Below are 56,617 nucleotides of genomic sequence, written 5' to 3' on the forward strand. Positions count from 1 at the left end.
CCCCGACTCGGATCGCGAAGTTTGATATCGATCGCGGGTTTGACAGCACAGGGTAGTGGTGCAGCCCAACAAGCCCAAGGCGGTTTGGCGGGCGAAAAGTAGGTCACGTCATTCACTTGCCTTTGCAGCAGGTCTGGACGGTGAGGGAGCGGCGGCCACAATAAGACTGTCTGAATGCTCTGATTGGACAGCCCCATCGCGATCGATCCCGCCAACCCAAACAAGATCGGCCACTTTTTCAAATGGTTCAGGTTCGTGAAACCCAGATCGTCCCCTCGCAAAGTGTTGGCACGAGCCATAACCTGAAATTTTGTTTGGCAGAAAGTCGCGATCGCCAAAACGGGTAGCAGTACCACGTAACCCATGCCCATTCTCATAATGGGTGCTTGAGTAAGGATGAAGCCCGATCCCACAAGCGCTAAAGTCATTACCCAAAGCAATCCCTTATTTGGGTTAGCCTTAGCTGCACGAAGGACATAAAAAATCGCAAAACCCGAAAAAAGGGTAGCCACAAGAATGACCTTACCTGAGCGCTTGATACTCACCCACTGCCACACAACCCAAAGCAGTGGGTGGATGCCCGCGGGCGCTGAGCCTAACCAGGTTCCCCATACTCGTGTTATTCCGGCCATGGTTGTAGTGTCTTGGAGAGTCTGCGACCACGGTAGATCGAGACAGAAAAAAGAAGACGGATAAGCCGGACATCCCGTTGTAAGTAATCCAAGGGCTAGGATGGGCAATAGCAAGCCTATAGCAACCCCAGTGCCTGCGAGCAATCGTTGCCAGGTGACACCCCGCCCCCCACAGTAAAAAAGTACTGATATGAATAGGAGGGGTAAGGCAGTTAGCTTGATGCTCACAGCTCCAGTCGATAAAATCAATGGCATTAAATCCGCTGTTTGGATTGTGGATGGATTTTCAGTAGACGGTTTGGCAATAATTAAAATCGACCAAGCAATTGCTTCGATTAAAAAGATAATGGGAATATCGGGACTCGGAGAAATTAGAATCCAGGACAGATCTGGAAGCAGCAGCAGGGCCGGAATGGTTAGGAGCGAAAAAATCAAGACAAGCCAATCGCTTTGTTGAGCCTTGCGTGCCGCGAGATGGAAAAGGCTAATGCAAAAGTGAAGCACAGCTATAAACAGGACAAAGCCATTGATCGCAGCACAAACCCGACCCTGAAAGACGGGGGCATTCAAGGGGGCAGCCAGGGCAAACCAAGCTGAGACGAACCCAAATTGCGGGTTGAGTAAGGCTAAACCTGGGACTGCGCCGTATTTGGATAACCATTGAATCGCACCGTAGTGGTAAGTCGCGGTATCGAACCAAGTCACCTGCCGACAAACGCTCGCTGCGATCGTAGCAGCGAGCGCCAGTAAACCGAGTCTCTCAAAAATAGCGAACTGCAAGCGCAAACGTGCTATTTCAGCGCGAGTTCGTTTTGAGCGCAGCGATAAGCCGCAGAGACTGGCAGCGACCATCGCTCCCACCCAGGGAGAGAGAGGTAACCCAAACGAAACGGTTAACAAAGCAATAGCTAGAATGACAAGCCCCAGCCAGATCGCAACAATGATGCGATCGCCCGCTCTGACAAAGCAGTTTGCCTGTAATCCCTGAAGCACTGCCGTGCCGACGATCGAGCAAGTAATGCTCAGAAAGATCCAGACCGTTATGAAGTAAAGCATCAGGACTCCCGACACAAGCAAGATGGATTCTGCGAAATCCTTCCCTATCCTCCAGCTTGAATAACTCAGTTGTCAAAATCTGAATGGGGTAGGCTTGAGCGCAATCGCCCCCATCGCTCTAGTATCAGCTTCTGCAATCTCCACATCGAACAGATAGCTACAGGCCCTCAGGGGAATATAAACTAAATAAAGCCAATTTTCCTGAAATTTGAACCCTCAAGTTCGTTCATAATAAAATCTCAGGCTTTATAGAACTAATGACTAAACACTACCCCGTTGTAATTATAGGTGCTGGGCCGGCTGGATTAACTGCGGCCTATCGCTTAAGGAAGCAAAACATTAATTTTATCGTTTTAGAAAAAGCCGATAAAGTTGGGGGCATATCTCGAACAGAAACTTATAAAGGATATCGTTTCGATATTGGTGGGCATCGATTTTTCACAAAGGTAGAAGAAGTAGAGCGGGTTTGGCAAGAAATTTTAGGAGATGAATTTATCAAAGTTCCGCGTCTATCGCGGATCTACTTTCAAGGCAAGTTTTATAACTATCCGCTTTCGCTCTTTAATACTGTAGCCAATCTCGGTCCTATCAGAAGCTTTTTGTTTTTGTCAAGCTACTTGAGAGCAAAAATCAAATCGAAAGTAAGCTTTAAAATCTTTGGGGTTTCGACAGAAAAAACATTAGAAACATTCGAAGACTGGGTCAGCGATCGCTTCGGCGTGCGCCTGTATCGCACCTTCTTTAAGACGTATACCGAGAAGGTATGGGGCATTCCCTGTAGCGAGATTCGCGCGGATTGGGCCGCTCAACGCATTCAGGGGATGTCCCTCAAAAGAGCCGTACTTCATGCCTTGTTTGGCAGCCACAAGTCCAAAAGCCTGATCAAAGAGTTTAACTACCCAATTTTAGGCCCTGGGATGATGTGGGAACGCTGTCAGGCAATTCTAGACAGCCATGACACGCCCATCCAATTGAACGCGGATGTGGTTCGAGTCCAACGAGAGGGTCAGGTCGTCAAAAGTATCGCGGTACGAGATGGCGAGCAAACAATGCAAATTGGGGGCGCGCACTTCATTTCTTCAATGCCCGTCACGCTGCTGCTGAACCGGCTCGACCCTCCGCCACCCGCCCGCGTACTAGAAGCAACTCGGGGGCTAAAGTATCGAGATTTTCTGATCGTGTCATTGATTGTCAATAAAGAAAATCTATTTCCTGACAACTGGCTCTACATCCACAGCCCAGAGTTCAAAGTGGGGAGAATTCAGAACTTTAAGAATTGGAGTGCAGCCATGGTTCCCGATACGCGCAAAACCTCTTTGGGCATGGAATACTTCTGCAGTGAAAAAGATGCGCTCTGGGAAATGTCCGATACCGCTCTCATTGCGTTAGCCACGCAAGAAGCGATCGCCCTCAGACTGGGCATCAAAACAGGCGACGTGGAAGATGGGTGCGTGATCCGCCAACGCAAGGCATACCCCATCTACGATGGGGAATATCGCCAACATTTGCAAGTCATTCAAGAGTATCTGGAAACCTTTGAAAACTTACAAACAGTAGGTCGTAACGGGATGCATCGTTACAACAACCAAGATCACTCCATGTTAACGGCCATGTTAGCCGTCCAGAATATTCAAGGAGAAAAACATAATTTGTGGCAGGTTAATGTAGAACGTTCCTATCACGAAGAATTTACGATCGCAAAGGAAAAAGACAATTGCCCAACTGGTGTAGATTGACAAACAGCTCGCAAATGAGGCAGAAGATACCTTAAATTCCTGCGGTGGCAAGAATCACAAAAATTGCATAAAGACACCCAAAAATCGATCGATGGGCGACACGAGCAAATCCAGCGGCGATCGCTTTCTCCTTACATGCGTTGCGCGATTGAGAGACCCGTTATTTCCAGCGCAGTTTCTGAAGCCGCTGCCTGAAGCGTGCGCTGGTTGTGCAGAACGTCTTTCAAGGCGATTTCAATGATTTCCCAATCAAAGTCTGCAAAGTAGCGACTGTCTTCGAGTTCTTGCAAAGAGTTGTGCAACTCCGCAACCGGATCGTCTTCTTCGGCAGCCTTTTGCAGCCAGTATCGCAACACTCTCGTCATCTGATGGTGCTCGATGCGCTCTGCGATGGTCAATTTTCTCGGCTTCTGTTTCATTGGGACCTCTAAACCCTTAGGGGTCGGTAAGAATCTCGCGGGTTACGCAAGGAGCTGCTGGCGCTTGAGAAGTAGTCGGTTGTGCCGTCTCATGGGGTTCGGTCTGGGGTTTCGTCTAGGTTATCGTTAAAACTCGAATCCGTGAGATGTCGGTCAGGCTCTCGATATCGTCATGAATACCTTATTTAAAGCCGAACCTACCGCGCCGTGATTACAGCATAGCCCTAATCCTTCGGTAGTTACCGAGTACCGTGCAATTCATGCAAAGCTGGGGTGGTTCAGACAGTTTTACGAGGATGGTTCTGCCCTCCCATCCCATTTGCCGGAATTGTTAAGATATTTTAAGCTCGATCCGAGGTAAACAGGCTGCTATTGCTGAACGATGTGAACCGAACAGTTACAACGATGAATGATGTAACTACTGACGCTACCGATAAACATTTCGCTTTCAGAAGAATACCCTCTGCGTCCGATCACAATGAGATCCGCGCCCCAATTGCGCGCAAAGTCGCAGATCGTTTTACCTGGCGAACCTTCTAGTTGCTTGAACTCAGCCATCACAGTTTCAGTCGCAGCGATTTGCATTAGAGCGGTCAGACGTTCGTCCATTTTTTGAACAAAATCTTCCCATTCTCGTCTGTAAACTCGATAAATATCTTCGTCGCGGCTGTTTAGCTTCGACGAAAATCGAACCGGGCTGTCGTCCGAATCGCGAGATAATACGTGGAGCAACATCAAAGACGCCTGATTGGCCTTTGCCAAACTCAGCGCTGCCTCAAAGACCCGATCGCCCCTCGGAGAATTATCGAACGCCGCTAATATCTTTGTATACATATCAACCTCAAGCGCGTGGTGAAGGTCTATTTACCTCAGTACGAGGGGCAAAGGCGATTTTATTTTATTCTCGACAACCGAGTCCTTGGCCTACTTACAAAAATAGGTCAGAAAGATAAAGATTTTGTGAGTCCGGGGAATTTCGGACTTGAAGGGCGATCGCCTAGGACGATCCCTTCCCCCAGGACGATCCCTTCGCCGATAAACTAAGAAATGATCTAACGCATTGGACTTTTCCTCATCTCCGAGCATTCCGGTGCGGCGTTTTATTACGATCGTTCGCTCGCTCGCTAGGGCAAAATCAATCTCGCCTCGGAGGGAAAGAGGTTTGTCTGCGGTTATATCGACACTGAAACAGTGGGGGTAAGAATGAAATTTCTCAAAAGGGCTATAGGAAAAATCCTATGCACACTGGGGATTCACAAATGGAAATACACGACCAGCAATCGAAATGAGGTTGGCTATCGAGAGTGCCGTCGCTGTCGGAAATTTGAGGCCACAGATAAAAAGAAATGAAAAGAGGTGCAATCTTTAACTCACGACTAACCCGTCTTTAACGTGAACGATGCGCTGAGTCTTGGCTGCGATATCCGGTTCGTGGGTGACGATGACAATGGTAATGCCCTGGCAATTCAGTTCTCCCAGCAGACCCATGACCTCCTCCGAGGTTTGGGTATCTAAAGCTCCGGTCGGTTCGTCTGCCAAAACTAGGGCCGGACGATTGACAAGGGCACGGGCGATCGCGACCCGTTGTTGCTGACCGCCGGAGAGCTGGTTGGGTCGGTTAAAGCGCCGCTCTACCAAACCCACCTGCGTCAAGACCTCTTCTGCTCGGGTGCGGCGCTTTAACGTTGGGATGCCCGCATACATTGCTCCGTCACGAGGCGATCGCCTTCTGTTCTACCCGTAAGCTACATCGGCTGGCGACTTTTGCGTTGCGTCGAGCGATACTGCTCCCACGCCTGACGTTGCTCTGGCGTCAGAATAGCCTGGATTTGTTGCTTCGACGAGCGAGCGATCTCTTGAAGTTTGGCCCTTTGTTCGGCAGTCAGGTTAAGAGCGGCATAAGCTTGACGGCGATTTTCGCGATTAGCCTTAGCTGCCTTAAGCGTATCTCTCTGCGCTTGCGTCAAGACGGCATCCCTTTGCGCTTTACTCGCATCCCGAATGCGCTTCATTTGAGCTTTTTGATCTGCGGTCAGATTGAGCGCTTCCCAGCCGCCTTTGTGCGATCGCGATTTTTCGGGACGGACGGAAGGGTCTGAAGATTGCGCGAAGCTAGGGGAAAGTGCGGTTGCTGAAAGCGTCAGCGAGATCAGGCCGAGCAGGAGCGGGAGGGTTTTAAAACTGGAGGCGCGATGATGTTTCGAGTTCATAGCAACTTTGGATTCTTATAGGAACGGCTGAAAGGAGAAATTGGCAAGGATTGCGGTTTCTCTCGTTTACATCCTAAAAGCTGGATGCCTTGATTGAAATGGATCGAACATCCTAACTGAGGTTAGTACCAAAGTTCTAATTGCGTGCGGCAGCATGATCAGCTCTGATTTCAGAGAATACTCACATATCTCGAGCGCAATTAAATGGCTTTATTTCGCCTTTATCGTCAATATATATATAACAGAGCCTGTAGGTAAAGAATTTAGCAGGCTACTAACCTGAATCGCCAAGGGCAGCAAATAATCTGGACGCGTACTTTTGACATCCTCCCGCCACCAAGCTAGCGCTGTGGTGGGGGATTCCTAAGACTCACGACTTAGGTTTCTGTTTCATCGCAGTTGCCTTCCGAGATTTACTCTCCTCAGGTCTTACACCCGCTCCGCAGACTGACACGGCAAGCCCTGCCGCCAAAACATTCCTCGCCGCATTCACATCTCGGTCATGCACAGTCCCACATCGAGGACAATCCCACGCTCGAATCTTCAGCGCCAACGTCTCCACAATGTGACCGCAATGCCCACATCGCTTAGAACTCGGAAACCATCGGTCAATCTTGACGAAGTCACGACCATACCAGTCGCACTTATATTCAAGCTGTCTGACCAGCTCGCCCCAGCTTGCATCGCTGATGCTCTGGGACAGTTTCCGATTCTTCACCATATTCTTCACAGCCAAATCCTCAACGGCGATGGTTTGGTTTTCACGCACCAATCGAGTCGTCAACTTGTGAAGAAAATCTTGGCGTGCATCCCCCATTTCTTGATGCACTCTGGCCACTTTGAGACTGGCCTTATAGCGGTTGTTAGACCCTTTCTGCTTGCGACTCAACGCTTTTTGAACGCGGCGCAGTCTAAGGCGCTTTGCCTGAAAGCTTTTGGGGTTTGTAACCTTCTCCCCTGTACTCAGCGCCACCAAACTCGTAATCCCCAAGTCAATCCCAATCACGGTTTTGACTTGAGGCAATGGTTCAATCAGGGTATCCACCAACAAAGAAACAGACCATCTTCCACTGGGCGAGAGCTTCACCGTAATGGTGGATGGCTCACAACCCTGGGGAAGCAATCGACTCCAGCGAATCGCCAATGGTTCGGTAGACTTTGCCAAGTAAACTTGACCGTCTCTGAACTTGAATGCCGACCTAGTAAATTCAGCACTTCCACCATTTCTCTTCTTCTTAAAATTGGGATATTTAGCCCGACCTGCAAAGAAGTTGGTGAACGCACTTTGAAGGTGCCTGAGTCCCTGCTGAAGGGGGACACAGCTCACCTCATTGAGAAATTGAAGGTCTTCTTCTTTTTTCCAAGCGGTCAGCATTGCAGACGTTTCAACGTACCCGACTCGTTCTTGACGCTCGTACCAGGCCTGAGTCCTTTCGGACAGGGCACGGTTATAGACCAACCGAGTACAGCCTATGGTGCGTCTGAGCAAAGTTTCTTGCTCGGGCGTTGGATAGAAGCGGTACTTGAAAGCTTTCTGTGTCATGCTTCACAGCCTAACATTTTGCTTGTGAAGCCACAATATTGCGCTATTGCTCCTTGGCAGTCGCGCTCCTTGTTACTGAGCCTGCCGAAGTATCCATCCCCCGCTAGGCTAGCCCCCTGTGGGGCGGCTTCGCCAACGCGCTGCGATCGGGGGTCTCTCGGAGATTGAAGATGACATCAAATATCACGATCCGCAATGCCAGATCGCGCAGATTTTGCTGATAGGGTAGATTTTTGTCTGCCGTGATGAAAGCATCAAAGGGATAGGCTGAAGCTAAAGCTAAAAGCTCTCGATCTTTAACGCAGCGCCAGCCCATATCTTCCACATTTTTGACAGTATGGCCCGCATCAACAAGCGATTTTTTCAGTTTTCTGCTCAGTAGATTTTCATCCAACAGGATGAGCATGAGCTTTCCGCTCCAGATCTAGCATCCCCTTGGCAAGCACTTCCAATACTTGTAAGACCTGCGCCTGTAAATGAGGGAAATCTTCCAGAAACTCAGCCAATCCCGCATCACCCTCTAAATAATCAAAAAAAGTTTTTAACGGCACTCGCGTCCCTATAAAAACAGGCATTCCACTCATAATCTCTGGGTCAGAATGGATAATATGGCGATCGCACAGAATTTTCTGGATGTCCATAGCCTCATCCTCTATCTCACCCGTTTGGGGACTTCCCTTATTGTATCTCTTGCTCGATCTGGAAGGTGAGCTTGAAAACTTTTTGCAAATAAGGGGCTTAGAGGATGGGTGACCGAGCGCTAACTAACCGCAGAAAAATACTACCCCAGCGTACTGCTGGCGATTTCAAAAATCTTTGCCGAACAAGGCGAGCTATTTGCCCCGGTAATTCTCTTTAATCCACAAGCGCAGTTCTATCTCAGAATCTGCATAGACCTGCTCGCCAGTTTGAGGGTCGAAGGCATACCACCAGCGATCGCTGCCGGAGGTGAATTCGCTAACTTGGAGCGTCGTGCCGCCAAAGAAGGCCTGGTTTAGCCCCTCGGCGATCGACTTCAGCCAAGCTTCTATCGATTCCAAAAACCCTCGATTGCCTGCCTCGCCAGCAAGCTGCCGTTTTTCCCTCTCCAACAGTTCGATAAGCTGAGCGTTCCTAGCCGTTCTGGCAGCTTCTAAGCGGTGAGCCAGGGAATGCATCATGCTGTGCCGATGAGCGGCAGAGACTTGAGATTCGCCGATTTGAAGTGCGTGAGCCATAAGCTTTGACCAAATTCAACGGAAGGCATTGCCGACCTTCACTTAGAATTATACAAAAATATTTTGTATCGCTTGCTACAAAATGTATCGTTTTCAATACAATCACTTATCGAGTTGAAACGCAACGTCAGTTCGATTGACGGACTCGTTTACAGGCCCTGCGATCGGGCTGGCCGCTTTATCGATCGCAGGGCTGGACGTCGCGATATAAATTCCGGTCAGCACCACGGCAAAGCTGACCCAGGTGACGGGGCCCAATTGTTCTGCAAAGATCGTCCAAGCCAAAATCGCGCTCAGAATCGGCTCCATCAGCAAAACGAGGGCAATAAAGCTACAGGAAAAATGACTCATGCTATCTGCCAAAAGCCGCTGGCCGAAGCCTTCGCAAATAATTCCCAAGGCAACGACCGCAGCCCAGACAGAAGCAGTTGCGGGAAACACTTGACCTTCGCTCAGCCAAGTCACTGGCAACAGCACCATACTCCCAACGATCGCCCGACTCAACAAAATGGTCGTGGCTGAAAATCGATTGCGGAGTTTTTCCACCATCATGAGGTAGGCCGCTAAAAAGACCGCTGACAGAAGCGCGCAGCCATCCCCTAACAGATTGTTGTCAGCGCCGTTCAAATCCTCAGCCCCCAAGACGATTGCTCCAGAGAGGGCGATCGTCATACCCACCAAGAACTTGGTATCGAACCGCTTCCCAAACAACAGCCAGCTACCCAACGTCGTAAAAATGGGCGTGAGGTTGTTGAGCAACATCGATTTCGCAACGCTGATGTACTCCAAGGACGTCGCCCACAGCCCCAAGGAAAAGACAGACATGACTCCCACGCCCAGAAGCAAAGCCCAAAATTGTCCCGTCATGGGTTCCGGCGGGCTGGACTCCGGCGGGCTGGAAGACAGCCCCAAACGGGCAGACTGGATCGACCCAAATACGAGCGCAAAAATGAACAGGCGGTTAAAAACCGTTCCGTTGGGACCTAACCCCGTCTCGCTAAAGCGAATAAAAATGGGCGCGCTGGAAATTGCAAGAATGGCACAACAAAGCTTGAGAATGGATAGCAGATCGGCTCTGGGTTTAGGCAGCAAAGGTAGCTCAGGCTGATTCATCAATACAAAAAACGCGAACAATTCTGATTAGATATAGCTTTCCGTCGTTTTATTCAGCCCGAAGAAAGATTAAGGTCAAAAAGCGCCTAATAATTTCCCGCAAAGAGCTGAGCGATCCCCATACTCACTGTAAACCTAAACCCGCTCCTTCGGGGGAGGCGTAATGCCCCGTTCGATCAACCCTTGCTCTAGCGCTTTGAGCAGCCCAAAATCTGCGTCCGGCAACAGGCCGCTATGGCCAGCACCGACTTCCAAAGGCTGTTTCTTGAGAAACGTAAAAGCATTTAAAAACTGCTGGGGTCCCACGGCAAGGGGGGCGTCAAAATGGCAAGGAATAATACGCTGAAAATTCCAGCTTGCCACTTGATAAGCCCAGTCGAGGGTTTCTTGAGGGGCGCGATTGAGAATCAGCGCTTGTAAAATCGGCGCGACAAAGGGACGTCCGTTTCCTCGGAGTGCTTCAAAGGAACGATGCCAGTCCGGTTTCCACCTGAACGGATAGAAGCCAAAGTAGGCCTTGCGGGAACGATCGCCTGCCCGTCGCGCGTCCCTCGCTGCCTGCACTAGCGCAACAATATCTAGGGCGCTGGGTCGGAAGTAAAACCCAAACAGCGAAATCCGCTGCCAGCCCTTAATCCGATTGGCAAGATTGTCTGCAGCGATATCGAAAGCATCGTCCTTGGCGTGAAACAGCAGCGGGTAGGGATCGAGCTGCACGATTTCCGGCGGCGTCTCTGGGACGGACACGATCGTATCCGCCAACAGCAAGGTCCCAGACGCGCGATGGCACAATGCCACCTCCTCAAAAGGCCCCAGCCCTAAAGCAATGGGGCCGAGAATGGCACAGTCAAACTCATCCGCAAACGGAACGCGGCTGCGGTCCGCCGCCAACAGTCGAGTTCGCCCGATGGGCAAGCCCAGCCAACTTAAGGGCAAATTCAGCGGAAAACTCCATTGGCTGGGCGCGACGAACACTTGAGCTTGCGGAAACCGCCGCGCAAAGGGGCCGACAAATACCTTGTGCTCGATTCCAGAGACCGTTGGCAAAATGATGTACCGCACCGCGCCATGCGCTGCAACCAGCTCTTGCATCAGCCGCAAACATTCCGGCGTCGGCGCGATGGGAGCGTACACTAGCAGCCCTCCTGCGACTAGCTTCACCACCGTCATGCGAATGGGCGTCACGACGTACAAGATGCCTTGGATTTGGTCGAACGTCCAGATGGTACCCTTAACCACTTCCTTCCGAAGCGTGCGCCGCCGACCGTAGGGATACAGGGGCACGACAGGCCACAATCGCCAAGTCCAATCCTTGGGATCGGAGGCTCGATGACTTGGATCCTGTGCTGTCATGGCGTGCTCGCTGCTCCTGGATACCCTGAATGATACAGCTTGACTGCGCCTCCTAGGGTTGAGAGGTTTAGTACTGCTGCTCGGCTTGCTGCATATCCGAGATCGTCTGCTGGCTGCGTTGCAAGTCAACGACAAATAGCAAAATTGTGAAGGCCAACATCACAAAACCGATTGGACCCCAGCAAAGGTATCGTACAGCCCGTGGAGGACAGCAGCGATCTCGATCCCGATGAATCGTTTTGCATCGGGTCGATCCCACAGCGCAAGCGCTCGCCCTAAAAAACTGCGCCCGCGCAAGTTAAATATAGCTGTCCGGTTGGCTTGCACCCACTAAAATCGGGTTGAGTCGGTGCCAAAACCACCGCTAGAAATTTAGGTACAATGGCGAAATGATCGAGTTTGACCCCTACAAAACACTAGAGGTTGGGCCAAAGGCAACGCCCGCCCAAATCAAGGAGGCCTATCGGCGGCTGGTCAAACAGTTCCACCCCGACAGCCAGCATGCGTTAGCGCATCATGACAATATTACTCGGGTCAATGCCGCTTACGAACTGCTCAAAGATTCCCGCCGCCGTCAAGCTTACGACGATCGCTGCTTTTACGGCAGATCGGTTGGGGTAGCGACAGCGGAGTCAGCCGTCAACCGCAATCAGCGCGCCAAAGAAACGCAAGACCGCTATCGTCAAGACCGCCAAACCCGTCGTGCGGTCGACGCGCATCTCCAAGAGTGGATCCAAAGGGTGTATACCCCAATCGACCGAGAGCTGACCAAAATAATGAAGCGGTTGAAGCCGGAAATTGTAGCGCTGTCCGCCGATCCCTACGACGACGAGCTGATGGATGGCTTCTTGCTGTACTTGGAAGACTGTCAAGCCGTCGTGAGCAAGGCCCAAGCGGTCTTTCGCTCCATGCCCAATCCCGCCAGCGTGGCGGGCGTGGCGGCCCATCTTTACTACTGCCTCAATCACCTTGAGGACGGGCTTACTGAATTCAACTGGTTCGCTCAAAGCTACGAAGACAGCTACTTAGCGTCGGGGAAAGAAATGTTTCGCAAGTCCACCGGCCTTCGTCGCGAAGCACGGACTGCCCTTAAAGATTTGCAATCCATCCTGTAAGCGGTCGTTAGCAGTCGGCAGCGCTGGACGTTGGGCTGGACCTGAACGAGGATTGAGAAACAGCACGTTGCTTTTGTTAACGCGATTATTACCGCGATCGCCGCTCTTGTCTTTTGAGGGTCTTCGATGAATGGATTTGGGTATTTCGTCATGCTGGGGTGGATTCCAGCGGTGCTATTTTTATTCAGCAAACTTCCCATTCAGCGCGCGCTCATCCTCAGCTTTTTGATTGCTTGGCTGTTTCTGCCCATGGCAGAAATCGAGCTGGCTGGCATTCCTAACTACACCAAAATGTCGGCAACCTGCTACGGCATCCTGCTGGCGACGTTTATCTTCGACATCGATCGCTTCAAGCGGTTTCGCCCCCATTGGGTCGACATCCCCACGATCCTGTGGTGCCTTTGTCCGGGGTTTTCCTCCCTTGCGAACGGCCTGGGGTTCTACGACGCCATTTCGGCAATCCTATCCCAGACCGTTACTTGGGGGTTCCCTTACTTTTTGGGCCGGCTCTATCTGGGAACCTTAAACGGATTGCAACAGCTCGCGATCGCCATCGTATGGGGCGGGTTGATCTACGTCCCCCTGTGTTTGCTGGAAATCCGCCTCAGCCCTCAACTGCATCAATGGCTCTACGGCTTTTACCCGCAAGCCTTCGACCAAGCCATTCGCTACGGTGGCTTTAGACCCATCATATTCATGCAGCACGGTCTCATGGTGGGCACCTGGATGATGACCGCCACCCTCATTGCCTTTTGGTTTTGGCGGACCGGATCCCTCCAGCCATTTTTGCAGCAGTTTGCCTGGGGTACTCCCGCCAAGGTCGCCTTTGGGCGCGACAATCCGTGGGGCATGTCTCTGGCAATTTTTTTGGGACTGCTGGCAACGTTCGTGCTGGTCAAGGCGACGGGTGCTTATTTTTTGTTCCTATTGGGCATCGCGCTCGTTTTAGGCATGCGCTGGTGGCAGACTTCTTTGCCGTTGCTGCTGGTGGTAGCGGCAATGTGCGGGTACCTTATTTTCAACACCACGGGGGGAATGACGCCCCAGACCATTACCCAACTGTCGGCAGTGGCAACCCGCGTCACGAATGCAGACCGCGCGTCTTCGCTCGTCTTTCGACTGGCCAACGAAGCGGAGCTCGCGGCAAAGGCCCGCCAGCAGCCCATTTTTGGGTGGGGGGGATGGGGCCGCGCTCGGATTTACGACGATTTTGGCAAGGATATTTCGGTAACGGATAGTCTCTGGATTATCAACTTTGGCAATTACGGCTACGTGGGGCTGTTTAGCTGGATGGGAGCGCTGTTGCTGCCGGTCTTGGGGTTTGTGCTATTGCGCTATCCTGCCAGTATGTGGCTGCACCCTCAGGTTCTCCCCGCAGCCGTTTTATCGATCGGCTTGGTGCTCTACGTAATGGATTGTTTGGTCAATGGAATGATAAATCCCATCTATACTTTGATAGCAGGTGGCATTGCGGGGCTGGTGACCCGTCCGACTGCTCGTCCGACCGCTCGACCGCTGCCGCAGAGGCAGGAGACACCTCCAGACACCTTCCCGTTTTACTGAGTGCCAAGGGCGATCTACTTTGCGCTCAACCTGTAACGTGTCGCGGACGAGCGGGCAGCAGGAACCGCGATCGCGCTGCTTGCATCTCAAAACTGATTGTTAACGAACTGATTTGCGCGTATGGGTTTAATTCAAGCATCCCGTGGAACTCGGGATATTCTTCCCGATGAAGTTGCGTATTGGCAGCAGATTGAAGCGACTGCCCGCGACCTGCTCCATCGCGCGGCCTATCGCGAACTGCGCACCCCGATTTTCGAGCAAACCGACTTGTTCGAGCGGGGGATCGGGGAGGCCACGGATGTCGTGGGCAAGGAAATGTATACCTTCCTGGATCGGGGCGATCGCTCCGTGACCCTTCGGCCCGAGGGCACCGCTGGAGCGGTACGGGCTTACATCGAACACAAGCTGCACGCCCAGGGCGGCGTCCAGCGCCTTTGGTATGTCGGACCGATGTTTCGCTACGAGCGTCCCCAAGCGGGTCGCCAGCGGCAGTTCCACCAGCTTGGGGTAGAGGCGATCGGCAGCGCCGACCCGAGAGCGGATGTCGAAGCGATCGCCCTCGCTGCCGACATACTGCGGGCCGTAGGCATCCAGGATTGGACCTTGAGCCTGAACTCTATCGGGACGAAAGCAGATCGCCAGCACTATCGCGATGCTCTCGTAGCCTACCTGCAGCCCTACGCGAACGAGTTAGATGCGGATTCCAAAGATCGGCTGACGCGCAATCCCCTGCGGATTCTAGACAGCAAGGACGAAAAAACATTGGCGATCGCCAAGGGTGCCCCTAGCATCTTGGATTATCTCAGCGCACCCTCTTCGGCTCACTTTGAAAGAGTGCGAGATTTATTACAGCGGCTGAAGATCCCCTTTGCGATCGACCCCTGCTTGGTGAGGGGCCTGGACTACTATACCCATACTGCCTTTGAGTTTAAGGTCGATGCCTTGGGGGCGCAGAGTACCGTCTGCGGCGGCGGGCGCTACGACGGACTCATTTCCGAACTAGGCGGACCCGATACGCCTGCCGTAGGCTGGGCCATTGGCCTAGAGCGACTCGTCCTCACGATGCAGCAGCAGTCAGAGTCCCTCCCAGCAGGTGCAGATATCTACTGTGCCGCCCGGGGGGCCGATGCCGAAGCCCAAGCCCTAGAGATAGCCCAGCGTCTGCGGCAGGCAGGACTTGCCGTTGAAGTCGACTTGAGCGGCAGCGCCTTTGGCAAACAGCTCAAGCGGGCAGACCGCAGCGGTGCCCCGTTAAGCCTCATCCTGGGCGAAGAAGAAGCGGTTAATGCGACCGTGCAGCTCAAGTGGCTCGCCTCTGGAGAACAGGCAACCTTAAGGCAATTCGAGCTATTCGAGCAAATTTCTCTACTTCAAGAGAAAATTATGCTTTCTAAACCAGCCAAAAGGATATAAAGTACAACCAAGATTCAGCCGCCTCCTTCCCTAAAACGGTCGATTAACGGCTAAAAAAGAATCTAACTTGCTTTTAAGTGAGAAGCAGGGTAAGGATAGGAACGCGCGCAAGAGCAGCGATGCCCGAACGTTCTTTGCGTTCATCATCTAAGTGTGTGGAGTGAGTAGATCGAATGATGACCCAGTGGCAATTTCTGATTCAAAAAGAGGGAGATCGAGACTGGCTTCCGTTAGAATCTCCCAACGTTGAAATTTTAGAAGGGCGCTACAACTTAATGGCCAAGGGCGATCGCCCCTCGGCCCAGGTTGAGATCCAGATTCGCCATGAGTACGAGCTAGAGGGCGTACCCCAAGAAGTGACCCAGCGCAGGCGCCAACACACCGATTCCCAAGGGCTATTGGAGTTGTTTCCGCTCACCTACCTGCCGCCCGGTTTGTGGGAACTTCAGTGTCGGGTGGCTGAGTCGCAAGCGCAGCAAGAACGCGCAGCTTCGCAAAAGCTTTTCCTCCAGGTCTTGGCTCAGGATTTCGAGCTGCTCTCGGATTGGGCTGGTCTCGAGCCATCTCTTGCCGAGACCCTACCGACGGAATCTGCTGCAGGAAATCCCGCAGACAGGCAGGTCGCAATTGCCCCTGCGCCGACTCAGAAAGCGGGACCAGTCGTGCGCCTACCTTTTATTCCCAAAGAGCTCGCCCCGCTCCCGCTGCGCCTATCCGAGCCCCTGTGCCTACCGCCTGTCATTTACATCCCTCAAAATTCGACGGACGAAGCTGAGAGTCCCGAGCTTCCCCCCTTCCTACTGAGCGTCGATTTGCGCGGAAATAGTCTAGTGGAATCAGCCCCCGCCATACCTACCGCAACCGTAGAACCCACCTTGAGCTTTTTGCGCCGCGTTGCTAAATCGACGGATCGTCAGGCCGCTTACAGGGCATTCGAGCCGTTGGCCCGACGCCAACGGTTCTTAAAGACGCTCGATATCCTCGCGCAAGCGTCGCTGTCTTCTCGCGAACTGCTGAAGGCCAGATAATTTAAGGATTGCCGTTGCCGGGCAACGGCAATCCAGCGCGCTCATTTCCCCATTTGGCGCTTGAGCGCGTCCAGCTCTTGCTCCATTTCCAACTCCTTGAACCTGGCTTCTAGGGGATCTGGCGCTTCAAAGAAGTTTTTGTCGGGTCGGGTTGCGGTTTCTTGCCAAGCCTGAGGCGTTGGGGGGGTTTGGGGAACTTTGCTTTGAGCCTGCTGGCGAATTTTAGCCCGTACGTCTTGACGGCGGCTTTGAACCTGCTCGGCCAGAGCTTTGTATTGTTGAATCTGCTGCTGGGCTAAAGACATTTGCGCCCACTGCTGATTGCCCTGCCTTAGAAAAGCAGCCTCCCGCTCTCGCGCCGCTTGGGCGAGGTCGGGTCGTTTGGCTTGCTCTGCCTTGGCAATCCGCCCGTGCCAGCGCTGGACCTCCTCAGCGGTCTTGAGGATATTTTGCTGAGCTTCCTGTTCCTCGGCAGCAAGCTGGCGGAGATTTTTTTGAACCTCTGCCTCTTGTTCGCGCAGCTGGTCTTCTAAAACCTGAAGTTCTAGACCGGGATGCGTCTTTAGAAATTCGTCCAGTCGCTCCTCTAGCAAGCGACTCATGTCCTCAAATACGCCCATGCTGTTTACCGGGGGAGAGCTTCTTAGTGGGAACATCAGGCGACCCCAAGCAGCGCGGTCGCCCGCGTCAAACTGCCTTGGCGCAATATCTTAATTCTAATGGAGGATCAAAATTGTTCCCCTCCGCTCACGGAGCGAGTTTCGTTACCGCGCTGGAGGATCGCTTGTCCGTTTTCAACCCGAACAAAAACCCAACCCGTTGCGTCGAGCACTTCGCCAGGGCGAACGTTTTGCGTCGAGCCATTGCGAGAGATGAGCATGGCTGACTTGTCACCCAAGTCTAAAATGCCCTGAACGGTCACGCCTGCCTTGGCCTGACGACCCATCGGTAAGGGTTGAGGCGCGAGGCTTGGCGGCAAATTAGGAGGGGTCAAGACAGCAGGTGCGGCCTGAGTTGGGTTGCCGCTGCTCAAGACGGGGAGGCGGTTGGAGAGGGTTGCGAGAGCGACGGTTCTGGACGGATGGAGCTTAACCGCAGGTACCGCTGGCGTTTTGCGGCCTATGCTAGCTGCCTTTAAAGGGGGTGGGGTTGTGGGGGGAAGGGCTACAGGGGTAACTCCCGTCGCTTGCGAAGCCGGAGCAAAGGCAGGCAGGGGCGTCGTGGCAATAGGTGGAGCGAGAGGGGTGGGGGAGAGCGAGTTTTCTGCTAGTTGAAGGGACTCGATTAATTCGGCAGCAAACGCAATATCTTGAGGCTGCGCGGCAGCCAAGACCGGGACAGCAGCCTGTACTGCAGCGGGAGGCCGTAGCGACGCATTGAATTGCGTAAAGACCAAAAGTCCTAACGAACCCAGAAACGAACCCCAAGCCAGTCCGAGTAGCAAGGAGGACCGATGCGGTTGGCTGTCATTTTTAGTGCTGGAGGTTGGGACCGGATCGGTCTCGTAGAATGGCTCCAGAATGGCATCCATTTCTACGTAGGGAACGAAAAGATTATCCTGAAGCTCGTCGGTTTTTACCGCAAGGGCGAGCTGGCTGGCTGCCGAGGAAAAGGTCAGAGGCGAAGGTGTTGAAGGTAGGGATTGCCGTTTTGATGGTTCGCTGTCGCAGTCCAGATCTTGAAATAGCTCGTCCATGAGTTGAGCGGCGCAATCTTCAATTAAATCTGTGTAAGAACTCCCCCCACGTCGGGTCGGCGATGGTTCGAAGCCAGGACTAACACCAAAATTCTCAGACATAATTGACTCAACGAACGAACTTAGTGAACAAATTTTGTTGGTCTTTAAGTAGGTTACATGACCCCCGCTTGTAGTATTCACCAAAAAGCGACAAAAGTTGCATGGGTGTACGAAGGGGGTTGGCTGGCTCGATTCAACTGTATCGATCTGGGCTGCGGGCAAAGGCGATCGCCGCATTTTGTCCGCCAAAGCCAAAGCTGAGGCATAGCGCGGCATCCAGAGCAGCGGGCCGCGCCTGCAGAACCCAGTCGAGATTGTAAGCGGGCTGCACTAAACCAACGCAGGGCGGCAGGATCTGTTCGTACAGTGCCATGAGACAAAATACCGAACCCAAGGCACCGGATGCGCCTAGGGTATGGCCCGTCGCGCCCTTGGTCGAGCTGACGGCAGTCGTGGCAAGCGGAAACAGCTCTCGAATCATGGCCGCTTCCCGTTCGTCGTTCAGGGCAGTTCCAGTGCCGTGGGCGTGAATGTAACCCACTTGAGCGGGGCGAAGATCGCTGCGGGCGAGGCAGTCCCGAACGGCTGATAATCCTGCGATCCGATCGGGGGCGGGGGCGCTGCAATGGTAAGCATCGTTGGTCAGGCCGAACCCTAAGACTCGTCCGTAGGGAATTGCTCCCCGCCGTTCGGCGCGATCGCGGCGCTCTAGCACGAGCAGCGCGGCACCTTCCCCCAATACAAATCCCGTTCTGCGGCGGTCGAAGGGGAAGGCGCCTGTTTTGGCTAAGGCTCCCATGTTTTGAAACCCCGCCAGCGTCAGGGGCGTAATGGGTGCTTCGGCAGCGCCCGCAATGACGACATCGCACTGACCCGATCGAATCAGTTCTATACCCTGGGCGATCGCCCAAATTCCAGTCGCGCAGGCGGCCCGAGGCGACAAAACCGGCCCAGAACGCTGAAGCTGCCGGGCAGCCTCAACGGCAGGAGATCGACCGTACAGGTGAAGCCATCGGGCATCGCCGTCGCTGGCATTGCCTTGGTGCTCTCCCATGAGCAGTTCCAGATCGGCCTGGTAGCCGCGACTGGAGCCGATGGCAAAACCCCACCGGGCACTCGTTCGGCGATCGCCCTCAGCCTCTGGGAGGCGAGCATCGGCCATGACATCTCGAAGGGCGCGTTCCAGAAGGGGCGTCAGCGTCGCGGGACCGCCAGCAATCGTACCGAGATAGTAGGATGGTAAGTCCTTATAGGGCGTTTGGGCGTTCAGCCCGCAAGTTCCCCGAAGCAGCATTTGCCAGCTCTGAGCCAGCGTTGGGCCTAACGCGGAACACAGACTCATGCCCGTCACCCATACGTCCGTCGCTATCGTTTGCCCCAAGGAAGCCAACCTGTTTACGGTTTTAGATTTGCCAATCCCTGAGTTACCTTGGCCGTCTCGATCCGATCGCCCTGCTCGATCTGGTCCACCGTCTCCATACCGCTTTTAACGATGCCAAACACGGCATAATCGCCATCCAAATTGGCCGTACCCCCATTATCCAGAGCAATGTAAAACTGACTGGATGCCGAGTCTTCCGCCGCAGATCGGGCCATCGCCACAGCACCTCGTGCATGTCTTAGCTTGGGTGGCTGCGTAACGCCAGCGGACTTAAGGGTTTTGCTGTAGGTGGGCGCGCTAGCCCCCTGAGCCCAAATCTCTAACGGAATGTCTCGGGGCCGCTTGGTTTTGGGATCGACAAACCCGCCCGTCCCCACTGGGCCAGGGGGATTTTCGAGCTTGCTGTAAGGATCGCCACCTTGGGCCACAAACCCGGGAACCACTCGGTGAAAGGCAGTCCCGTCATAAAAGCCTCGTTTCGCGAGATCGACAAAGTTCCCAGCCGTAATCGGCGCGTCGGTTCCGTTGACTTCAATGGTAATGGGTTTTCCTTTCACGGTTAAGACGACCGTCGCTTTGCCATTGAGCTTGGGTAGCGAGGCGGTCGATGCCGCAATGGGACTTGCCGACCCCAACACTGGCGCAACCGAAGCGGTCGTAATTGTAGCTGCGGTATCGGCAGCGGAAGAAGTGGACTCCGTCGGCGTGCCGCAAGAGGCTAAGAGCGCAACCAGGGCGATCGCCATCAAAGGCCGACAGAGAAATTCGATCGTGGGTCTCAACATTCGTCTCATTCAAAAACAATACTCTGGAAACAGGAACAGCACCCTACAGCCCTTCCATCGGCACGCCCGCAAATCGCGCAATCTCTGCAGCCTGATCTTCAATCTGCGAGATGGGGAGAGGCTGTCCCACCCGCGTCAGGGGAATATCTCCGCGACCCTTAATTTTGAGGTAGAGCGCTCGTTTGGGGTTTAATCCCTCTCGAATGGCAACCCGCACCGCTTGGACATCGCTGAGTCGGCAAGTAAACTCCACCGTACGATTCTTGCCGGGATAGCCTCGGCGAAAAATCTTCGCCTGACCCGATGCGCGATCGAATTCGTTGTAACCGCCGCCCACATCCCAAAGCACCGTCAGCCAAAGGTAGGCAGCCAGCAACACGCCCGCCACACCATAAAACCCCATGGCAAGACCTTGGGGCACAAAAACAAGGTCCACCGTACTTCCAATCGGCAAAACGTCGATCTTGAGGTAGCTAGACAAACTGGCCAGCAAAAACCCGCCGCCCCCAATCGAAATAATGGTGGCCCACCAATAGTTGCTGAAGCGCCTAGCACCCAATACCTCGTAGCGTAAAACGGTCTTATCTCGAGCAACTTGAGCAGTCATAGGGATAGTTCGAGCTGATATCAAAACGTCTCTTTTGTATGAGTATAGGTTAGCCAGCACCGCAGATGCGGCAAAATATTGCGCGCCCCCCATCCCCAAGACGCGCTTCTCACTCAGAAACCGCTTTACATTTCTTTGTAATCCTAAAGAATTCATTAAGCCTTATGGAGGAGGTCGCTCTTGCGAGACGCCGCCTCAAAGCGTCTAGGATTGATACCGTAAAGGGTTTGACCTCCAAAATTCAAGCCTTAAAAAGGCAGACCCTCGATCCGAGTTAAGCCACCCATAACTTGATATTTCGTAAGAATTCCGTTATCTAATGATTAAGTAACTGAAATATTGAGACAGCTCTGAGACACGAATAAGCTCCGTGTCCAGCTCGGCTAAATTCTCTCTGGATTTGCCTTTGAGAAATTTAGCTTTTGGGTTCGGGGAAGAGTTGCTAGGCTTCGATGCCTATCTTTTCGAAAACCGTTTCCAGGCGGCGCTGTAGCCTTTACAGTAGGAAGAGGATCTATTGGCGTTCTGGAATTTCATTAAGCTTTCAAGGCTTTTTGGTTTTGCTAGCCGTTGGATCTAGATTGCCAGGGTCTCTCATTTTTGATAGATCCCTAATGGAATCAAAATTAATTGATAGCCTTGCAGCGTTTTATTTGAAGCAAGAGGGTTTAGTTCCATGACCATAGCAATGGGGCGCGTGCCAGAGAGAGGCGTCTTCGACGTCATCGACGACTGGCTCAAGCGCGATCGCTTCGTCTTCGTGGGCTGGTCCGGGCTACTGCTGTTCCCCTGCGCCTTCATGGCCTTGGGCGGCTGGCTCACCGGCACCACCTTCGTCACCTCGTGGTACACCCACGGATTGGCCAGCTCCTACCTCGAAGGAGCCAACTTCATTACTGTTGCCGTTTCTACTCCCGCAGACACCATGGGTCACTCCCTCCTGCTGCTGTGGGGTCCTGAAGCTCAAGGTAACCTGACCCGCTGGTTCCAGCTCGGTGGGTTGTGGCCGTTTGTCGCCTTTCACGGTGCCTTTGCCCTGATCGGCTTCATGCTGCGCCAGTTTGAGATCGCGCGCTTGGTGGGGATTCGTCCTTACAACGCGATTGCCTTTTCTGCACCGATTGCCGTGTTCGTCTCGGTGTTTTTGATGTACCCGCTCGGTCAATCGAGCTGGTTCTTTGCCCCCAGCTTTGGGGTGGCCGGTATTTTCCGATTCATTTTGTTTATTCAAGGGTTCCATAACTTCACCCTCAATCCGTTCCACATGATGGGCGTGGCAGGGGTGCTCGGTGGAGCGCTGCTGTGCGCGATTCACGGCGCGACGGTGGAGAACACGCTGTTTGAAGATGGGGAAGATTCCAACACCTTTGCGGCGTTCACCCCGACGCAGTCGGAAGAGACGTACTCGATGGTGACGGCCAATCGGTTTTGGTCTCAGATTTTCGGGATTGCGTTTTCGAACAAGCGCTGGTTGCACTTCTTCATGCTGTTCGTGCCAGTGACGGGATTGTGGATGGCATCGATTGGGATTATTGGGATTGCGCTGAACCTGCGCTCCTATGACTTCATCAGCCAGGAGATCCGGGCAGCGGAGGACCCTGAATTTGAGACGTTCTACACCAAGAACATTCTCCTCAACGAAGGTCTGAGAGCTTGGATGGCTCCTCAAGACCAACCCCACGAACATTTTGTATTCCCTGAGGAGGTCCTTCCCCGTGGTAACGCTCTCTAATAGTTCAGTGATGGCAGGTGGCCGCGACCAGCAATCTACAGGATTTGCCTGGTGGTCTGGCAACGCTCGTCTGATTAACTTGTCTGGTAAGCTGCTGGGTGCCCACGTGGCCCACGCTGGCTTGATCGTGTTTTGGGCCGGGGCCATGTGCCTCTTTGAAGTGGCTCACTTCACCCCTGAAAAGCCAATGTACGAACAAGGCTTTATCCTCCTACCCCACGTTGCAACGTTGGGTTGGGGCGTCGGTGCTGGCGGCGAAGTGATCAGCACCTTTCCCTTCTTTGTCGTTGCCGTCGTGCATTTAATTTCATCGGCAGTACTGGGCCTAGGCGGCGTTTATCACGCCCTTCGCGGTCCCGACACCCTTGAAGAATATTCCAGCTTCTTCGGCTACGACTGGAAAGACAAGAACAAGATGACCTCTATTCTGGGGTATCACCTCTGCATTTTGGGCGGCGGTGCGTTCTTGCTCGTTCTCAAGGCCATGTTTTTTGGCGGCCTATACGACACTTGGGCACCGGGCGGCGGCGACGTTCGCGTCATCACGAACCCTACCCTCAACCCTGCCGTCATCTTTGGCTACTTGCTCAAGTCTCCCTTTGGTGGCGACGGCTGGATTGTCAGCGTAGACAACCTCGAAGACGTGGTTGGCGGACATATTTGGGTCGGCCTGATCTGCATTTCCGGCGGGATTTGGCACATTCTCACCAAGCCCTTTGGTTGGGCGCGTCGCGCGTTCATTTGGTCGGGTGAGGCTTACCTTTCCTACAGCTTAGGTGCGCTCTCTTTAATGGGCTTTATCACCTCCTGTATGGTTTGGTACAACAACACCGTTTACCCTAGCGAGTTTTACGGACCGACAGGTCCCGAAGCATCCCAATCTCAAGCGTTCACCTTCTTGGTGCGCGACCAACGCTTGGGTGCTAACGTTGCCTCCGCTCAAGGTCCTACAGGTCTGGGTAAGTACCTGATGCGTTCTCCAACGGGAGAAGTCATCTTCGGCGGTGAAACCATGCGATTCTGGGACTTTAAAGGTCCGTGGCTGGAGCCGTTACGGGGTCCCAACGGTCTCGACCTCAATAAAATCAAGAATGACATCCAGCCTTGGCAAGCACGCCGCGCGGCTGAGTACATGACCCACGCACCGCTGGGTTCGCTCAACTCCGTGGGTGGCGTCGCGACCGAAATTAACTCGGTCAACTACGTCTCTCCCCGTGCTTGGTTGGCTTGTTCTCACTTTGTGTTGGCATTTTTCTTCTTAATCGGTCACCTCTGGCATGCGGGGCGCGCTCGCGCAGCAGCGGCGGGCTTTGAGAAAGGAATCGACCGAGACACAGAAGCAGTGCTCTCGATGCCCAACCTCGACTAGTTAACGTTTGTTTCCTAGTTATGAGTTCAAAATGCTCCTGTCCTTTGACAGGAGCATTTTTGTTAGATTTGTTGAGTGTGCTTTGATAGAGTTAAGCCTCGTCTGCCTCAATACAATCAATCGTTGGCAATGGCGCAAAATCCTAGGTCAGGCCGTCGGGGGAAACGCAATCTCGAAGGAGGGAACGCAGAATGATTTACGACTTTCATCTCACGGATGAACTCAGCTGGACGCCCGAAGCTGAGGCAAAACTCAGAAATGTTCCGTTTTTTGCTCGATCTCAAGCGCGCCAACGGATTGAAGAGATGGCACGAGCGTCTCAGATTGCTGTGGTCACGCCGGAGCTCGTCGAACAGGTGCGCCTGACTGCGGGGCAATAGGCGAGGGGCTTGCCCCAGACAAACACTTCGAATCCTTGAGCCATCTTGAAAGTGGTAGGATTGTAGGACAGCGCTTGACATTCATTCGTTAATTTCCCGTGCTGCATGGCAATTGGTAACGCGCCAGCAGCAGTTTTTAGTTTATAGAAATCCAGATCTGACTTTTTGAACCATGCTGAAAACGTTATTGGGCGATCCGAACAAGCGCAAGATCAAGAAATATCAGCCGGACATTGTTGAAATCAATCTTCTCGAAGAAGATTTCAAGGCGCTTTCCGATCGCGATCTTCAGGCAAAAACTGGGGAGTTCAAGCAGCGCTTAGAAAAAGGCGCTTCCCTGGACGATTTGCTGCCGGAAGCGTTTGCAGCGGTTCGCGAAGCTTCTCGACGGGTTCTGGGCCTGCGCCACTTTGACGTGCAGATGCTGGGCGGCATGATTCTGCACGACGGGCAAATTGCAGAGATGAAAACCGGGGAAGGTAAGACCCTAGTGTCTACGCTACCGGCGTACCTCAACGCATTGTCTGGGAAAGGGGTGCATGTCATTACGGTGAACGACTACCTAGCACGCCGGGATGCGGAGTGGATGGGACAAATTCACCGCTTTTTGGATTTGAGCGTGGGGCTGATCCAGCAGTCGATGACGCCGATGGAGCGTCAGAAAAACTATGCCTGCGACATTACCTACGCGACCAACAGCGAAATTGGGTTTGATTACCTGCGCGACAACATGGCGACGTCCATGGAAGAGGTGGTGCAGCGTCCCTTCAATTACTGCGTGATCGATGAAGTGGACTCGGTGCTGATCGACGAAGCCCGGACGCCGCTGATCATTTCTGGGCAAGTAGAGCGCCCGACAGAAAAATATATCGAAGCGTCTGAAGTTGCATTGGCGCTCCAGCCCGAAGAGCATTACGAGGTGGACGAGAAGGCTCGGAATGTGATTTTGAACGATGAAGGGTTTGTGCTGGCAGAGCAGCTTTTGAAGGTTGACGACCTGTACGATCCGGAAGATCCTTGGGCGCACTACATTTTTAACGCAATTAAGGCTAAAGAGCTGTTCATCAAAGATGTCAACTACATTATCCGCGATGACGAGATCGTGATCGTGGACGAGTTTACGGGACGGGTCATGCCGGGTCGCCGTTGGAGCGACGGGCTGCATCAGGCGATCGAGGCGAAGGAACGGGTTGAGATTCAGAACGAAACCCAGACCTTAGCCAGCATTACCTACCAAAATTTATTTTTGCTGTATCCCAAACTGGCGGGGATGACGGGGACGGCAAAGACGGAAGAAACGGAGTTCGAAAAAATTTACAAGCTCGAAGTGACGCTGGTGCCAACCAACCGCATTAACAGGCGTCACGACTTGCCGGATGTAGTGTATAAGACTGAAAACGCCAAATGGAACGCAGTGGCTCAAGAATGCGCCGAGATGAACGAAATGGGTCGCCCCGTGTTGGTGGGAACGACCAGCGTTGAAAAGTCAGAGGTGCTGTCTAGGCTGTTGTTGGAAAAGAATATCGCCCACCAGCTCCTCAATGCCAAGCCTGAAAATGTGGAGCGCGAGTCTGAGATCGTGGCCCAAGCGGGACGCAAAGGTGCAGTGACCATCTCGACAAACATGGCCGGGCGGGGTACGGACATTATCTTGGGCGGGAATGCGGACTATATGGCGCGCTTGAAGTTGCGCGAATACTTCATGCCTCGCATCGTGCTGCCAGAAACGGGCGACCCGATGGGGGTGATCGAGTTTGGCATGCCTCAAACGAAGCCAGCAGCTCAAGGGTTTGGCGAAGGCGCTGCAGCGCCTAGCGGGACGCTGCGGAAAACCTGGAAAGCGTCTTTGAACGTGTTTCCGACGGAGCTTTCTTCTGAAGCGGAGACGCTACTGAAAGCGGCGGTGGGAGCGGCGGTAAAGCAGTACGGGGAGCAAAGTCTCCCAGAACTTCAGGCGGAAGAATTGCTGGCGATCGCCGCAGAGAAAGCGCCCATTGACGACCCCGTCCTGCTGAAGCTGCGAGAAGCCTACAACCGAGTGCGGGCTGAGTACGAGGCCGTCACCACCAAAGAGCACAACGATGTCGTGGGGCAGGGTGGGCTGCACGTGATCGGGACAGAGCGCCACGAGTCGCGCCGGGTGGACAACCAACTGCGGGGACGGGCGGCACGGCAGGGCGACCCTGGCAGCACCCGCTTTTTCCTGAGCCTAGACGATAACCTCTTGCGAATTTTTGGGGGCGAGCGCGTGGCAGGACTCATGAATGCCTTCCGCGTGGAAGAAGATATGCCGATCGAGTCTGGCATTTTAACCCGCAGCTTAGAGAACGCGCAGCGCAAAGTTGAAACCTACTACTACGACATCCGCAAGCAGGTGTTTGAGTACGACGAAGTGATGAACAACCAGCGGCGAGCCATTTATGCCGAGCGCCGACGGGTGTTGGAAGGCCAGGATCTCAAAAACCGCGTGATCGAGTATGCCGAGCAAACGATGGACGACATCGTGCAGGCTTACGTGAATCCCGACCTGCCGCCAGAAGAATGGAAGCTAGAGGACATGGTCGCCAAGTCTAAGGAGTTTGTGTATCTCTTAGACGATCTGCAACCGGAAGACTTTTCGGCACTCTCAATGCCTGAAATGCAGATGTTTCTGCACGAGCAGGTGCGGACGGCCTACGAAAAGAAAGAAGATCAAATCGAGCAACTGCGCCCCGGCCTGATGCGGAATGCGGAGCGATTCTTCATTTTGCAGCAGATCGATACGCTCTGGCGGGAACACCTTCAGCAAATGGAGGCGCTGCGCGAGTCGGTGGGGCTGCGGGGCTACGGCCAGCTCGACCCGCTGGTGGAATACAAGAAAGAAGGATTTGAGACGTTCCTGGACATGATGACGGCCATTCGTCGAAATGTGGTGTACTCTCTCTTCCAGTTCCAGCCTCAGCTTCAGGAATCGGCTTAGCGTTACCCGCGCGATCGCGCCTCCTGAGGTGGGAATTTTTGAAGAGTTGCGTTCGGTTGGCTCGAACCAGGCATTGCTTAGGGGGTAAGCCATTCCGTTTGCCACTGCCTGGATCGATCTAGCCAGTAATGGCAGCGCTCGTGGGGATGGGTTTGCAAGTTTAAGTAGTCCACATCGTGCGATTCAAACACGAGCAACCGGAAGGGTTCGGGAATGTCGCCAGCCGCCGCGTCAGGCTCTGGCGGCCTTTGGGCCGACGCTCTGGGCAAACCAGGGGCAACCTCATAAAATTGAGCGCGGGCTGCTTCTGATAGGTTTTGCCAAGTCCGATGGAAAGCTTTCTGCCAGATCTCGTTGGGGTGTGCGGCATCGATAATATCGATCGTTCCAGCCAGGCGAAACTGCTCGCGGGTTTTTGGGAAATACCAGCAGATTTCTGCCCAGACATTGCGCTCGATCTGCGGAATTTTTTGGCTGCGCCGATCCGTCACGATCGCAATCCGATCTCTGTCTGGCAAAAAACCCCGAAAGACCACGGTGCGATTGGCCGGTCGCCCGTTGGCGCGAACCGTAGCGAGCTGAAAGTATTTCGCGTGGGCCAGAGCGCGGTTGCGGTGAAGCGATCGCGCTAAAATGGGCCGCCAAGGCGCTAGCGTCATAGGGTTGCTACAGGCAAAGGGTTTTGAGCGTATCGGCAAAAGCAGGATAGGAAATAGCTGCGGCTTCGGCGCGATGGATAGTAGTCGTGCCCGTAGCAACCAGAGCGGCGATCGCCAGACTCATCGCAATGCGATGATCGGTAAAGCTATCGACTTCCGCACCGTTGAGGGGGTGTCCGCCCGCAATCTCCAATCCATCGGGTCGTTCTGTCACCCGCGCGCCCATGCGATTGAGTTGGGAGGCAATGGCGGCAAGGCGATCGCTCTCTTTCACCCGCAACTCCTCGGCATCTCGAACGATGGTGGTGCCTTGAGCCATCGCTGCCGCCACGGCCAACACCGGAATTTCATCGATCAGGCGGGGCAGAATGGCCCCTTCAATGGTGCAGGCTTTTAGAGCGCTGGAGCGCACCCGCAGATCGGCCACGGGTTCTCCGGCAGCTTCGCGGCGGTTTTCTAAAGTGATATCGGCTCCCATTTCTAGCAGGACATCTAGGATGCCCGTACGGGTTGGGTTTATCCCTACATTTTCGATCAGCAAATTGGAATCGGGCACGATGGCACCTGCCACGAGCCAGAAGGCCGCCGAGCTGATATCTCCCGGTACGATTACAGATTGCCCGCGAAGTTGGGCGGGGCCGACTACAGTGGCGCTAAGGCGCTCTGGATCGACCATCACCCCCGCACCAAAGGCACGAAACATGCGTTCGGAGTGGTCGCGGGAGAGGGCGGGTTCGGTGACGGTGGTTTGGCCTTCGGTCATGAGTCCGGCGAGTAAAACAGCGGATTTGACTTGGGCAGAGGCGATGGGGGACTGGTAGTGAATGGGCTTTAGCTGCTGCCCCTTAATGGCCAGCGGTGCGAGGGTATCGCCTTTGCGTCCCCAGATCTGAGCGCCCATTTGACGCAGGGGGGCGACTACGCGGCCCATGGGTCGCGATCGCAGAGAGTCATCTCCAGTGACGGTAAAAAAGCGATCGGGGTGGGAGGCTAAAATTCCCATCATCAGCCGCAGGGTGGTGCCGGAGTTGCCCGCATCTAAGACGCGATCGGGTTCTTGCAATAGCCCTAAGCCCAACCCTCGAACGGTGACCAGTTCTGGATTGAGTTCCGAAATTTGAGCGCCCATTGCCCGAAAGCAAGCCGCCGTGCTGCGCGGGTCTTCACCCAGGAGCAGCCCTCGAATGGTCGTTTCGCCCGTCGCTAACGCGCCCAACATGAGGGCGCGATGGGAGATGGATTTGTCGCCAGGAATTTGAACCGAACCCTGAAGTGCGATCGGATGGGTGGGCTGAATGTGCCAAGCCGTAGCGGAGGATTCGGCGGCAGCGGTAATGGTGAGGACGGGAGCTGACATGGAAGGCTGGGGTGGAAGGGCGATCGCAATCCTACCGCGTTTTTTGGGGAGCGTGGCATATCATAGCCGACCTCAATATATCGATCAAAGTTTAACTGACCGCTTTCAGATTCATGAAAATGAAACTTTATTAGCCATTTTTGGAGAGGATGAAATGTTTAACTTCACAGATACGCTAGAGTCTCTTGAGACTTTTGGGGACACAGTGCGATCGCCTCTCAGTCTCTAGCAAAGTTATAGTCTTAATCGCCTCTGCTACTTTACAAGCCTCTGCAATAACTCAATGCCAACCATCGAACAACTTGAAGCGCTTTATCGTATCAGCCATCAACTGACCTTCGAGATGTCCCAACCCATTTTCCTGGTTTGGGTAGAAGAGAGTACGCGTAATCTATATTTACTGGCAGGCTATGATTATAAAATCGAGTTTGAAGTAGCTCCAAATGGAGATCTAAGCTAATGAGCCAGACTGATTATGCTGCGATGACCGATGAACAACTAAAGCACTACATCGCCACACATTCCTCAGATAAAGCGGCGCTCAGCGTTTATTTAGAACGTCGTAACGCGCATCGCTTTCCAACGATCGCAAATATCAGAGACATGGACTTCGACGACAAGCTTCGCACTGCAATTGCTCAGAAGCTAGAAAATTCTGCCACTATTTAACCAAATATAAAACTAAACGCTGATATTACGTTATTTTTCCTACACGCTAAAATTAGGTTGTAGCTTCCAACGGCAACTTTACTCGTCTATTATTGAAGCTGAACGAGCACAAAAGAATCAAGCTGCGATCGCCTTGTTAGATTCTTGACTAGGTAAAAGTGAAGACGCATCTAAACATCAGCGGGCTATGCATCTAGCCCAGTGGGGAAATGTCATCTTGAGTCAATTGCCCAACCTCATTACCAGCCCGCCTTGGTGGCAGCTCATCAACTGGATTATCGATCCCCTCGGCTTTCAAGACAGATATAGCCGCAAATACGGGGATATCTTTACGATGCATTTGGGTGGCCTCGGGCCTTACGTGCTCGTCAGCAACCCGCAGGCCATTCAAGAGATCTTCAGTCAAGATTTTAAGTTCGATGCGGGGCGCGGGAACGAGCTCGGAGAGCCATTGGTCGGAAAAAACTCTTTGATGCTCATGGACGGCGATCGCCACCGACGCGAGCGAAAATTATTGATGCCTCCCTTTCACGGAGAAAGGTTGCAGACCTACGCGAAGCAAATTTGCCTCATTACCGCACAGTTCGCCAGCCAGTGGCAAATCGGTCAGCCATTTGTAGCGCGGACGGCCATGCAGAAAATCAGCCTGGAGATGATTTTGCAGATCGTCTTTGGCTTGAGTGCGGGAGAGCGCTACGAACAGCTCAAACCCCTCCTCACGGATTGGATCGACATGACCGATTCTCCCCTGCGATCGAGCTTGTTATTTTTGAAATTTTTGCAACAAGACTGGGGAACCTGGTCCCCGTGGGGACGGATGAAACAACGCCAACGCCAAGTCCATCGCTTGCTCCAGGCAGAAATTGAAGAGAGAAGGGCTAAGGGCAACGAAGCGCGAACCGATGTCCTGAGTCTGATGATGGCAGCGCGAGATGAAAATGGGGAAGCGATGACCGATGACGAGTTAAGAGACGAACTGCTCACGATTTTATTTGCCGGACACGAAACCACCGCAACAACCCTCGCTTGGGCGCTCTATCAAATTCACCAACAGCCAGAGGTCCGCGAAAAATTATTAAAAGAGCTAGACAGCTTAGGGGAGAGTTCGCCCCCCATGGAAATCGCTCAGCTTCCTTACTTAACTGCCGTTTGCCAAGAAACGCTGCGGATGTATCCCGTCCTTCCCGTCATTTTCCCGCGCATCGCAAAATCGCCCGTGCAGATTGCCGGCCAATGGTTTGATGCTGAGACCACCTTCATGCCAACGAACTATCTGGTCCATTACCGAGAGGACATCTACCCTAATGCTCGGCAATTCAAGCCAGAACGTTTCCTGGAGCGCCAGTATTCGGCCTCAGAATATTTCCCGTTTGGGGGTGGCAGTCGGCGGTGTTTGGGATATGCCTTAGCTCAGCTGGAAATGAAACTGGTGCTCGCGACCATTTTATTCAAGTATCAACTGGCCTTAGTAGAGCAGAAACCCGTCAAACTGCAACGCCGTGGGTTTACGCTTGCACCGACAGGCGGGGTCCGAATGGTCATGACGGGGAGACGATAGAAAGCTTTTGCAACGATCGGCGATATTCTTTGAAGAACAGCAGTCCTTGCTGAAACGCTTCGGAGCTAACCCGTACGACATCAGCTCGACTTGCCACTCCGACGATCGACGGACTGCTGTTAACGCATCCATTGTTCGGTACGCGCTATGTTCTCCGTCCAAGACGCCGAAGCTAAGATTCTAAGCCTGACTTATCCCCTCGATCCAGAACGCGATCGCCAATGGATGTCCCTTGACGAAGCCGAGGGCCGCATTTTGGCAGCAGAGGTGCAGAGCGCCCTCGATTTTCCCTACTGGGATAATTCTGCAATGGACGGCTACGCCGTCCGCACCACCGATCTGACGACCTGCAGCGCGGAATCTCCCGTGGCCCTAGAGATCGCGATGGAAATTCCAGCAGGCTACCATCCCCCACAGGGTATTGCCCCAGGGCAAGCCGCCCGGATTTTCACGGGGGCGATGATGCCCCCCGGCGCAGATGCCGTTGTCATCCAAGAGCGCACCCAACGCGAAGGCGATCGCGTCTTTATCCTAGAGCGCCCGGAACCCCAGGCTTGGGTGCGCGCAAAGGGAGACTACTACAGGGCGGGCGCTCCATTACTGTATTGCGGCACCCGCCTCAACGCACCCGAAATTGCGATTTTAGCCACCGCTCAATGTACCCCCGTAGCGGTTTATCGTCGGCCTGCGGTGAGCCTGCTGTCTACGGGCAACGAGCTCGTCACGCCAGAACAAACGCTTCAGTCCGGTCAAATCGTTGACTCGAACCAACCCGCGATCGCCGCCCTTGTCCGGCAATCCGGGGCGATCGCCCAGCGTCTTGGCATTATTCCAGATGAGCGAGACGCGTTGAAAGCGGCCATTTTAGGGGCGATCGCCACATCGGACGTTGTAATTTCGACAGGCGGCGTTTCCGTCGGCGATTACGACTACGTTGAGGAGATTTTAGTGGAGTTGGGCGGTACCCTCCACATTCAGTCCGTTGCGGTTAAGCCGGGTAAGCCGCTGACGGTCGCGACTTTTCCCAACCCCGACCCCAACAACCCGCGCTCCATTCTTTACTTCGGACTGCCAGGCAATCCCGTCTCCGCACTCGTGAGTTTCTGGCGCTTTGTCCGACCCGCGCTCAAAAAACTCTCCGGTCAGTCCCGTAGCTGGGGGCCTACCTTCATCCGAGCCATTTCGCGTCTCGATCTCAAAGCTGACGGCAAGCGCGAGACTTACCTCTGGGGTCAACTGGTTCTGAGGTCAGACGGCACCTACGAGTTTGACTTGGCTGGAGGCAGCCACAGCTCTGGAAATCTCATTAATTTAGCGAATACTAACGGACTGGCCGTTTTAAGCTGCGATCGCCCTCGGGTTGAAGCGGGGGAATGGGTCCTGGTCATGCAGGTCTCCTAGTATCCGGCAAGATTCCGGGCTGTACGGTTGCTGCGATCTCGGGGCACCTTCTCAAACTATCAGTTTTGATGATTGCTGCTGTAATGGATGCGAGCGCCCGCCCAAAGCAGCTTCTCTCGCAGCGTTTGGTAATACGAATAATTATCCCGCAACAAAATAAAGCGAGCCTGACAGTCCGCTATCCGCACATCGACCCGCTGCCCCGGCCAAATTGAAGTGGCTAACACCCCATCCATCCACAGCTTCGTGCTGAGTTCTCGATCCTCAAGGGGCCAAATACTCACCACCGAACCCGAAGGTAACACCACCGGGCGGCTCGACAAACTCAACGGGCAAATCGGCGTTACCACAATGGCCTCCATACCGGGATGCACGATCGGTCCGTTGGCTGCCAGCGTGTAGCAGGTCGAACCCGTGGGCGTCGCCACGAGCAATCCGTCTCCCTGATATTGGTCTACCACCTCCCCATCGATCGCCAGCTCTAAAATCGAAGTCATCATTCGATCCGCTGATGCGGGCTTGATGCACATCTCATTCAGGGCCAAAAACACGAGTTCGTCGGGTCGAGCGCGCTCCAACTCGCCGCTTTTGAGGCTCACCGCATCCACCAGTGCGGCTTGGAGCATCATGCGCTGCTGCACCGCATATCGATCCTCAATCAGCCGCTGCCATACTTTTTCTGTCTCTTGAAACAACTCGTACGGTTCCGTCAGAAAACCAAGATGGCCCCCGACATTAACCGCAAGAATTGGAATCCCCACGGGAGCCAAATGTCGAGCGGCTGCCAGCGCCGTCCCGTCTCCCCCCAACACCACCGCTAAATTAATGGGTTGGTTTGCAGAGGCCAGAAAGACAGGGAATGGGTTGTCCTTGGGGCCGCTCGGGCCTAACAGAATCTGACAATTTTTGGCCTCAAGCTGACGAGAGCAAGCTTCTGCACACCGCTGGCTTTGGAGGTCGCCAGCTTTATAGACAATAATGACCTGTTTGAGATCCACTGAAGTTTTTGCGCTATTGCGAAATGGCCTCTCCCTACACAAATTACACCGTTTTGCTGAGTTAGTGGCAAACCCCAAACAGCCAAACAGATCGATCCGTTTTCAAACAACGCCGCCCCAAGCCAAAAACAACCTCCACCGCCGCAATTCTTTGCTACGATGATGAGGACTGATGGGCTTGTAGCTCAGTGGACTAGAGCACGCGGCTTCGGACCGCGGTGTCGGGGGTTCGAATCCCTCCTGGCCCGTTTTTAATCTGGCTCGTTCTTCAAGAGCGAGTTTTTTAATTCGCTCTCTTACGTCGAAAAAATTTTGAGTAGTCTGCCATGAGTGCAGTGCGAGTGCGCCAACACGTCAACCCCCTCAGCCAAAAATATCAAACACCCATTGCCCCTCCCGATTGGGCGACCCTCTATCAAACAACCACGAACCCGCTTCATTTGGACATCGGCTGCGCCCGAGGTCAGTTTTTGCTAGAAATGGCCCAGGCCAAACCGGACTGGAATTTTTTGGGCGTCGAAATCCGGGAACCCCTCGTCGTCCGCGCCAATGAAGTGCGAGACGAACTCGGGCTAAAAAATCTCCACTATTTGTTCTGTAATATCAACGTTTCCCTCTCAACCCTGCTCGGTTCGCAAATGCTGGGAGGAGCGACGATTCAGTTCCCCGACCCCTGGTTTAAAAAGCGCCACCAAAAGCGCCGCGTCGCCCAACCGGAACTCATCCAAACATTGGCCGATCGCATCCAGCCAGAAGGATTTCTCTTCATTCAGTCCGACGTTCTAGATGTTGCAGAACAAATGCGGGCTGCCATCAACGCTCACCCAGCGTTTCAACCCAGCCCAGATTCTACGCCTTGGATGCCTCACAACCCATTGCCCGTGGCAACAGAGCGCGAAATTGCCACCCTCTTAGAGGGGAAACCCGTGTATCGAAGTTGGTTTACCCGACTCTCTAATGAGTCGAAATAATTCCTAAATTTAGCTTTTTTAGACCCATTTTCTCCCACGCAGCAATACACAGCATTAAGATGCACGCAACGTCACAAATGCAACATTTATTTAAGAAAGGGTGCGTTACAGTGGAATGGAATCGAACGGGATAACTTTTATCCACTGTGGGACGGTCCGCCATGAGTCTAAAAAACGGTATTCAGGTTCGTCCGCTGGAGTCTATCCGGGGAGGGATGGCCGAGTTCTATACGCCCCAGGCCAGCCATGAAACGATGCTGGTCAACATTCCCGCTGGGACGATCGACGAGCTGTTCGTCCATCATTTCCAAACCGATCAAATTTTGGTCGTGCGGGGCAGCTTTGTGCTGGTAGGGCTGCAAAACCGTCAGTACCAGTACATTGCCCTGAGCGAATCGGTGCCAGCCGTCGTGACGATTCCGCCCGGCATTCCCCACGGTGCCATCAATCTGAGCGAAGAACCCTGCGTCATTGTCAACGCGGTGCTCCGTCACGGGGCATCACATCCGACAGATTATCGTCCGATGAAACCGCCGTTTAGCTTCGATCTCGATGCCGTTCGGGCAGCGCTAGGACGGCTCCTCACGCCGCTCAGCGCCTGAGTAAGGGATGAGATTAGAATTTTTTCTAAGGAAGCCAAGTTACCGTATCGTAGGGACGCAAGGCCTCGCGCCCCTACAGAATGGTTGGTAGTTTCTATTTTGGAATAGCCTTAGATAATCGTGCCATCAGGGATGACAGCACCTTTGAGCACCACGACAATACCGCTGCGAATAAAAAACCCTTCGCTTTCGCGTTCGGCTTCTTCGACGCGGTCTTTATTGATAATCTGTACGTTGCTGCCAATGTGCGCGTTTTTGTCGATGATGGCCCGGCTGATGCGGGTATCTCGCCCAATTCCCATCGGCACGATCGCACTTCCCTCTCCTGACTCGCGCTCTGCAAGGGGTTGGTAGAAGTCCGCACCCATCAACAGAGAGTTGTCGATGACGGCCCCGGATTCGACGCGCGATCGCACGCCCAGCACGGAGTGATGAATCTGGCATTTTTTGAGAATGCAGCCTTCCCCGATCATAGACTCGGTGATTTGGCAGTCCAAGAGTTTTGTGGGTGGCAAATACCGAGAACGGGTGTAAATGGGCGCTTGCTCGTCGTAGAAACTAAAGGGTGGCTGAGGTTGCTTGGTGAGGGCTAAATTTGCCTCGTAGAACGACTCGATCGTTCCGATATCTTCCCAATAGTCGTTGAACAGAAAAGCTTGGACATTGTGCTGCTTTTGAGCCGCTGCCGGAATAATTTCCTTGCCGAAGTCCGTTGCATTGGGCATGCTGCTGAGCAAGTCAAACAGCACCTGTTTTTTGAACACATAGATGCCCATGGAAGCGATGTAGGGCTTCTGCTGCGCTTCTTCAGAAGATAGGCCTAGGACGGTCGTATCGACCTGCATTTGCTTCAGCTCGTCGCCCTCTGGTTTTTCGCTAAAGTCGACCACGCGGCCTTCTCGGTCGATTTTCATGAGTCCGAAACTAGAAGCCCGACGCTCGTCGATGGGAATGACCGAGAGCGTAATGTCCGCGTTGGTTTCGCGGTGACGATTGATAAAGTCGCTGTAATCCATCCGATAGAGGTGATCGCCGGACAAGATTAAAAATTCGTCAATCTCAGTCCAGGCAGACAGCATCCAGAGGTATTGGCGCACGGCATCGGCAGTACCCTGAAACCAATTGGGATTTTCGGGGGTTTGCTGGGCGGCCAGCACCTCGACAAACCCATCAGAAAACCCAGAGAAGACGTAGGCGCGAGAAAGATGGCGGTTGAGCGACGCAGAGTTGAACTGCGTGAGGACGTAGATTTTACTAATGCCTGAATTAATACAATTGCTAACGGGGATATCGATCAGCCGGTATTTGCCCGCCAGGGGCACAGCAGGTTTCGCACGCTGCTTCGTGAGGGGATAGAGCCGTGTGCCTGCTCCACCGCCCAGAATAATCGTCATTACATTTTTCATAAAAAACCTCTAGGCTGCCAATCTCCTCTACAGTCCAGTGTCTGCCTGTAAGGCACCCTTGACAAGGGGGAATGAGTTAAGAGATTGAAAAAATCGGGAGTGCGAGCAAAGCTTGCACTCCCGACTCACAATGCTCTAGAGTCACTAGCATTGCCAAGGCATCTCAAGCAGCAATTGCCTACTTGATTGCGACTTTACCGCCCGCTTCTTCCAGCTCTTTCTTAGCGGCTTCGGCGTCATCCTTAGAGATGGCTTCCTTGACGGCCTTAGGCGTCGATTCGACCAAGTCCTTGGCTTCCTTCAGACCCAGACCCGTGAGGGTGCGGACGACCTTCAGGACGGCAATTTTCTTGTCCGCCGGCACTTCTTCAAGAACGACATCAAATTCGGTCTTTTCTTCTTCGGGTTCAGCGTCAGCAGCAGCAGGAGCCGCCATCATCATGCCGCCCACGGGTGCAGCAGCACTCACGCCGAAGGCTTCTTCAATTTGCTTGACAAGCTCGGCAGCTTCTAGCAGGGAAAGTGTTTTTAACTGGTCTAAGATTTGGTCGGTTGCAGCAGACATTTATTTCTCTCCTGGGCGCAAATGTAATGTGAATAAAAAACGGTCGATCGATTCAGCCCATCGTAGAAGCGGGCGCAAGGCCTTGCGCCCCTACGGAGTGGTTAAGCCGCATCTTTTTCGGAATAGGCTTTGATACCCCGAGCGATCGAAGACGGCACTTCTTTAATACCAATGGCGACCTTGGCAGTGACGGCATTGAGCGCGCCCGCAATTTGCGCCATCAGCACTTCCTTGGACGGCAAGTCTCCAATCGCCTTGACGTCAGCCTGAGATAGCCCGCGTCCTTCTAAAGCACCGCCCCGAAGCTCGGTTTTTTTAGAAGCCTTCTGGAAGTCCTGATAGGCCTTGATGGCACCGCTCAGATCTTCTTTCACGAATATGAATGCAGACGCTCCTACAGCATATTCAGCCAAAGGCTGCCACGTTTCGTTACCGTCAACGGCCAGACGCATGAAGGTGTTTTTTGCCACCGTGCAGGTCGCGCCGACGGGTCGCAGGCGATTCCGCAAATCCGTAATTTCAGCAACGCTGAGCCCTTGATAGTCGATCGCAAAGGTCATTTGCGTCTCTTCTAGAGTGGCCTTGAGGTCGGCGACGATTTGTCGCTTACTTTCTGGCGATCTACCCATACTGTTCACCTCCTGACTTGGGTGTAGTTGAACCTAAGTTTTTCCTTGTCAAACACCAAAAGACCCTCAGCATACTTGCCGAGGGTCAAAACCAGAACGCAGACTAGAGGGCCAATGCTGACCAAAAAAGCTCTAAATTGCGAGACCGGAACCTCGGCAGGAAATTAAGCAAATGCACCTGCTGTCTTTGGTGGGGTCGAGATGAAGTTAAATCAATTCAAACCGCAGAACAAAAGGAAATTTTTAACCTAACCGAGCGGCACTAGGCAACTTCGGATAGTTTCAGATCTCGAAGACTGCTGATATCGACCTCGATGGAGGGACCCATCGTTGAAGAAACATACAGGGTTCGCCAGTAGCGACCTTTGGCACCAGAGGGACGATTGCGCTCAATCGTGTCTTGCAGTGCTTTGAGGTTGACGAGCAAGTCTTCGGCTGGAAACGAAGCCTTTCCAAACATAACATGGACGATGCCTGTTTTGTCGGCCCGGAACTCCAGTTTGCCCGCTTTGAATTCGGCGATCGCCTGGGTCAAGTCGAACGTCACCGTCCCGGCTTTAGGCGACGGCATCAAACCGCGCGGACCGAGGATCCGACCGACTTTGGCCACTTGAGGCATCATATCGGGGGTAGCGATCAGCAGGTCAAAGTCAAATCGACCTTTCTGAATTTCGTCAATCAACTCTTCAGAACCCACCACATCGGCTCCCGCGCTGGTGGCTTCTGCAACCTTCTCTCCACGGGCAATTACGGCCACGCGAAGCTCTTGTCCGGTTCCCTTGGGCAAGGCAACCGTGGTTCGCAACTGCTGATCGGTATACTTGGGATCGATGCCCAAGCGCACGTGCGCTTCAGCCGACTCGGGAAACTTGGCCGTAGCTGTCTTTTTGAGCAGCTCTAAGGCTTCTAACGGCGTATAGGGGCGTTCTTCAACGAGCTGCTGCAGCTCGCGCAAGCGACGGGAAACTTTTTTCATTTATTTATCTCCTGGGGTCTTGACGAAGCAAATGCCTCTCCCCCAAATAGGTGTACGTCAAACAGCAAAACAGAATGAGCTAGCGCTGGCTCTCAAGAGAACCGCTCAGCCATCAACCGTCACGCCCATGTTTCTAGCGGTGCCCGCTACAATTTTCATGGCCGCATCGATGTCATTTGCATTGAGGTCGGGGAGCTTGGTTTGGGCAATCTCGCGCAGTTGAGCTGTCGTGATCTTGCCGACTTTTTTCTTGTTGGGCTCTCCCGATCCTTTCTCGATTCCAGCCGCTTTCTGAATGAGGACAGAAGCGGGAGGGGTCTTGAGGATAAACGTGAAGCTTCGGTCTTCAAAGACCGAAATTTCGACTGGAATCACCAGTCCGACTTGGTCTGCCGTGCGGGCGTTATATTCTTTGCAGAACATCATGATATTGACCCCGTGCTGACCCAAGGCAGGGCCTATCGGGGGCGCAGGGTTAGCCTTACCCGCCGTAATGGCGAGCTTAATGACTGCAACAACCTTCTTTGCCATTGCTTAATTCTCTTTATGAACCTGATTGAACTCTAACTCGACCGGGGTATCCCGGCCAAAAATGGACAGTAACGCTTTCAGCTTACTGCGCTCGGGGCTAACCTCAATGACTTCGCCATCGAAGTCTTTGAAAGGCCCGCTGAGAACCTTGATTTTGTCCCCTGCCGCCATGTCGATTTTGATAACCGGCTCCTGCTCTTTGGAAGCGCGGAAGATCCGCTCGACTTCGGAGGGATTTAAAGGCATGGGCTTAACGTGCCCTCTACCCCGCCCGTAACGACGCTTTTGCTCGGCACCCACGAAATTAATGACATTTGGCGTGTTTTTAACGACTTGCCACGTTTCGTCATCCAAGATCATGCGCACCAAAACATAACCGGGGAAAACTTTTTCTTCGCCCGTCAGACGAGACCCGTCTTTCCGCAGCTTGACCGTCGGCGTTTGAGGAATCTCGATCTGAAGGATCCGATCCGCCACGTCTAGGGTTTGAAGGCGCTGCTCTAAGTTTTGCTTGACCTTTTTTTCGCAGCCAGAAGCGACCTGGATGGTATACCAGTGTTTGACCTCAGGTGCGTTATTGCTTGAGGGTTCCTGCGAAGGGGGGGTAAGCTCGGAATGTTCGTCTGACATAGACATAAACTAAGAAAAAACCTGCGTAGACAGCCACCTAAACAAGTTGTCGATCAAAGAAATAGAAAGAGCAGACAAGGCAACCATTAAGATGACCGCCGCCGACTCGCTGATCAACTGCTGTCGATCGGGCCAGACGACTTTGGCGAATTCTTCTTTCGTTTCCTTCACAAACTCACTAGGGTTTAGGCCTGGTTTTGCTTGCTTTTCTTCAATGTCTTTTTTAGTCACCGTTTCTAACACCCAATTGCCAATGAGTTGCGATATTTCAGCGGCTGGATGCAGAAGCCGCTTAATGCTCTGCCGCTTTCCGCGCTAAAGATGAAAAGCGCGCCCTGGAGGACTTGAACCCCCGACATCAGGTTTTGGAGACCTGCGTTCTACCAACTGAACTAAGAGCGCATGTTTTCATCTCAGCAGAAGAGCGAGAACCGCTAAGCTGTGAGAGGTTTGCATCTTGCCCATCTATTCTATCGCGCTTGATGACTCTCCCGAGCCGAACCAAAGGTGGCGGTGGCTCTGAAAAGAACTGGCCCCAATAAACTAGAGCGGTCTGTCAAAGCGTTGTTTGACCCGCGTTGCTTTCCCAACCCGATCGCGTAGGTAGTACAGTTTCGCGCGTCGCACTTTACCGCGGCGCAGGACCGTAATGCTTTCAACGCGTGGGGAGTGCAGCAAGAAGACTCGCTCTACCCCAATGCCTTGGAAAACCCGACGGACGGTAATGGTCTCGCTGATGCCGCCATTGCGCTTGGCAATGACAGTCCCTTCGTAGGGCTGAACTCGTTCTTTGTTGCCTTCTTGAATGAGGACACCGACTTTAACGGTGTCGCCCACATGGATTTCGGGCAATTCTTTCTTTTGATATTCCGCTTCAATAGAGCGGATAATCTCCTGGGCGTGCATAGGTTCCCTTTAAAGCCGCAAGATCCGATTCTAAGGCAATCTCGACACAATTGTCCAGAAAATTTTTATGAGTCTGGGCGGGGAGGGGCTGCGGCATGCGAGCGCCAAAGGACTCGATCGCGTTATCTTTTCTAGGCAATGCGATCGATGTTTTGCTCCCACTGGCGGCCATCAAAGGGCTGTAACTCAAAGCGCTGCAGCAAGGATTCAAAGGATTCGCTGTCGATACAACGCAGGTTGACGTCGTAGTGGTTGGGGTGCGATCGCGGTCTATAAAAGGGTGCAATGCCACAGGTTTTGCAAAAATGATGTTTGGCGGTGCCCGTATTAAAGGTATAGGTCTGCAAGGCGTCTTCGCCTTGCAAGAGTTCGAACTGCTCGGGGGGCAAAATCAGGTGTAAAAATCCTTTTTTTTGGCAGATGGAGCAGTTGCAGTCAACGACTGTAAAGTCTTTGACCCAAATTCGAAACCGAATGGCTCCGCAGTGGCAGCCGCCGCTGAAGGATTGAGAACCGGGAGGGGGAACATTGCCGTTCATTGCGATGTCGGGGTGGAGGAGAGACGTTGGGACTCGCTTCCTAGGATAATCAAAGCGAGCGGGCAATATTGAAATTTTGAGAGCAACACGATGGCAAAACGCCAGGGATTGTTTTTGGCGGGCGGGGCGATCGCCGCTTTTGTCGGCGGTGGGCTACTTTATGCCAGCCCGTACCTCACGCTGTACCAGATGTACCAGGCCGTCGAGCGCCGCGATGCCCAGAGCATTTCAAGCTCGGTCGATTTTCCAGCGCTGCGCGAAAGCATTAAGGATAACTTGCAGTCGGAGATCCTAAAAGAGACGGCAAAGCAAGACAATCCGCTTTTGAATTTGCTAGGTGCTGCCTTGGGCAGCGCGATCTTGAATCCCGCGATCGATACGATGGTGACGCCTCAGGGCGTCATGGCCCTCTTGGAAGGGCAGCGGCTTCAGCTTGGAGAAGGCGGTGGCGGCGCTCAGACTCTGTCGGAGAAGGCGGCGGAAGTGGATGTGCGTTCCGGCTACGAGTCGTTCGATCGATTTGTCGTGAGCGTGAAGCCAAAGGGGGAAGATGTACCACCGGTCGAACTCATTCTGTCGCGGCAAGGGTTGGGGTGGAAAGTGACGGGCGTGCGATTGCCCAAGCCTTAGGTTGTTAGGAGCGATTGTTGAGAAGTTACAATTATTAGATGAACCCAGCGATTGAATAAGTCTTGCGAACAGGCTGCACCAACGGGGCTACAAGAAAGGTTTCCATGTGGTGCGCAGACTAATCATGAATTGCAACCAGCAGCAAAATCTGGATGCTATTTTTGTACTTGTTCAGTCTTAAAACTCTCTTAGTAGGCAGTAACCCAATGACTCAAACATCGATCTTTAACAATGCGATGGAGACTGTCGAAGCGCTTCCGGCTGAAGATCAACAGGTGCTGATCGACCTTCTTCAAAAGCGCTTAGTTGAAAATAGACGGGCAGAAATAGCCGCAAATATTATTCAGGCCAAAGCTGAGTATGAGGCTGGACAAGTAGTCCGTGGCAGCATTGACGACATCGTAAATGAGCTAAATCATTGAAATCCTTAGCGTTTGCTCCTTCATTCAAGCGTGCTTACAAAGCGACGATTCGGCGCAGACCCGATCTCCAGCCTAAGATTCTAGGTAAGCTGAGGCTGCTGTCTACCGATCCCTTTGATATGTCTCTGCGGACCCATAAGCTCAAAGGTCGTCTTGCAGGCGCTTGGTCTTGCAGCGTTGAGTATGATTGCCGCATTGTGTTCGATTTTGTAAAAAATCCTGATTCTGGTGAAGAAGAAATTTTGCTGATTGATATTGGCACTCATGACGAAGTGTATTAAAAGCTTGTCGATCTTTACTCCTCTAACTGTGCGGTTAGCGGTGCAGATTGAGAGAACGTATGACCCCAGAAACATTTATCTATGAAGCCATCATTGCTGGCGAAAGAGGGGATGATAAACTGTAGCTAGCCGAATCAAACGGGTTTTTATGAACGCACAGCAGCGATCGCTCTACATTGTCTTCAGCCAATTGCTTGGGCTGGGACTGCTGCTGCGCCTAGCGCGCAAATAACCTTGTTCTAGATCGACAAAATTTTTTACCTGCTATTGTCTCAAGCGTTTGCTCGAGGTTTGTCCATTAAGACATTCCGGCGCGTCTTTGTAGAACTTTAGCCTGGGCGTTGGCTGCACTAACGCTTGCGATTGGGAATGGCGAAATCCATTTTTGTAAATTCTGCTCGAACAGATTAGGAGAAAATTATGTGCCTGCATCTACTGCTTGGACTGCGACTATTCGTGGGTTGTCTGGCTCGATCTCTACGGCACCCAGACAGCCCTGCTTTTGCCATAGCTATTTACTGCAAACCTAAATCGCGCTACCGAAAATCATGTTGAAATATCCCGCTACAAAATACAAACCCTTTCAGTCTGTTGAGTTAGTCGATCGCACCTGGCCCTCCCAAACCCTCACCCATCCCCCCATCTGGCTCAGCACCGACCTCAGAGATGGCAACCAAGCCCTGATCGAGCCAATGTCCGTCCCCCGCAAGCTCAAAATGTTCCAGATGTTGGTGAAGCTGGGGTTCAAAGAAATTGAAGTTGCCTTTCCGTCTGCCTCGCAAACCGATTTTGACTTTGTCCGCCATCTGATTGCAGAGCAACTCGTTCCAGATGACGCGACCCTTCAGGTTTTAGTCCCCGCGCGGGAATCTTTAATTCGCCGCACGTTTGAATCGCTGCAAGGCGCTCGACGGGCGATCGTGCATTTGTATAACGCCACTTCTCCGGTGTTTCGCCACGCGGTATTGGGGCTAGATCGTCTGGGAACGATTGACTTGGCCACTTCTGCGGCAACGTTATTCAATCAACTCGCAGCGGAACAGCCCCAGACGGAATGGATTTTTCAGTATTCGCCGGAAACGTTTACGGCTACGGAACTGGACTTTGCTAAAGACATTTGCGACGCGGTGTTGGACGTTTGGCAACCCACGCCGGAGCGGAAGGCCATTATCAATCTTCCGGCCACGGTAGAGGTTTCAACGCCCAATGGCTTTGCCGATCGAGTGGAATGGATGCATCGCCATTTAGCCCGACGAGACAGCGTTATTTTGAGCGTGCATCCCCACAACGATCGCGGTTGCGGCATTGCGGCGGCGGAACTGGCGCAAATGGCGGGTGCCGAACGGGTGGAGGGCTGTCTGTTTGGCAATGGCGAGCGCACGGGCAATGTAGATTTGGTGACGCTGGCGCTGAATCTCTACACCCAAGGCATTCACCCCGGTTTGGATTTCTCCCAGATCGACGCAGTCGCGCGAACGGTGGAGGATTGCACCCAGTTGCCCATTCACCCTCGCCATCCCTACGTGGGAGATTTGGTGTTTACGGCCTTTTCGGGTTCTCATCAGGATGCCATTAAGAAGGGGTTTGCCGTTCAGCAGCCGGATGCCATCTGGGAGGTTCCTTATTTACCTCTCGATCCTGCCGATGTGGGCCGCACCTACGAGTCGGTGATTCGGGTGAACAGTCAGTCCGGTAAGGGTGGAATGGCGTTTTTGCTGGAGCGCGACTACGGGTTGGTGCTGCCTCGACGGTTGCAGATCGAGCTGAGTCAAACGGTTCAGCGCGTCCTGGATGCAGACGGAACGGAACTTTCGTCTGGAGATTTGTGGCGTTTGTTCGAGCGGGAGTACGTGCGGGCAATTTCCCCCCTTACCTACTGCGCTCACCACCTCGAAGAAACAGAAGGCGACGGACAGACGATCGCAGCATCTCTGGAATTTTTTGGGCAACCCCTTCCCCTTCGCGGCTGCGGAAATGGGCCGATCGATGCATTTCTAGATGCTCTCGGGTTGGGGTTGCAAGTGCATCGCTATGAAGAGCGATCGCTAGGCCAGGGGAGCGATGCAGCGGCGATCGCAATTGTGGAAATGGGGGCAGATTTATTATCGGGTACCCTGCACGGGGTCGGCATTCATGCCAATATCGTCACGGCTTCGTTAATGGCAATTCTCAGCGCTGTCAACCGAGCCGCTCGAATGAACCCAGCCCTCCAAGCAAAAATAGAGCGACGATTTGAAAGAAAGCTGCTGCCGTTATTGAATCGCTAGTGCGGCCTCGTTCTCATTGCGATCGTTCTTAATTTCAAAATAAAAATAACCTCTTGAGACCTCAAAATGCGCTCGATCGCAATCTCAAGAGGTTATTTTTATCTGAATATTTCTCCAACGTATACATAGATATACTGGCTTAAAGCTTTCATTTAACGAGAATTTATTGGCTTAAATTCCGTAGTTTTACGGTTGAATCAGCAGTTGCTAAAACCTAAATTAGGTAGAGAAGAAAGGGCTTTCAAGATTTACAGCAATAGAAATTACGGCTGAAATCAAGAGGTTTTTCTATATCAAATTTTTGTTATATTCCATCCAACAGGAAAATCGGGGATCAAAATGCTAAGTCTAGAGCCAGCCCATAATGCATCGTCAAAAATACTTCAAGCATCGAGCAGTGCTTGTGCGGTAGCGGGCGGCATTATGTTGGCCTCCAATACTGACATCAGCAGCTATGGGTTCTTCTTTTTAGCGCTGAGTTCCAGCCAGATGCTGCTCTCTTCTGTCCTAACGCGAAACACCTCGATGACAATCTATGCAGGTTCGCTGTTCGTATTTGTGGACTGCTTGGGCATTTATCGGTGGGTTTTAAAGTAGGTTGAAGTTATGCTGTGGCACACCTATCCCGACGGCTTAGATACGCTCACTTTACAAGGAGCCTATCAAACGCTTGAGGGAGACCCTCCATCCAAAATTCCCTTTATCGTATGGTTGCTAGAGAACCCAGAGAGTCCGCTAGCGTTGCCGGGATGTATCGATCTTTACGGCCATGACTGTCTTCACCTGTTACTGAAGCAAGGTTTTACTTCAGAAAACGAGGCCTATGTCGTTGGATTTACGATGGGGAACGATATTCGAACCAATCGAGTTCATTTGTTCATCTTCAAACTTGCGGCACGAGTTCTATACCCTGAAAAATATCGTTTAAAGGCTTCAGATATTGAAACCTTTGAGAGAGGGTTTCAGATGGGCAAGCGGGTACAAGTCAAAAATCTCAATCAATCTTCTTTTGAAAGGTGGGAGTATAAAATACTGAAAGACATCCGAACAGAAATTGGATTAGAGACAGCAATTTAGCACACCAACCGGATGAATTGCAATTCGACCCCTCGCTTTTTCAAAAAGAACGTGAGGGGTCGAGTTGCAATCTAGTACTCTAATACCAATTTTGCAAAATCACGCTACACATCTGATCCCCCCTAGCCCCCCTTAAAAAGGGGGGAATTGACTCATAGTCCCCCTTAAAAAGGGGGATTTAGGGGGATCTTAATGTGTAGCTACGACAAGTAGATTTGTATAATTCGAGGTGCGGTTAGCTACTACAAACCCAATCGGCCAAACCGAAAAAGGCTCCACCCGCAAACCATTGACATCACGGATAAGAAGAAAACCCATAAACTTGTGGGCTTTAGAATGACGCCAGCGCTTACAAAAACCAAAAGAACCGCAATAAAGAGGAGCGCCCACCCCAGAGCTTTAAGATCGCGCCCTCCGAAAACGAGAGAGAGAACGCCTAGAAATAGTGTAATGACAGCCCCAGCCGCTGATATATCAATCCACCAGTAGCGGCCTATGCTGGACGTGAAGATAATGTTTTGTCCCAGAAAATAAAAGGACAAGAGCATTAACGCTATTCCAGCAAGTTTAGTGACGATCTGCACGGCTGTGTCTCCCAGTAAGCTGAATGTTTGTACTACCCAGCGTACCCAGATTGCTCGGATACCAAACGAGGTATCGTTCAAGTTGAAGCAGAAACTGAGACGATCAGGAGTTGATTGACCTTAGCAATCAATTCTGGGGTTGAAAATCCCTTGTTGAGATAATCGCTGGCACCCAGTCGGCGGGCCTCTTTACCCCATTCTTCAGAAAGTCGAGAAGAGACAACCAAAATGGGAAGCTCCAAGCCAGCCTGACGGCAGCGATCGATGAGGGTAAACCCATCCATGTTGGGCATCTCGACATCCGTAATCATCAAGTCTGGACGCTCGTTGGTTTGGAGCCAGTTCCAGGCTTCTAAACCATCGGAGCAGGTGGAAACAGTAAAGCCGTTGGTGCTGAGACTGCCCTCCATTCTTCGACGCATCAACGCGGCATCGTCAACCACCAAAATCTTGATAGAAGAGGATTGGACGGGGACGGGGCTGGGTGCTTGAGATGCTTTGACACTCTTCGCCGCAGGAGCAGACTGAAGCGCCGTCGCCAGCGCGATCGGATCCAAGATTGAGATTAAGCGACCGTCTGGCTGAAGGCTGACGCCCAGGAGTCCGACGGGGGCGACGAGGGGGGTAGGGAGCGGGTTGATCAGCAGTTCTTCTTGGGTCAGCAGGTCATCGGCAATGAACCACAGATCTGTGCCAGAACCCTTCCCCGCAGCCGATCGCGTTCTGATTGCGATCGCCGTATCGGACCAAGCCTTGGCAGAAGATTGCGAGGGAGCTTGTCCCGGTTGGAGCCAGTAGTTAGCCAGGTCAAACCCAGGGGCAGTTCCTCGGTCGGTCTCGACGGACCAGGTCAACAACGGATGCTCTGCTTCTAAGGGCGAGAGATCGCCGGGACCGAGCAGAACGGTTTCTAAAATGTCGTCCGTGGGGAGAGCAACGGTGCGATCGCCCACTTCTAGCAACACGCAGGGGACCAAAAGCTGCGGGGCAGGCACTTCAATAATGAAGGCAGTGCCTTGGCCGGGACGGGTTTCGAGGCTGAACTTCCCGTTCATGGCTGCAATTTGGCTCGCAACCACATCCATCCCGACCCCGCGACCGGAGACCTCTGTCACGGCGCTGCGGGAGCTGAAGCCGGGTTGGCAGAGGACGGCTAATAGCTCCGCTGAAGTGCGGGTTTGGTTGAGGGCAAATCCCTTTTCTTGGGCCTTGCGGGCGATCGCCTGGGCGTCGATCCCGCCTCCGTCATCCTGGAGGACGAGACGGTAAAGGTTTCCGCGACGGTGAAGCGAGAGCTGAATAGTTCCCTGGGCGGGCTTGCCGTGGGCGAGGCGCGTTTCAACGGTTTCTAGACCGTGATCGTAGGCATTTCTGAGGAGGTGGAGTAGGGCAGGTTCGAGCTGCTGGAGAATGCTTGCATCCAGTTCCACCTGTTCCCCCTGGACCGATAGCTCCACGGGTTTGCCGTAACGATTGCTGAGGTCGCGGACGATGGCGCGGGCGCGGAGGCTCAGGTTGCGGAAGGGGACCAGACGGCTGGTTTCAATACCGTCCTTGAGCCGGAGAATACTGCGATCGAGCTTGTCGAGGCGAGTGGAGGTTTGCTGGGTGACGGTTTCGATTTCTTGCCCCAACTCGGACATCCGCAAGATGTTCTCTAGGAGGCGATTGATGGTGGTGTACCCTTGACGATAACGCTCTAAGTTGACGTTATTGGAGTCATTGCGATCGTCGCTGAGGGTGCGCATCAGCGCGTAGTCATCCTGGAGTTGGCGCAGGCGGGTAATAAATTGGGCGCTTTCCTGCGTGAGAGCGGTAATTTGTGCCAGCTGGGTCTGAAGTTTCTGGGAACTATTCATGACGCCGCGAGCGGTCAGCAAGGTCTCCACCACCTGCTGAGCAGACTGGTCGAGGCGTTCCAAGGGGACAGAAATCTGGACGCCGCGTTTGGTTTCGGCAACGGGTTCCGGGCTGGCGATTTCTGCATTGACTGCGGCGGACGGCTGAGGCTGGGCGTTTGCCTGCGGAAACAATCCTAACTCTTCAAAAGCGGAGGCTGGGACAAACCCTTCGGAAGGCTCGGCCCAATCCTCTGCGCTGAGGGAGAAGAGTTCGGCATCGTCTAAGGTATTGAGGGCGGAAAGATCGCTAAAGTCGTCAGACTCGGAATACGCTGCGGACTCTGGGTCCGCAGCACTTGCATCCTCAAACCCATCGAACGCAACCGAAACATCGTCCAAGACGCTCAGATCGAGCCGATCGCCAAACGCCGTATCCACCTCCTCAAGTCCGGCGGGCGCGACAGAACCGCGATCTAAGACGCTGAGATCGGGCAGGTCGCTGAGATCGGAGATCGCCGTTGCATCCGCATCTCCCAATCCATTGAGAGCGGCAGTGAGATCGTCGAGGGTGTTGAGGTCAGATCGATCGCCGAAATTGGCGGACTCTGGGTCCGCTGCGGACGCTGGGTCCGCTGCGATCGCCGCTATATCTGCACCCTCAAATCCATCCAGGAAAAGATCGGAGATGCCAGCGGAGTCTAAGAAAAGTTCGATCTGCTCTAGCTCGGAGAGATCTGCCCCAACCGCATCTGGCTGCGCCATTGCTGCCGCTTGATGGAACGTTACGGCATCGAGCGCCAGACGCTCTTGGACGACCGTCTCTGACGCTAAGGCATCGAGCGCTAGGTTGCCCAGGCCGGACTCGCTGAGCCATTCTGGAAGGTCGGCTGTCATCTCGTCAGAGGCAGCAGTTTCTTGTAGTTCTGACAGAAGCGGCTCGGCACCGAACGTCGCGAGGTCTGAAAACTCATCTAAGTTAAACTCCGACAGCCACTCTTGCTCGGCAAAATGACCTGCAACTGAGGTGTCGAGGTCGGGAGCTGCTACGCCTGCAGGCTCTAAACCGACAGGGACCGCATCGAGTGCCACCGAATCCGATGGAGCGTCGATCGCCGCTAGCCGAGCTTGCAGTGCGGGACTCAGCTCGCCGCCTTGCTTCGCACATTCTTTTAAGATCTGAAAATACTCCAGCCAGCAGCGTTTCCACTGCGAGCTATCGGCCCGATCGACCAAGGTTTGGCACTGGGCCATTAAAGGCGTCCAGCTCTCGGCAAACTGCAAGTCGCCGCCAATTTGGGCGAGCTGCATCAGGGTTTGCTGGGCGATTTGGAGAATGTCCGGGGGAACCATCCCTTGGGGCGGAAGCTGGTTCAGCGCCATTTCCAGCTCTAGCACGACCAAGTCAAATCCTTGCTCTGCAAATTCTTGATGAACCTGCTTCAGCTCGTTCCAATCCGGCAGATAGCGCTGCCGGATCAGTTCGTGCAAAGTATGGATGCGCCGAACAGTAGGCTGCACCTGGGCGATCGCCGCCGCGCCCGTCCCCTTAATTTCGATGCTGCTGCTCAAAAGCTCTCCGGCCTCCAGCAGCATTTTACAGAGCTGGCCGTCGGACAGATCCGGGGCGCGATCTAAGTAGCGCAAATCCGAAAGCAAATCTTCTAAAACCATCCCCGCATGGAGCATGGCATCGGCTTCCACCGTTACGGCACCGCCTTTAATGGTGTGGACCGCCCGGTAAATATGCTGAATATCCGCAGCCCAGGACCGATCGTTGAGTCCCTGCACGAGGCTGAAGTAGTCCTGGAGGTATTGCTGGGTGTCCACGTCAAACATGGCGCGCAGCTCTTGCTGAAGCTCTGCTTCTGCGTCGTCTGCTGTGGCAGGAGTCCAGGAATAAAGGGATTGGGGTTCAGATGCCGTCATGGTGCCGCTGACTCTATAGGGGATGCTGAAGGTTGGACGTTAGGGAGAGGGAGAACCGATTAACGGGTTAGATCTGGGGGGAGATGGGGAGATGTTAGGCCCCTACGGACGCAAGCTGAGGAGCTGTATCTGGTTCGGGGACGAAGCGTTGGTCCTCTGCGGGCAAGAGCGCGAGAGACGGATCTGCCGCACCGAGGCGGAAAAACTTCACCATTTCTAGCAGGGTGCGCGCGAGATCTCCCATTGCTTCGACCTGTTCGCGGGTGACGCTGGCTTTCGCTTCGGTCTCTTGGGCGACGGTGGCGATCGCACTGGTGGCGGTGAGGGTGTTGCGCACGACCTGCACGATGTCTTGGCTGGACGCGCTCACCTGCTGGCCCACCTGGGCCACTTGAGTGGTTACTTGCTGAATGTTCTCAAAAGCTTGGCGAGATTGACCTACGCCGCTCGTGAAGTCCTGCACCAGATTGCTAATCTCGGATACGTCTTGACCGAGACCGGAGGTGACGGTTTGAATTTGGTCGGTGCGCTGCTGGAGTGCGACCAAGCTGCGGTTGGTTTCGGTCGCCAGGTCGTTGACCTGACGGGCGATGGTTTCAAACTCGTTGGCAAGGCTGGCAAACTGGTCGGGGTTTTGTTCCTTGAGGGCGCGCGAAGACAGCGTGGAAGCGTTTAGAGCCAAAACGCGGGTTAAGGAGGCCACTCGCTTTTGGTCCTTGGAGAACTGGGAAGCCAAGTCCACAAAGTCCGTCAGGAGCTGGGTGCGCTTCACGATTTGGTCGGTCCCCTGCTGGAGGGTGGCAATACCGCTCACCATCTGACCCATTTCCTGCTGTCCGGCCACGACCGCTGCTTGGGCCAACCGTACGGCTTCCTCAGTGGCGATCGCCTGGTGCTGCGAGTCTTCCGTGAGGGCGTTCACCCGATCCATGAGAGACTGCACTTTTTCCACCGAACCCGTTTGGTACTGGGCCTGCTGTGCGGTTTCGGCGGCGAGCTGTTCGAGTTCGCCCGCGCTGTAGGTCACCTGCTGCGCCGTCGAAACCGTCACCGACACGATGCGGTTGAGGGTTTCCACGAGGCGGTTGAGGGTATCGGAAACCAGACCGGTCGCGCGCTCGTTCACGTCGGCCTGAATCGTGAGGTCGCCTTCTTCTAGGGCCAGCATCACGTCCAGAATATGGGCGATATCCGCGTTTAACAGCTCGCTTTCCTCGCGAATTTGCTCGGATTGGGCGGCGCGCTGCGCTACTTCGCCTTCAAGCTGTTGGTTGAGCTGCTGGAGGTTTGCTTGAGAGGCAACCAGCGAGGCTTGGGCGGCGCGGCGATCGCGAATGTAGCCCCGCACCGCCAACAGTACCACAGACCAACTCAGCAATAGCACCAGCGAACTCAAAGCCGCAAAGGCGATCGACCAGGCTAGGTTCTGGCGGTAGGACTGGAGCTGGGTTTCAACGTTGCGCTTCACCGTGTCGAGGGTGCCATTGATACCGGAGCTATAAATTGCCTTCTGCTGTTCGTACTCAGAACCGAGGAGCAGCGCGAGCGCTGCTTGAGACTTGCCCTTGCGGTTGAGTTCGAAGGCTTTGGTTTCCATGTCCACCAGCTTTTTATTGGCCGCATCGGTCTGCTCGGGTTTAGCCTGCTCGGATACGGGGATATCTTGGAGCACCGCTTTGATGGACGCATCGAGCTGGGGCACGTATTGGTTGTAGCGATCTTCCCACTTGGTGCTGCCCGTACTGGCAGCCATCCGCGCCGACATCGTTAAAACCTCGTCTAGATGAACGATCTGACCGCTCAGATTCTGAAGCTTGAACTGACGGTCGACGGTCGTTTGCAGCCCTTGGTAAATCCGCCATACATTCCAGGCAGAGGTGCCCGTCATGGCCACGCTAAACAGGAGCGAAACCGTAATGGTTCCCACCAAGCGCTGCTGTAGGACAGACTGCACCCGTGCGATTAACGAACCGGAGGGAGCGCCCTTCAGCTCAGATCCTGCTGGCTCGCGGGTTGACTGCGGTTTTGAAAAGTCTTCAGAGGTCATCATATTTCTCTAAACAACGAACGAACTTCGACGCAAACAAAAGACGGGCTAAACCTCAACCGCTCCCACGAGAGCGGGTTGGGGATCGAACGCGGGTTCGGGGTCGAATAGCTCTGGGGCAGAGTCTGGAAGGATATCAGCCGCTGCAGCACCCGCAACCGATTCCGGCAACTTGAAGACCCGCACGTTTTGGATGAGCGTTTCCGATAGGCCGCTCATTTGGTCGGAAATCTGCTGCGCGTCTTGAGACTGTTGGGCGATCTGACGAGACAGGACGGTAATGGCGTCCATTGCTTTAGCCGTTGAGTCTGCGGCTTCTACGATGCTTTGACTGGTTAGGGCAACCGCATCTCCGGCCTGTACCGCGTTGCCCGTAACCGTCTGAACGGTTTGGAACACCTCGCGGGTTTGTTTTACCCCGCTGGTAAAGCTGTACACCAGCCCGCCCAGGCGCTGCACTTCTGTATCCACATCCGACACGACCCGGTGAATTTGGACGCTGCGCTGCTCTAGGTTAGCAAGGCCCTCATTGGTCTGTTGGGCCAGTTGGCTGACCTGACCTGCAATGAGTTCGAACTCGCGCGCGACGGCAGCAAACTGCTTGGGGTCGCGCTGTTCGGCAGCGCGGGCGGCGACGAGAGAGGCATTGAGGGCGAGGACTTGGGTTTGGGTGGCAATTTCCCCTTGATCTTGCACGAACTGGTCGGCCAAGCCCACAAATTCCCCTAGGGTTTTCATCTGCTGGACGATCCGATCGCTCCCCAACTGCAACACTTCGATTTCTTGGGTCAAGGATCCGACGGCACCTTGTCCGTTGGCAACAGCCGTTTGAAGCATCAGCAGCGCCTGGTTCGTTTCGGCAAGCTGAGCGGCAGCGCTGTTGGCAGACAATCGCACCCTTTCGGTCAGGGAAAGAACTTGGGTGACAGACTGCGCTTGCTCGCCAGTGCTTTCAGCAACGGTCGATGCAATGATTTTTTGGCGATCGCTACTCGCATAAACCCGCCCGGCGGTGGTAGAAACCTGACTGACAATTCGACCCAGTTCTTCCACCAGACGGTTGAGCGTATCTCCCATCAGACCCGTCGCGCGCTCGCTCACGTCAGCCTGAACCGTCAAGTCTCCTTCCTCGATCGAGCACACGATATCTAACAGGTGGCCGATGTCATTCTGAAGCTCTTCGCTTTCAGAGCGCACCATCATCTCTTGCATCTCGCGGGTCGTCGCTTCAACCTTTAGCTCTGCGTTGAGCAGTTGTAAGGCCTCTTGAGACTTTTGAATGGCTTGCTGTGCCCGTTGGCGATCGCGAATGTAATCCCGCACTCCCGAGAGCACCAAAATCCAACTGCCCAACAGAATCGGCAAGGTAACACCCGCAAACACCATTGATGCAAACAGCCGCTGCTGGTAACTTTGCAACTGCTGTTGAATGGATTGCTCGATGCGATCCAACACCTTTTGGTTCCCAGCCGCGTAGATTTGCTTTTGGCTGCTGTATTCAGGTCCCAGCAAAAGCTGAAGGGCTGCTTTCGGTTGGCGTTGGCGCACCAATTCAAACGCTTTTGTTTCCAGATCGACGAGCTTTTTATTGGCATCGTCCGTCTTGCTGGCCTCAATGCGGATGTCCTCGGCCACGTTTGCCAGCGTATCTTTAATCGCTGCATCCAACTGGGGCACGTAGGCGTTGTAGCGCTCTTCCCATTTCAGGTCGCCCGTACTCGCCGCCATCCGAGCGGACATGGTCAACACTTCATCTAAATGCACCACCTTACCGCTCAGTTTCTCAAGCTGAAACTGCCGATCGACCGTAGAACGGAAACTTTTATAGATATTCCAAGTATTCCAAGTCGAAACCCCCGTGAGCGTCAGGCTGCCCGCAATGGTAACGGCGATGCTGCCAATCAAGTTAGAACGCACAAACCGCTGCACTCGCTTTAGGGGTGCAGCGCCTGTCAATGCTTCCGCATTTAAGTCCAAGTTCAGTAGGTCGATCTCATCTGAAATCTTGATGGCTTTGGGGGTTGTAAATTTCATAAACGCTACTCGGGAAGTAATTTCGTGGAAGATATCGCCAGATACCGCAAGCGCTCGGGCTAGACCGCAGTAAAGACGGATTCGCTAAAGGCTGTTGTTTGGAATCCAGGACAGCGGTTGCCATAGTTCCGGGTCGATCGTTTCTGGGCGCAAGAGCACCGTGGATTCCTTAGAGGATGGCTGGGGTGAAAATAAAGCGATGGGAAGTTCTGCACGGGTCTGACTGCCCAAGGTGCGATCGACGATTAAGCCGACGTGTGCCAGCACTCCGGCTGCATCGCTCAGCTTGATCGCCATGTTGTTTTCTTTGAGGGAAACGGATTCTGCCTGCAGAAGGCGAAGGGCAGAAAGCAGCGGCAGCACTCGTCCGCCTTGGTGGGTAATGCCGACCAGCAGGGGACTGTAAAAGGGTAGGGGCAGAATCTGCGATCGCTCGACCCGAAAAATTTCTGCAATCCATTCCGCTGGAATGACGAGGGTAGCGGACTGCACCTGGGTCAGAATAAACCGATCGCTCAGGGCAGATTTCGAGACAACCGCAGCACTTTGGGCCGGGATGGAAGCATGGGTAGAGGCGATCGCAGTCATGGTATTTTTTGATTTGTCCTTGTTTTTGGCCTTAAACAACTGCGGTAATGCGTTCTAGAACTTCCGCAACAGAGTCGCGGGAGACGGGCTTGGGCAGGTAATCGTTGGCTCCCGCACGCTTCACGCCGTAGTTAATTTCCAAGGGCGTTTTTTTGCTGGAGCAAAATACCACGTATTGGCTGGCCGTTTTGGGATTGAGGCGCATGGCGCGCAGAAACTTGTAGCCGTCTTGTTCCGGCATTACGACGTCTAAAAACACCAAGTCATACTTGCCTTCTTCGATCGTGCTCAGCGCATCTGTCGGACTGCTGCACTGATCTACGGCATGACCGAGGGATTCTAGCACCGAGGCCAGAGCGTGGCGATCGACCGAACTGTCATCAATAATGAGAAAACGCATTTCTGTCTCCTTGAAAAGTAAGTTGCGATGAATGAAACTTTATGCGGCCACCGGACCAGACGACGCCGCCAAACGCTGCAGGAGATCCTGAAGCTGCGCCTGAAACTCGCCGATATCTCCGAGGGAAAGGGGCTTGGTTAAAAAGTCGCACCCGCTCCACTGGGCTCGCCACTTATTGGACAGCTTTTGCTCCCCCGTCAGAATGACGAGAGGAATAGAAGCAATTTCGGGCTGCTGGCGGATCTGTTTCGCCAGTTCAAACCCCGAAATACCGGGCATGTTGATATCGATAAAAATAGTGGCGGGCTTCACCTGCGAGATCGTAGAAAGCGCTGCCACGGCATTTTGGCATGCCACCACGGGGTAGCCCAGGGCCGTCACCCAATGCTGAAACTGCTTCAGCACCAAGGGGGAATCGTCAATAATCATGATGACCGAGGGCGATGACTTCTGAGGAACGCTCAGCTCGATTAAACCCGTTTTGACCAGTCGGGCAAACATAGTGGCAACTTCTAAACTATCTTTGCCAAGACCGATGGCGACGTGGTTGATCGATTTGCCAGACTGCACTAGTACCTGAATGCGTTGTTTTTGCACTGCCGATAGAGGGGCTTGCGCAAAGGCTTCCCCATTCAGTTTGGGAATTAGATTTAAGGATGGAACTTGCTGTTTGATCTGCTGCCACAGGACCTGCCGCTGAAGCGCGCCGCGAATGAGAACTTGAGCGTCGGCCCTCAGCAGTTGGTGACTCTTAGACGCCATCGAAACTTCAGG

At 53.5% G+C, this 56,617-nt stretch carries 57 protein-coding genes, 2 tRNA genes and 1 other annotated feature (2 of these 60 running past the window's edge); of the genes, 22 read left to right on the top strand and 37 right to left on the bottom strand.

Going from position 1 to position 56,617, the window contains the following annotated elements:
- A protein-coding gene (locus R6H26_RS25090) for an LIC_10190 family membrane protein (protein ID WP_404786464.1) crosses the window boundary here: on the bottom strand, nt 1-1,688 show its 5' portion. The gene continues 37 nt to the left of window position 1, outside the view; 1,688 of the gene's 1,725 nt are visible here — the first part of the coding sequence; its start codon is at nt 1,686-1,688; its stop codon lies beyond the left edge, outside the window.
- A 257-nt stretch (nt 1,689-1,945) separates the two neighbouring features.
- Here R6H26_RS25090 and R6H26_RS25095 point away from each other — a divergent pair, with 257 nt between their 5' ends.
- Nucleotides 1,946-3,424 carry an NAD(P)/FAD-dependent oxidoreductase gene (locus R6H26_RS25095; protein WP_404786466.1) on the top strand — a complete coding sequence of 493 codons (1,479 nt, stop codon included), beginning with the start codon at nt 1,946-1,948 and terminating at the stop codon, nt 3,422-3,424.
- Nucleotides 3,425-3,555: 131 nt separating this feature from the next.
- Here the strand turns inward: R6H26_RS25095 and R6H26_RS25100 are convergent, their stop codons facing one another.
- From R6H26_RS25100 to R6H26_RS25150, 11 genes are all read right to left on the bottom strand, one after another.
- Entirely contained in the window at nt 3,556-3,843 is a 288-nt protein-coding gene (locus R6H26_RS25100) for a hypothetical protein (RefSeq protein ID WP_404786467.1), read from the bottom strand.
- A gap of 369 nt (nt 3,844-4,212) precedes the next feature.
- Nucleotides 4,213-4,677, bottom strand: a complete 465-nt coding sequence (locus R6H26_RS25105) for a universal stress protein (RefSeq protein WP_404786468.1) — start codon at nt 4,675-4,677, stop codon at nt 4,213-4,215.
- 531 nt (nt 4,678-5,208) lie between these two features.
- Nucleotides 5,209-5,547: an ABC transporter ATP-binding protein gene (locus tag R6H26_RS25110; protein ID WP_404786470.1), complete on the bottom strand. Its 339-nt coding sequence runs from the start codon at nt 5,545-5,547 to the stop codon at nt 5,209-5,211.
- Nucleotides 5,548-5,588: 41 nt separating this feature from the next.
- A complete protein-coding gene (locus R6H26_RS25115; RefSeq protein WP_404786472.1) occupies nt 5,589-6,053 on the bottom strand; it encodes a Spy/CpxP family protein refolding chaperone in 465 nt (154 codons plus the stop codon).
- A gap of 370 nt (nt 6,054-6,423) precedes the next feature.
- Nucleotides 6,424-7,596 carry an RNA-guided endonuclease InsQ/TnpB family protein gene (locus R6H26_RS25120; protein ID WP_404786474.1) on the bottom strand — a complete coding sequence of 391 codons (1,173 nt, stop codon included), beginning with the start codon at nt 7,594-7,596 and terminating at the stop codon, nt 6,424-6,426.
- A 103-nt stretch (nt 7,597-7,699) separates the two neighbouring features.
- A complete protein-coding gene (locus tag R6H26_RS25125) occupies nt 7,700-8,002 on the bottom strand; it encodes a DUF5615 family PIN-like protein (RefSeq protein WP_404786476.1) in 303 nt (100 codons plus the stop codon).
- A complete protein-coding gene (locus R6H26_RS25130; RefSeq protein WP_404786478.1) occupies nt 7,983-8,237 on the bottom strand; it encodes a DUF433 domain-containing protein in 255 nt (84 codons plus the stop codon). Before R6H26_RS25130 ends, R6H26_RS25125 begins: the two co-directional genes overlap by 20 nt.
- 192 nt (nt 8,238-8,429) lie before the next feature.
- A complete protein-coding gene (locus tag R6H26_RS25135) occupies nt 8,430-8,813 on the bottom strand; it encodes a hypothetical protein (protein ID WP_404786480.1) in 384 nt (127 codons plus the stop codon).
- A 102-nt stretch (nt 8,814-8,915) separates the two neighbouring features.
- Nucleotides 8,916-9,926 (bottom strand): DMT family transporter, encoded by a 1,011-nt coding sequence (locus R6H26_RS25140; protein WP_404786481.1) that lies wholly within the window; start codon nt 9,924-9,926, stop codon nt 8,916-8,918.
- A gap of 135 nt (nt 9,927-10,061) precedes the next feature.
- Nucleotides 10,062-11,279: a DUF4336 domain-containing protein gene (locus R6H26_RS25145; protein ID WP_404786482.1), complete on the bottom strand. Its 1,218-nt coding sequence runs from the start codon at nt 11,277-11,279 to the stop codon at nt 10,062-10,064.
- Nucleotides 11,280-11,438: 159 nt separating this feature from the next.
- A complete protein-coding gene (locus R6H26_RS25150) occupies nt 11,439-11,606 on the bottom strand; it encodes a hypothetical protein (protein ID WP_404786484.1) in 168 nt (55 codons plus the stop codon).
- Nucleotides 11,607-11,668: 62 nt separating this feature from the next.
- Between R6H26_RS25150 and R6H26_RS25155 the strand changes: the two genes are divergently transcribed.
- From R6H26_RS25155 to R6H26_RS25170, 4 genes are all read left to right on the top strand, one after another.
- On the top strand, nt 11,669-12,394 hold the full coding sequence (locus R6H26_RS25155) for a J domain-containing protein (RefSeq protein WP_404786486.1): 726 nt from the start codon (nt 11,669-11,671) through the stop codon (nt 12,392-12,394).
- Between the two features lie 126 nt (nt 12,395-12,520).
- Complete coding sequence (locus R6H26_RS25160; RefSeq protein WP_404786487.1) at nt 12,521-13,957, top strand: O-antigen ligase domain-containing protein; 1,437 nt, start codon at nt 12,521-12,523, stop codon at nt 13,955-13,957.
- A 120-nt stretch (nt 13,958-14,077) separates the two neighbouring features.
- The gene (gene hisS / locus R6H26_RS25165) at nt 14,078-15,370 is read left to right on the top strand and encodes a histidine--tRNA ligase (protein ID WP_404786489.1); all 1,293 of its coding nucleotides are present in this window, start codon (nt 14,078-14,080) and stop codon (nt 15,368-15,370) included.
- A gap of 173 nt (nt 15,371-15,543) precedes the next feature.
- Entirely contained in the window at nt 15,544-16,398 is an 855-nt protein-coding gene (locus tag R6H26_RS25170) for a hypothetical protein (protein WP_404786491.1), read from the top strand.
- A gap of 41 nt (nt 16,399-16,439) precedes the next feature.
- On the opposite strand, the gene R6H26_RS25175 is transcribed toward R6H26_RS25170, so the two are convergent.
- The 5 genes from R6H26_RS25175 to R6H26_RS25195 form a co-directional block, all read right to left on the bottom strand.
- Nucleotides 16,440-17,018: a TIGR04376 family protein gene (locus R6H26_RS25175; protein WP_404786493.1), complete on the bottom strand. Its 579-nt coding sequence runs from the start codon at nt 17,016-17,018 to the stop codon at nt 16,440-16,442.
- A 107-nt stretch (nt 17,019-17,125) separates the two neighbouring features.
- Nucleotides 17,126-18,196: a hypothetical protein gene (locus tag R6H26_RS25180; protein ID WP_404786494.1), complete on the bottom strand. Its 1,071-nt coding sequence runs from the start codon at nt 18,194-18,196 to the stop codon at nt 17,126-17,128.
- 133 nt (nt 18,197-18,329) lie between these two features.
- On the bottom strand, nt 18,330-19,517 hold the full coding sequence (locus R6H26_RS25185) for a beta-ketoacyl-ACP synthase (RefSeq protein WP_404786496.1): 1,188 nt from the start codon (nt 19,515-19,517) through the stop codon (nt 18,330-18,332).
- Nucleotides 19,518-19,531: 14 nt separating this feature from the next.
- Nucleotides 19,532-20,311, bottom strand: a complete 780-nt coding sequence (locus R6H26_RS25190) for a peptidylprolyl isomerase (protein WP_404786498.1) — start codon at nt 20,309-20,311, stop codon at nt 19,532-19,534.
- A 34-nt stretch (nt 20,312-20,345) separates the two neighbouring features.
- Entirely contained in the window at nt 20,346-20,909 is a 564-nt protein-coding gene (locus R6H26_RS25195; RefSeq protein WP_404786499.1) for a photosystem I assembly protein Ycf4, read from the bottom strand.
- 676 nt (nt 20,910-21,585) lie between these two features.
- Here R6H26_RS25195 and psbD point away from each other — a divergent pair.
- The 4 genes from psbD to secA all read left to right on the top strand — a co-directional run bounded on the left by psbD (nt 21,586) and on the right by secA (nt 27,349).
- A complete protein-coding gene (psbD, locus tag R6H26_RS25200) occupies nt 21,586-22,641 on the top strand; it encodes a photosystem II D2 protein (photosystem q(a) protein) (protein ID WP_404786501.1) in 1,056 nt (351 codons plus the stop codon).
- A complete protein-coding gene (psbC, locus tag R6H26_RS25205; protein WP_404786503.1) occupies nt 22,625-24,010 on the top strand; it encodes a photosystem II reaction center protein CP43 in 1,386 nt (461 codons plus the stop codon). The genes psbD and psbC overlap by 17 nt, the downstream gene beginning before the upstream one ends.
- A 191-nt stretch (nt 24,011-24,201) precedes the next feature.
- Entirely contained in the window at nt 24,202-24,390 is a 189-nt protein-coding gene (locus R6H26_RS25210; RefSeq protein WP_404786504.1) for a PCP reductase family protein, read from the top strand.
- 172 nt (nt 24,391-24,562) lie between these two features.
- Entirely contained in the window at nt 24,563-27,349 is a 2,787-nt protein-coding gene (secA, locus tag R6H26_RS25215) for a preprotein translocase subunit SecA (protein WP_404786506.1), read from the top strand.
- Between the two features lie 77 nt (nt 27,350-27,426).
- Here the strand turns inward: secA and R6H26_RS25220 are convergent, their stop codons facing one another.
- Both R6H26_RS25220 and aroA read right to left on the bottom strand, forming a co-directional pair.
- Nucleotides 27,427-28,008, bottom strand: coding sequence for an Npun_F5749 family FMN-dependent PPOX-type flavoprotein (locus tag R6H26_RS25220; RefSeq protein WP_404786507.1), 582 nt, complete (start codon nt 28,006-28,008; stop codon nt 27,427-27,429).
- A 7-nt stretch (nt 28,009-28,015) separates the two neighbouring features.
- Nucleotides 28,016-29,365, bottom strand: coding sequence for a 3-phosphoshikimate 1-carboxyvinyltransferase (aroA, locus tag R6H26_RS25225; RefSeq protein WP_404786509.1), 1,350 nt, complete (start codon nt 29,363-29,365; stop codon nt 28,016-28,018).
- A gap of 283 nt (nt 29,366-29,648) precedes the next feature.
- Here aroA and R6H26_RS25230 point away from each other — a divergent pair, with 283 nt between their 5' ends.
- The 4 genes from R6H26_RS25230 (at nt 29,649) to glp (ending at nt 32,993) form a co-directional block, all read left to right on the top strand.
- Nucleotides 29,649-29,825: a DUF6888 family protein gene (locus R6H26_RS25230; protein WP_404786510.1), complete on the top strand. Its 177-nt coding sequence runs from the start codon at nt 29,649-29,651 to the stop codon at nt 29,823-29,825.
- Nucleotides 29,825-30,034 (top strand): DUF6887 family protein, encoded by a 210-nt coding sequence (locus R6H26_RS25235; protein ID WP_404786511.1) that lies wholly within the window; start codon nt 29,825-29,827, stop codon nt 30,032-30,034. Before R6H26_RS25230 ends, R6H26_RS25235 begins: the two co-directional genes overlap by 1 nt.
- Before the next feature lie 217 nt (nt 30,035-30,251).
- Nucleotides 30,252-31,592, top strand: a complete 1,341-nt coding sequence (locus R6H26_RS25240) for a cytochrome P450 (RefSeq protein ID WP_404786512.1) — start codon at nt 30,252-30,254, stop codon at nt 31,590-31,592.
- Nucleotides 31,593-31,739: 147 nt separating this feature from the next.
- The gene (gene glp / locus R6H26_RS25245; RefSeq protein ID WP_404786514.1) at nt 31,740-32,993 is read left to right on the top strand and encodes a gephyrin-like molybdotransferase Glp; all 1,254 of its coding nucleotides are present in this window, start codon (nt 31,740-31,742) and stop codon (nt 32,991-32,993) included.
- 59 nt (nt 32,994-33,052) lie between these two features.
- On the opposite strand, the gene R6H26_RS25250 is transcribed toward glp, so the two are convergent.
- Nucleotides 33,053-33,991 carry an NAD(+) kinase gene (locus R6H26_RS25250; protein ID WP_404786515.1) on the bottom strand — a complete coding sequence of 313 codons (939 nt, stop codon included), beginning with the start codon at nt 33,989-33,991 and terminating at the stop codon, nt 33,053-33,055.
- Nucleotides 33,992-34,165: 174 nt separating this feature from the next.
- On the opposite strand from R6H26_RS25250, the gene R6H26_RS25255 reads away from it, so the two are divergent.
- The 3 genes from R6H26_RS25255 (at nt 34,166) to R6H26_RS25265 (ending at nt 35,564) form a co-directional block, all read left to right on the top strand.
- Nucleotides 34,166-34,239 (top strand) — tRNA-Arg (locus R6H26_RS25255).
- A 78-nt stretch (nt 34,240-34,317) separates the two neighbouring features.
- Nucleotides 34,318-34,962 carry a tRNA (guanosine(46)-N7)-methyltransferase TrmB gene (trmB, locus tag R6H26_RS25260; RefSeq protein ID WP_404786517.1) on the top strand — a complete coding sequence of 215 codons (645 nt, stop codon included), beginning with the start codon at nt 34,318-34,320 and terminating at the stop codon, nt 34,960-34,962.
- A gap of 161 nt (nt 34,963-35,123) precedes the next feature.
- Nucleotides 35,124-35,564: a dTDP-4-dehydrorhamnose 3,5-epimerase gene (locus R6H26_RS25265; protein ID WP_404786519.1), complete on the top strand. Its 441-nt coding sequence runs from the start codon at nt 35,124-35,126 to the stop codon at nt 35,562-35,564.
- Nucleotides 35,565-35,674: 110 nt separating this feature from the next.
- Here R6H26_RS25265 and R6H26_RS25270 read toward each other — a convergent pair whose 3' ends face one another.
- From R6H26_RS25270 to R6H26_RS25315, 10 genes are all read right to left on the bottom strand, one after another.
- The gene (locus tag R6H26_RS25270; protein ID WP_404786520.1) at nt 35,675-36,970 is read right to left on the bottom strand and encodes a glucose-1-phosphate adenylyltransferase; all 1,296 of its coding nucleotides are present in this window, start codon (nt 36,968-36,970) and stop codon (nt 35,675-35,677) included.
- A 178-nt stretch (nt 36,971-37,148) separates the two neighbouring features.
- Nucleotides 37,149-37,535, bottom strand: a complete 387-nt coding sequence (gene rplL, locus R6H26_RS25275; RefSeq protein WP_404786522.1) for a 50S ribosomal protein L7/L12 — start codon at nt 37,533-37,535, stop codon at nt 37,149-37,151.
- A gap of 101 nt (nt 37,536-37,636) precedes the next feature.
- Complete coding sequence (gene rplJ / locus R6H26_RS25280) at nt 37,637-38,164, bottom strand: 50S ribosomal protein L10 (protein ID WP_404786524.1); 528 nt, start codon at nt 38,162-38,164, stop codon at nt 37,637-37,639.
- Nucleotides 38,165-38,210: 46 nt separating this feature from the next.
- Nucleotides 38,211-38,373: a sequence feature (ribosomal protein L10 leader region), on the bottom strand.
- A 53-nt stretch (nt 38,374-38,426) separates the two neighbouring features.
- Nucleotides 38,427-39,140, bottom strand: coding sequence for a 50S ribosomal protein L1 (rplA, locus tag R6H26_RS25285; protein WP_404786526.1), 714 nt, complete (start codon nt 39,138-39,140; stop codon nt 38,427-38,429).
- A gap of 105 nt (nt 39,141-39,245) precedes the next feature.
- Complete coding sequence (gene rplK, locus R6H26_RS25290) at nt 39,246-39,671, bottom strand: 50S ribosomal protein L11 (protein WP_404786527.1); 426 nt, start codon at nt 39,669-39,671, stop codon at nt 39,246-39,248.
- 3 nt (nt 39,672-39,674) lie between these two features.
- Nucleotides 39,675-40,301: a transcription termination/antitermination protein NusG gene (nusG, locus tag R6H26_RS25295; RefSeq protein WP_404786529.1), complete on the bottom strand. Its 627-nt coding sequence runs from the start codon at nt 40,299-40,301 to the stop codon at nt 39,675-39,677.
- Between the two features lie 9 nt (nt 40,302-40,310).
- Nucleotides 40,311-40,532, bottom strand: a complete 222-nt coding sequence (secE, locus tag R6H26_RS25300) for a preprotein translocase subunit SecE (RefSeq protein ID WP_404786531.1) — start codon at nt 40,530-40,532, stop codon at nt 40,311-40,313.
- 98 nt (nt 40,533-40,630) lie between these two features.
- Nucleotides 40,631-40,703, bottom strand: a tRNA-Trp gene (locus tag R6H26_RS25305).
- 141 nt (nt 40,704-40,844) lie between these two features.
- Nucleotides 40,845-41,207 carry a 50S ribosomal protein L19 gene (rplS, locus tag R6H26_RS25310; RefSeq protein WP_404786532.1) on the bottom strand — a complete coding sequence of 121 codons (363 nt, stop codon included), beginning with the start codon at nt 41,205-41,207 and terminating at the stop codon, nt 40,845-40,847.
- Nucleotides 41,208-41,338: 131 nt separating this feature from the next.
- A complete protein-coding gene (locus R6H26_RS25315) occupies nt 41,339-41,746 on the bottom strand; it encodes a GFA family protein (protein WP_404786534.1) in 408 nt (135 codons plus the stop codon).
- 90 nt (nt 41,747-41,836) lie between these two features.
- Between R6H26_RS25315 and R6H26_RS25320 the strand changes: the two genes are divergently transcribed.
- The 6 genes from R6H26_RS25320 (at nt 41,837) to R6H26_RS25345 (ending at nt 46,423) form a co-directional block, all read left to right on the top strand.
- Complete coding sequence (locus R6H26_RS25320) at nt 41,837-42,376, top strand: DUF2939 domain-containing protein (protein WP_404786535.1); 540 nt, start codon at nt 41,837-41,839, stop codon at nt 42,374-42,376.
- A gap of 206 nt (nt 42,377-42,582) precedes the next feature.
- On the top strand, nt 42,583-42,798 hold the full coding sequence (locus R6H26_RS25325) for a hypothetical protein (protein ID WP_404786537.1): 216 nt from the start codon (nt 42,583-42,585) through the stop codon (nt 42,796-42,798).
- Entirely contained in the window at nt 42,795-43,079 is a 285-nt protein-coding gene (locus tag R6H26_RS25330; protein WP_404786538.1) for a type II toxin-antitoxin system YafQ family toxin, read from the top strand. Before R6H26_RS25325 ends, R6H26_RS25330 begins: the two co-directional genes overlap by 4 nt.
- 548 nt (nt 43,080-43,627) lie before the next feature.
- Nucleotides 43,628-45,346, top strand: a complete 1,719-nt coding sequence (gene leuA, locus R6H26_RS25335; RefSeq protein ID WP_404786540.1) for a 2-isopropylmalate synthase — start codon at nt 43,628-43,630, stop codon at nt 45,344-45,346.
- Between the two features lie 339 nt (nt 45,347-45,685).
- Nucleotides 45,686-45,943, top strand: a complete 258-nt coding sequence (locus R6H26_RS25340; protein WP_404786542.1) for a hypothetical protein — start codon at nt 45,686-45,688, stop codon at nt 45,941-45,943.
- A 9-nt stretch (nt 45,944-45,952) separates the two neighbouring features.
- Nucleotides 45,953-46,423 carry a hypothetical protein gene (locus R6H26_RS25345; protein ID WP_404786544.1) on the top strand — a complete coding sequence of 157 codons (471 nt, stop codon included), beginning with the start codon at nt 45,953-45,955 and terminating at the stop codon, nt 46,421-46,423.
- 242 nt (nt 46,424-46,665) lie between these two features.
- Here the strand turns inward: R6H26_RS25345 and R6H26_RS25350 are convergent, their stop codons facing one another.
- The 7 genes from R6H26_RS25350 to R6H26_RS25380 form a co-directional block, all read right to left on the bottom strand.
- On the bottom strand, nt 46,666-47,007 hold the full coding sequence (locus tag R6H26_RS25350) for a hypothetical protein (RefSeq protein WP_404786545.1): 342 nt from the start codon (nt 47,005-47,007) through the stop codon (nt 46,666-46,668).
- Between the two features lie 77 nt (nt 47,008-47,084).
- On the bottom strand, nt 47,085-50,774 hold the full coding sequence (locus R6H26_RS25355; RefSeq protein ID WP_404786546.1) for a response regulator: 3,690 nt from the start codon (nt 50,772-50,774) through the stop codon (nt 47,085-47,087).
- A gap of 94 nt (nt 50,775-50,868) precedes the next feature.
- A complete protein-coding gene (locus tag R6H26_RS25360; RefSeq protein WP_404786547.1) occupies nt 50,869-52,824 on the bottom strand; it encodes a methyl-accepting chemotaxis protein in 1,956 nt (651 codons plus the stop codon).
- Between the two features lie 45 nt (nt 52,825-52,869).
- Nucleotides 52,870-54,855, bottom strand: a complete 1,986-nt coding sequence (locus tag R6H26_RS25365) for a methyl-accepting chemotaxis protein (protein WP_404786549.1) — start codon at nt 54,853-54,855, stop codon at nt 52,870-52,872.
- An 84-nt stretch (nt 54,856-54,939) separates the two neighbouring features.
- Complete coding sequence (locus R6H26_RS25370; RefSeq protein ID WP_404786551.1) at nt 54,940-55,443, bottom strand: chemotaxis protein CheW; 504 nt, start codon at nt 55,441-55,443, stop codon at nt 54,940-54,942.
- 31 nt (nt 55,444-55,474) lie between these two features.
- Nucleotides 55,475-55,843 (bottom strand): PleD family two-component system response regulator, encoded by a 369-nt coding sequence (locus R6H26_RS25375; protein WP_404786552.1) that lies wholly within the window; start codon nt 55,841-55,843, stop codon nt 55,475-55,477.
- 39 nt (nt 55,844-55,882) lie between these two features.
- Nucleotides 55,883-56,617, bottom strand: the 3' portion of a protein-coding gene (locus R6H26_RS25380) for a response regulator (RefSeq protein WP_404786553.1). It continues 447 nt past the right edge of the window; 735 of the gene's 1,182 nt are visible here — the last part of the coding sequence; its start codon lies off the right edge, out of view; its stop codon occupies nt 55,883-55,885.

Source organism: Altericista sp. CCNU0014, from assembly GCF_044923475.1.
Lineage (GTDB): Bacteria > Cyanobacteriota > Cyanobacteriia > Thermosynechococcales > Thermosynechococcaceae > JAAURS01.

Bases quoted from the DNA above. Each gene is read 5' to 3' on its own strand.
- R6H26_RS25100 (WP_404786467.1), bottom strand. From the start codon at position 3,843: ATGAAACAGAAGCCGAGAAAATTGACCATCGCAGAGCGCATCGAGCAC.
- R6H26_RS25190 (WP_404786498.1), bottom strand. From the start codon at position 20,311: ATGAGACGAATGTTGAGACCCACGATCGAATTTCTCTGTCGGCCTTTG.
- R6H26_RS25160 (WP_404786487.1), top strand. From the start codon at position 12,521: ATGAATGGATTTGGGTATTTCGTCATGCTGGGGTGGATTCCAGCGGTG.
- R6H26_RS25365 (WP_404786549.1), bottom strand. From the start codon at position 54,855: ATGAAATTTACAACCCCCAAAGCCATCAAGATTTCAGATGAGATCGAC.
- rplK (WP_404786527.1), bottom strand. From the start codon at position 39,671: ATGGCAAAGAAGGTTGTTGCAGTCATTAAGCTCGCCATTACGGCGGGT.
- R6H26_RS25265 (WP_404786519.1), top strand. From the start codon at position 35,124: ATGAGTCTAAAAAACGGTATTCAGGTTCGTCCGCTGGAGTCTATCCGG.
- R6H26_RS25370 (WP_404786551.1), bottom strand. From the start codon at position 55,443: ATGACTGCGATCGCCTCTACCCATGCTTCCATCCCGGCCCAAAGTGCT.
- R6H26_RS25340 (WP_404786542.1), top strand. From the start codon at position 45,686: ATGCTAAGTCTAGAGCCAGCCCATAATGCATCGTCAAAAATACTTCAA.
- R6H26_RS25355 (WP_404786546.1), bottom strand. From the start codon at position 50,774: ATGACGGCATCTGAACCCCAATCCCTTTATTCCTGGACTCCTGCCACA.
- R6H26_RS25345 (WP_404786544.1), top strand. From the start codon at position 45,953: ATGCTGTGGCACACCTATCCCGACGGCTTAGATACGCTCACTTTACAA.
- rplJ (WP_404786524.1), bottom strand. From the start codon at position 38,164: ATGGGTAGATCGCCAGAAAGTAAGCGACAAATCGTCGCCGACCTCAAG.
- R6H26_RS25360 (WP_404786547.1), bottom strand. From the start codon at position 52,824: ATGATGACCTCTGAAGACTTTTCAAAACCGCAGTCAACCCGCGAGCCA.
- R6H26_RS25120 (WP_404786474.1), bottom strand. From the start codon at position 7,596: ATGACACAGAAAGCTTTCAAGTACCGCTTCTATCCAACGCCCGAGCAA.
- R6H26_RS25180 (WP_404786494.1), bottom strand. From the start codon at position 18,196: ATGTCTGAGAATTTTGGTGTTAGTCCTGGCTTCGAACCATCGCCGACC.
- rplL (WP_404786522.1), bottom strand. From the start codon at position 37,535: ATGTCTGCTGCAACCGACCAAATCTTAGACCAGTTAAAAACACTTTCC.
- R6H26_RS25195 (WP_404786499.1), bottom strand. From the start codon at position 20,909: ATGACTGCTCAAGTTGCTCGAGATAAGACCGTTTTACGCTACGAGGTA.
- aroA (WP_404786509.1), bottom strand. From the start codon at position 29,365: ATGTCAGCTCCCGTCCTCACCATTACCGCTGCCGCCGAATCCTCCGCT.
- psbD (WP_404786501.1), top strand. From the start codon at position 21,586: ATGACCATAGCAATGGGGCGCGTGCCAGAGAGAGGCGTCTTCGACGTC.
- R6H26_RS25235 (WP_404786511.1), top strand. From the start codon at position 29,825: ATGAGCCAGACTGATTATGCTGCGATGACCGATGAACAACTAAAGCAC.
- R6H26_RS25095 (WP_404786466.1), top strand. From the start codon at position 1,946: ATGACTAAACACTACCCCGTTGTAATTATAGGTGCTGGGCCGGCTGGA.
- R6H26_RS25125 (WP_404786476.1), bottom strand. From the start codon at position 8,002: ATGCTCATCCTGTTGGATGAAAATCTACTGAGCAGAAAACTGAAAAAA.
- hisS (WP_404786489.1), top strand. From the start codon at position 14,078: ATGGGTTTAATTCAAGCATCCCGTGGAACTCGGGATATTCTTCCCGAT.
- R6H26_RS25175 (WP_404786493.1), bottom strand. From the start codon at position 17,018: ATGGGCGTATTTGAGGACATGAGTCGCTTGCTAGAGGAGCGACTGGAC.
- secA (WP_404786506.1), top strand. From the start codon at position 24,563: ATGCTGAAAACGTTATTGGGCGATCCGAACAAGCGCAAGATCAAGAAA.
- R6H26_RS25210 (WP_404786504.1), top strand. From the start codon at position 24,202: ATGATTTACGACTTTCATCTCACGGATGAACTCAGCTGGACGCCCGAA.
- R6H26_RS25375 (WP_404786552.1), bottom strand. From the start codon at position 55,843: ATGCGTTTTCTCATTATTGATGACAGTTCGGTCGATCGCCACGCTCTG.
- R6H26_RS25140 (WP_404786481.1), bottom strand. From the start codon at position 9,926: ATGAATCAGCCTGAGCTACCTTTGCTGCCTAAACCCAGAGCCGATCTG.
- R6H26_RS25155 (WP_404786486.1), top strand. From the start codon at position 11,669: ATGATCGAGTTTGACCCCTACAAAACACTAGAGGTTGGGCCAAAGGCA.
- R6H26_RS25230 (WP_404786510.1), top strand. From the start codon at position 29,649: ATGCCAACCATCGAACAACTTGAAGCGCTTTATCGTATCAGCCATCAA.
- R6H26_RS25315 (WP_404786534.1), bottom strand. From the start codon at position 41,746: ATGAACGGCAATGTTCCCCCTCCCGGTTCTCAATCCTTCAGCGGCGGC.
- R6H26_RS25320 (WP_404786535.1), top strand. From the start codon at position 41,837: ATGGCAAAACGCCAGGGATTGTTTTTGGCGGGCGGGGCGATCGCCGCT.
- R6H26_RS25115 (WP_404786472.1), bottom strand. From the start codon at position 6,053: ATGAACTCGAAACATCATCGCGCCTCCAGTTTTAAAACCCTCCCGCTC.
- rplA (WP_404786526.1), bottom strand. From the start codon at position 39,140: ATGAAAAAAGTTTCCCGTCGCTTGCGCGAGCTGCAGCAGCTCGTTGAA.
- R6H26_RS25220 (WP_404786507.1), bottom strand. From the start codon at position 28,008: ATGACGCTAGCGCCTTGGCGGCCCATTTTAGCGCGATCGCTTCACCGC.
- glp (WP_404786514.1), top strand. From the start codon at position 31,740: ATGTTCTCCGTCCAAGACGCCGAAGCTAAGATTCTAAGCCTGACTTAT.
- R6H26_RS25135 (WP_404786480.1), bottom strand. From the start codon at position 8,813: ATGGCTCACGCACTTCAAATCGGCGAATCTCAAGTCTCTGCCGCTCAT.
- R6H26_RS25325 (WP_404786537.1), top strand. From the start codon at position 42,583: ATGACTCAAACATCGATCTTTAACAATGCGATGGAGACTGTCGAAGCG.
- trmB (WP_404786517.1), top strand. From the start codon at position 34,318: ATGAGTGCAGTGCGAGTGCGCCAACACGTCAACCCCCTCAGCCAAAAA.
- R6H26_RS25270 (WP_404786520.1), bottom strand. From the start codon at position 36,970: ATGAAAAATGTAATGACGATTATTCTGGGCGGTGGAGCAGGCACACGG.
- nusG (WP_404786529.1), bottom strand. From the start codon at position 40,301: ATGTCAGACGAACATTCCGAGCTTACCCCCCCTTCGCAGGAACCCTCA.
- leuA (WP_404786540.1), top strand. From the start codon at position 43,628: ATGTTGAAATATCCCGCTACAAAATACAAACCCTTTCAGTCTGTTGAG.
- R6H26_RS25130 (WP_404786478.1), bottom strand. From the start codon at position 8,237: ATGGACATCCAGAAAATTCTGTGCGATCGCCATATTATCCATTCTGAC.
- R6H26_RS25105 (WP_404786468.1), bottom strand. From the start codon at position 4,677: ATGTATACAAAGATATTAGCGGCGTTCGATAATTCTCCGAGGGGCGAT.
- R6H26_RS25110 (WP_404786470.1), bottom strand. From the start codon at position 5,547: ATGTATGCGGGCATCCCAACGTTAAAGCGCCGCACCCGAGCAGAAGAG.
- rplS (WP_404786532.1), bottom strand. From the start codon at position 41,207: ATGCACGCCCAGGAGATTATCCGCTCTATTGAAGCGGAATATCAAAAG.
- R6H26_RS25170 (WP_404786491.1), top strand. From the start codon at position 15,544: ATGATGACCCAGTGGCAATTTCTGATTCAAAAAGAGGGAGATCGAGAC.
- R6H26_RS25145 (WP_404786482.1), bottom strand. From the start codon at position 11,279: ATGACAGCACAGGATCCAAGTCATCGAGCCTCCGATCCCAAGGATTGG.